Source organism: Candidatus Hydrogenedentota bacterium, from assembly GCA_019695095.1.
Classification (GTDB): domain Bacteria; phylum Hydrogenedentota; class Hydrogenedentia; order Hydrogenedentales; family SLHB01; genus JAIBAQ01.
Window position 1 is genome coordinate 1 of sequence record JAIBAQ010000009.1, and the last position, 57,671, is coordinate 57,671.

Here is a 57,671-nt window from a genome sequence, read left to right on the forward strand (position 1 = left end):
TAGATCTTGTCTTGCACGTCGCCCGCCGCAAACACGCCTTCGATATTGGTCAAAGACGTGCCGGGTTTCGTAACGAGGTAGCCGGTTTCATCCATGTCGAGCAGCCCCACGAAGAGGTCCGTGTTGGGTTTGTGGCCGATGGCCGAGAAGTAGCCGGAGCATTCGATGGTCTTCAATTCACCGGTCTGCACGTTCTTAATGCGCACGGCGGTCACGCCCGCCTTTTCTTCGCCAAGGATCTCGTCGACGACCGAATTCCATTCGACGGTAATTTTCGGATTGGCAATCGTGCGGTCTGCCATGATCGGGCTCGCGCGGAATTTGTCGCGGCGATGCACGACATGCACACGGCTCGCAAACCCGCTGAGGAAATTGGCTTCTTCCATAGCGGTGTCGCCGCCGCCTACGACAATAAGCGGCTTATTGCGAAAACGTGGCAAGGCTCCGTCGCAGGTAGCGCACGCAGACACGCCGCGGTTGAGATACTTCTCTTCCGATGGCAGCCCAAGGTAACGCGCGGTCGCACCCGTGGCAATAATCACGCTCTTCGTCTGCAGCGCCTCATCGCCGCAATACAGCGTAAAGGGGCGCTTCGAGAAATCCACTTTGGTAACCGTCTTCGACTCGATGCGCGTGCCGAAGTGAAGGGCCTGCTTACGCAGCAGGTCCATCAGCGCGGGTCCCGAGACGCCTTCGGGAAAACCGGGATAATTCTCCACTTCGGTAGTCGTCATCAACTGGCCGCCTGGGAGGATGTCCTTGCTGAGCTCGCCTTCCAACATCAATGGATTCAGGTTGGCACGGGCCGTATAGAGTGCGGCAGTAAAGCCGGCAGGCCCGGAACCGATAATGATTACGTTTTCCATGGGTATTGCTCTCCTTCCGATACAAGCATTTGGGTCCCCCCGCAGCATACAGGATTGAACGGGTTGCCAAATCAGTATAGGGAAACAGTGAAACTGCGTAAAGGATTCCGAGGCGTGGATAGGCAAGGAGTTACGCGCGAACTCAAGTTAAACGAACTCAGTGCGTCGTCCTGAGAATGACTACGTGCGATGTACCCGGTTGGGTGCGGTCGCCTTTGCCGGTCGCCAGGACGATTTCGTTCCGGCCGTCGTTATCTGCGTCGCCGACAGCGAGCCACGTAGATTCGGCGTAGGCGGGATCGAAGTCGGCCAGTAGCTCGCGTTTGACGTTGCCCACACCGTCCACGTTGTAGCGGTAGACGCGACCCAATCGCCCGCTGGTAATGTTCTCCGAGGAAGCATCGCCCCGCGTCGAAACTAGCAGCTCGTCTCTGCCGTCGTTGTCCGCGTCTGCAACGGCCATCATTTTCTCGAAGTAGGCCATGTCGAGGTCTTCGGTCTCGATCTCAAGCGTTGCAACGAGGGCCGGGACTTCGGCTACGCGATACGCAAGCAGCGTGGTCTTGTTGACGGCTTGTTCACGTTTCCACCCCACGACAAGCTCGTTCTTGCCGTCGTTGTTGATGTCGCCAACCATGAACGAAGCGTAGAAACACGGGATGCCTCCATAGCCTTCGATTGCCACGCGCGGGGGCGTCATTAACTCGCCGTTGGCGTCGAACTCGAAGATTTCTACGCGCGCCTTTCCCGTGCGAAAGCTATTGCTGGTCACGTACTCCATCGACCCATCGTTGTCGACATCGGCGATGATCGATTCTTCGCCCGAGCCGGAAAGGTGGTAGACCTTGCGCGCTTCGACCTTGCTCAACGCGGCATCGAAGTCGTACCGGATAACCTCGCCTCCGCCGCAATACGCCGAGATGACTTCGTCCGCGCCGTCGTTGTCGAGGTCGTGTACGGCGAGGTTGTGCGTGAAGCTGCTCTTGTTGATGTCCTCTGGCCGCGAGACTACGCGACGCGTGATGGCGCGCCCGTCGGTTTCCAGCAAATACAGAAACGCCGTGCCGCCGCGTTCTTCGCCCGTGCCGAGAATGATTTCCTTTTTTCCGTCGTGATTTAGATCGACCGCGCGCACCGAGAGCCCCATGCCCGGATTCTGATTGGCGAGGTTCTCGGCGAGCATACGCGTTTCCCAGCTTGCTTCCGTCTTCTTGAATAGGTACAGGCGGCTATCGGGACAGCCGGTTGTCAGAATCTCATTCTTGCCGTCATTGTCGGCATCCCCGATTTCGACGTCCCACCCTGCATAGCTCTGGTCCACCTCGGCAACAGTCTCAAGGGACCAGCCTGGCGAGACTTCTGCAGCTATATCGGAATCGACGGCCAAAGCGAGGTCAGCAAACGCAAAACCAGATATAAGAGTGACGATGATCGAACCCGTGAATTGGAACGATTTCATAGGTGGTGCCCCCGGTTGCCCTGAGTATAGCAGGGCATGCCCCCAAGTGTAGTGAATCGTAATTGGGGCAGCATAGGAAGAGTCAGAAGCGGTGGAAAACAGGGACTGACACAAGCGCAGCGAAGCGGAGACGTGTCTGTCCCCGTTTTCCAATAACACACTGTTATTAAATGTCTTACCGGTCTATACGAAGCGGTCTTGACATTGGATTATGTTTGTGCGATAATTTCTTACAGATGTAAGATTCGGCGGAGGAAACGGTCATGACGAGACTTCCCGGGATTTCGTCGGCGGAGTGGCGGGTGATGCAGGTGCTATGGCGGCAATCGCCGCTGACGGCGCTCGAGGTGTATGAAGCCTTGGAAGGACAGGCCGATTGGCACCCAAAGACAGTACGGACGTTGATGGGGCGTTTGTTGGCAAAGGGGGTCCTGCGGCGCGAAAAGCGTGGTGGGGTGTTTCGGTTCTCCCCGTCGGCGTCGGAAGAAGAATGCGTACGCGAAGAAAGCACGTCGTTCTTGCAGCGGTGCTTCGGCGGGCGAGCGAAGCCCATGCTGGCGCACTTCATCGAGCAGGAAGACCTGAGCACGGAGGACATCGAGTCATTGCGCGCCATGCTGGACCAGAAGTCCAGCGGCGAGAAGTCTAATGACTAGCGCGTGGGGCTGGGTGGAAGAGACCTTCTTGCGTGTGCTGAATGTGTCGTGGCAAGCGGCGTTGTTGGTGGCGCTTGTCGTTGTCGTTCAGCGCCTGCTTCGCGGGCGGATAAGCGCCACGGTGCGCCATGCGATGTGGGGGCTCGTGCTGGTGCGTTTGTTGTTGCTGTGGAGCGTACCCGCGCCGTTCAGCGTGTACAACGCGGTGGAAGAGGTGACCGCCCTGTTCACGTCGAGCGAGCAGCCGGCGCAATCGACGCTGTTGTATGTCGACGGCAAGCTTGCCGATTCCACCTCGCCCGATGCCGCGCGTGCGGCGCAGGCAGCGATGGCGGGTGGATCGTCCACGACGATCACACGCGTGAATTCCTCAGACCTTCCAAGCATGCCGCTCCACTCACGCGGACTATCGCCGTGGTTTGTCGGCGCAGCCATTTGGCTCGCAGGCTCGACAACGATGATTGCGTTCATGGTTGCGCAAGGTCGCACCCTCGCAAGGCGCGTTACAAAGCAACGGTTGGTGGTGAAACCACAGGTGCTGGAACTGCTCGAAGACTGTAAACAGCGTATGGGAGTCAACACGTGGCTGGCCATGGTGGTGACTCCGTGCGTGGAGGGACCGGCCCTGCTTGGAGCGATTCGGCCGCGCTTGCTGCTGCCGCCCGCGTTGCTGGAATCTGCCTCAAGCGAGCACCTTCGCTACGTGTTTCTTCACGAACTTGCCCATCTAAAGCGTGGCGACATTCTTATCGGTTGGCTGGTGAACGTCTTGCTCGCTGTTCATTGGTTCAACCCGGCGCTGTGGTGGGCGCGCAAGCGAATTACCGCTGACCGTGAACTGGCGTGCGATGCGCACGTGCTTTCGGTCTTGAATTTCGAGGAGAGGCGCGGCTACGGCCATGCGTTGCTGGATCAATTTCAGAAGTTTCGTCCACCCGCGTGGAGTCCCGGACTGGCCAGTGTGCTTGAAGGGAAAACAAACATGGAAAGGAGAATAGCGATGGTTACGCAATTCAGCGAGACCACGCGATGGAGCAAAGCGTTTGCGGCGTGTGTGCTGGCGCTCTTTGGTGTGTTGGTCCTAACCGACGCGCAAGAGCCGGCAACGGATATATCAATCACTCCCGCCGACGTATTTACGTTCGTCGCGGACAACGGCGGCAGGATGATCGCGGCCACGATCACCAATAGCGGCCCGAAAGACCGTGAGGTGGCAGTCACCTTCTACGAGGGAGACCCCGATGCGGGCGGAAAGAAGATCAACACGGGCGCGCTGATTGTACCCGCCGGCGGAAAGGCTACTGAAGCCATATCGTGGGCAGCGCAATCGCAGAGTCAGAAATACACAATTGTTGCGGTAGTAGATCCTGAGAATGCAATCCAGGAGTCCGACGAGTCGAACAATCGGGTGACACAGGAAGTGTCGGTTGCGGATCGCGTTCCGTCTACAGGCTCCCGTCGTCAAATGGGCGGAATGGGCGGAATCGGTGCACCCAGCGTGAAACCGAGCATCTCGGTAGTCCGGTCCACAACAAGCGCCGGTGTTGGCGGTCTTGGGGGGCTGGGCGCACCGAGCGCTGCCAGTGGCGGTTTGGCAGCGGGACGGAAGACGACAAGTGTGTCAAATGCGCTGAAGCAACTTGGGTTGTATTTCAAGATGTACGCGAATGAGACTCCCGGCGAATACTATCCTCCTTTGCGACTTGAGCCGGCACAACTTCTGCCGGATCTGGACGCAAAGATCGTGTCATCAAATGGCGCTGAAGGCAAACTGCTCAGGTCGTATTTTGGTGATGATTCCGAAGGGGCAATGGCCCTCTTGGACGTCAATCGCTGCGTGTATCTAGGTTTTGCCCTGCAATCGGACGAAGACGTGAAGGCGTTTGCGTCGGCCTACACGAAAGCCATGGAGAACGTCGAAGGGGGCGATATCGACAGCGATTTGCCCAATCCGGGACCTCAAGGCCCACCCGAGAAGATTCGCCGTCTTCGCGAGGGGATTGAACGGTTCTTTATTACCGACATTAACAATCCCGCAGCCGGGGCGATAGAGCAGTCACAAATCCCCACGGTCATTGAATGGCCCGACCAGAACAAACCTTTCGGTGGGCATGTGCTGTACATGGACGGGCATGTCGAATACTTGAAATACCCAGATCAATTCCCGATGTCGGAGGAGACGATCAACGCGTTGCGGGGGTTGGCGAAGCTGCCGCCGATTAAAACCCGGTGAGAAAGTGCGCGAGTGGCATGTTGCACTGGAGTGGGCGAGTTGGACGGGCTGGCGGAACTGACCAACTCGTCCATCTTGTCCACGAAGCCCACTCAACGGGCTTCTTCGCCTATGCGCCACCCAACACAAGCTCGACGACACCGACACCTCCGGGAGCAAGGCGCACCTCGAGGGCATTTGCGGCAGTGTTCCAGTTGAACTCACCCATGCGCGACACGAAGCGTGTGGGCGCTTCACCGCGAACGGCGACAACGCAGTCGCGTGACTGGGTGGGATCCACCAGCGCAGGCACTGTCGGGGACTTGGAAATGCCGCTGTTGTTGATCAGTCCAACGACATAGCCCGTGGAGGTTCGGCTGACGAACCACTCGACATCCCCCAGGACACTGACCGGGGAGACGGCATCCGCGACGAGACGCATGAGGACAGGTGCGATGGGCACAAGCCCGCTTGAGATATCGATCCAGTGGCGTGTCCCGGCAACAAGCACAAGACCGCTTTTGTAGTTGTGCCAACAGGCGAGCGTTTGACCTTTGTCTGTCCAGGCAATGGGTTGCGTCCCGGTGAGTGCATCGAGCCGGTAGTAGCGAAACGACGCCGCGATGGGCGTGATGCTCTGCAATGCCGTCTGAATGCCGCAGGCGAATGCGGTGTCCTCGTCGACACGCACTCCAGTGAACGACTCCGGGAACCAGCGAGCAAGCCCACCATCAATGACGAGGATACCGCCTTTGGCAACGTAGTCATCCAGCGAATCACGGAGCGCGCGCGTTACTTCGATGTCGCCCACCGGCCAGATAACTGCGTAAGTTTGGAGAACACTGAGCGGCGCGTCATCGGTAATAACATCGAAGATGTCGCCATACGGGCCGTTTGCAAGTTGTCCCTGTTCGAAATCGAGACCGTCCCCGCAGGGAAACACGTGGCCGAAGACTGCCTCCAATGACTGCTCCGCGCGTCCCTGGGGCCACACACCAAAGGCGGGTTGTCCCGGTCGCCACCCGTGGTTGCGATCAACCATGAAGGCGATAGGAGTGACGGGATAGCCGCGTTCGGGGAAGGTTTGCGTAAAGTCGTACCATGTCTTGAACGCTTGACCGTGCTCCGAAAGGGAATAGGCATTGTCTGACGTCTTTTGAACGAATCCGGAATCGTTCTGGGCGTCAGCCTCATTGCGCACGAATGTTGCCCCGGCAAGGCTCGCGGCCATGGCGAGGCGAAATTCGAGAGACGCGGAATGACCGCAATCCGGGCCGGAAGCCTGACCCTGACCTGTCCAGCGTATGCGCGGAGCTTCCGCGGGTCCAAGGGTGTCAAGGGTGGCGCCGGCAAATTCATTGCCAATACTGACTCCCCAAGGCTTTCCACCAAACTGCCGGGATGCACCGCGCATGAACGCAAACTGCAGCGGGGCACAAGGAATATCCTTTCCGATCTCAGCGTATGCCATGGGAGCGCCCCACGCATACGCTTGATGGGCGAATAACCACGGACCACTCCCTGGATAGAGGTGTCCCTGAGTCTGATTCAACAATTGCTGAAAGTCTTTGCGAAACAATTCCTGGGCGAGTGTCCGCGTCTTCGGAGTCTTGTGGTCGTTTTCAAGACTCTCCCAGGTGCGCGCCGGCCAACCGTTGACGGCGAATCCCGCGAAGCGGTCTCCAGCCATGCTCATGATTGCGCGCAGGGCAGGTGCAGGGTACGGCGCTCTGAGTTGCGGGAAGTCCGCCGATACAAGAAACGGGAGAGTCGAGGTCTGCATCGCGTTCCACGCGGGATGTTCAGGTCCAAAGCGCACGTCACTGTCGGCTGGTCCCACAATCGGCATGGCGTCGCGAATGAACGGTTCGGCGGCGAGTCCGAAGTGCATCCACGAATCGGCTCTGAAATGCACGACACTCCACGTGTTGCGCTCTCTGTAAGGAGCCGGAGTCCACTGTTCAGGCAACGCATACGCGCTTCCTCGTTCATTAAGTGCCGCTACGAACGCGTCCCGGCTGGGAAGCAACACCGGCGTAATGGCGTTGGGCGTTACTTCAATTGGTTTGTACTCCAATTCAACCTTGCCGTGGTCGTCGACAATCGATAAATCGAGCGAAAACGGGCCGGCGGCATATCGCGCAAAGGGCACCGAAAAGGCGCCGGTCTCGATAGACCGCACTGCGGCCCCAAGGACGCGTTCGCTATCGCTTAAGACGGCGCGCGCGAGCTTCTTTTGGGCCTTTCCCATGTCGACTACAGCGGTCGAGAAGGGAACGTCTTCGATGTAGTCGGAGAGCGAAACCGAGATACGCTCCGGTGCGCTATGAGTGCGAGGTTTGCTTTCCGGAAGCACGGCACGCGTAATGGGTGGAATGAAACCCGAGCATGCAGGTCCTCCTCGAGGGTGTGTCCATCCGGACCGCGCACGTGTGCGGAAACACGCGATACGAGCGCAGTCCGTGGCCGCCAAGAGCTCCAGCAAACCGTCATCGTCAAGGTCGGCAAGCACCGCGCCATCGCGCACATTGCCCAGGAGACTCACTTCGTCCTTCACCTGACCGTCCAGAGACGCAACGAGAAGTCTCCAGTCCTTCGTCGGAACGAGCACGTCCGGTTCGGCATCGCCATCCACGTCAGCAACCAGGGGCCTGGGGACGTAGTCGCCCTTCGGGAGCGATGCTCTTGTCATCACGACGCCGCTGCCGTTTAGCACGGCGATCTCGCCCTTCTCGCTGACAGTTACAATGTCGATCCCTTCGGGCGGGCGAACATCGAGTAAGGCCGGATTGCCAATGGCGCATGTGGCAACGGGACGCCGCCAGTATTCTTTGCCGGTCGCGGCATCCAAGGCGTACAGCGTGCCCGCGGCATCGCCAACCAAGACAACGGGACTACCGGAGAGCAATTCCGCGACGATTGGATCGGAAAATGAAGGAGCTTGAGGAGTCGGCCGGCGCATGGCGAACTGCCACTGCGGAATCCCTTGGCCATCGACACAGAAGAGAATGCCGCTTGTGGTCAACGCATAGACCGCTGAGCCGCGCTCAAAGACAGGAGCGGTGGCTGGCGCGCTGTCAAATGCGCCATCGGCGCCGAACTGCCAGAGGACGGTGAGGGCGCGGTCCATGGCGGTGATGGTTCCGTTCTTTCGAACGCAGATGATTTCCTGTGTTCCATCGCCATTCAAGTCCGCAAAGGCAGGCGGAGTGCCCTCGTGAGGATCGCCCGGTACATCCAACCACAGATTGAGACCCGTGGCAAAATCGGCAAGGCTGAGTTTCCCCGTGGATTCTTCAAAGGCAAAGAGGTAGGAGTGGGCGCCGCGCGCCTCGGCCGCGGCAATTCCGCCTGCAATCCACTGCGGCCTGCGGTAGCGGCCTGCGACGGACCCATCGGCGGCCATACTCCACACGGAACCATCGTGTTGTGTCGAGAAGACGACTTCCCGCTTCCCATCGCCATCGTAATCGACTGCAACGGGTAACGATCGGGCCGGCGAGAAGACATCGAAATGCCAAAGCTCTTCGAGCGCCTTGGCGTTTGAGGAACACGCCATAAGGCACACGAAGAACCCTATCACAATAAGAACCGATCGTCTTCCGTGCATCATCAGCCAGGGGACTCACCACCCACGAGTAATGGAACCATTGTACCCTCTATTCGGACCGCTCGCCAGCCCGTGGTTTTGACAGCCCGTGGTGTGGACAGTCCATTCGAATCCTTGCGCGCGCTTAGTCCGCAATTTGCACCGGCGCGATTGAGCTCCGACGCAAATTGCTCACGTGCAAAACGTTGAGGATGTGCCATGAGGATTTCTCGCGAACACACTCTGTATTCGGAGAACCGCTTTGTTTTTCACCGCAAGTCTTGCGAACATACGGGTTACGAGATAGGTTCAAGTGTGTTCGTGAGAAATCCGGGTAAGGTATCGTAGGTGGAAGATAACCGAAGTGAGGTGCATCCATGGAAGGCATTCATGCAACGACAATCGTCAGTGTCCGGCGCGGATCGCAGGTGGCCATCGGCGGGGATGGTCAGGTGACCGTCGGCAACACGGTTATGAAACATAACGCAACCAAGATCCGGCGGTTGGCCGAAGGCCGCGTCTTAGCCGGATTTGCTGGAGCCGTATCCGATGCATTCACGCTTTTCGAGCGATTCGAAGGAAAGCTGAACGAGTACAACAAAAGTCTTGTGCGCGCCGCGGTCGAACTGGGCAAAGAGTGGCGCATGGACAAGTACCTGCGAAATCTCGAGGCCCTGCTGGCCGTATGCGATTCGGAGACATCATTGATCATTGCGGGCAGCGGCGAAGTCATTGAACCGGACGACGGAATTCTTGCCATCGGCTCGGGAGGACCATTTGCGTTGGCAGCGGCGAGGTCTTTGGTACGTCATACGGATATGGACGCAGAGGCAATCGTGCGCGAAGCCCTCAACGTGGCCTCGGAGATCTGCATCTACACGAATAACCGGATTACGGTCGAACGCCTCTGACGGAATAAGCTAAGCGAATAGCGAATGGTGAGGAGCGAGCATCCGGACACACAGGCAAGTCCACATGAGACAGCCGTCACGCGGCAGTGAGCCTACGTGACTCGTCCGTGCCTACTTTGGAGGGTTAGCGACCTTAGCGCACTAATCGCGACGGCCACGACCCCTGCCTCGATTACCGCCCAGCGACAACCCTTGAGACAAGTCTTGCTGATTCCCGCGCCCCAACTGTGCCGCCTGCGGGTTCTGATTCTGATTCTGCTTCTGGGTGCCAGCGGTTCCTTCGCGGTACCGTTGTCCATAGCCCCAAGGGCCCAGACTTCCCTTAATGATCGCGATAGGGCGAGTCTTTTGCTTTGGTTGATTATCGAGGCGGACGACTTTCGAGCGCTTTACACTTGGCTTGGCCAGTTCAACTTCTTCTTGTGCGACGCGCTCGGTCGTGAGGGCCGCTTGGCGGCGTTGCTGCACTTCATCCTGTGGGACCAATAGCGACATGTCCGGCCCTTCGTACGTTTCCTCTACGACAGGCTCCGGCTTGGGTTGACGCTTTGGGACCTTTGCCGCCGGCTTTTCTTCCAGGCTTTCCATAGTTTCGGGCGTGGCGCTTTCTACGGTGGCACCACCGCTATCTGCAGAATTCTCCGCGGCTTGAGCCCACGCGCTCGGGACTGCCCACAACGCGGCAAGGAGAGCCAAAGTCACTATCGCCAATCTGCGCACGAACATGTCAAATCCCTCGTCGTTAATGAGACCCACAGGCTCTAGTTTAGCCCGGAACGCCTCCAGACGCAATATATTCTTGACGGGCCGGTTGAGGAGTCGTCGGTTCACAAGAAGTCGACATTCACCACACTTCCCGCTTTGACCCCGACGGTTCGGAATCCGCGTTGGATTACGCTACCGTCCGTTTCGCTCAGCGCAAACGCACCGATGGTGTACGTACCATCTTGGAGGCAGTTGAATTCGTATTTGCCCTGATATGCCAGCGTATGAGCCCCCATACCATCTGTATACCGAAGCATCTTGTACGGGTTGCCCGCGCACGGTATCGCATCCTGAGGGAATTCAGTCCCTGGCGCGAGAAACAGGAAATAGCGCTTCTGGCCCTCGTGCTGCGCGACGGAACCTTGCACCATGCCCGTGCCTCCAATCGCGATGTCCAGTTCGGTTGTCTTGCCCGCCTGGACCTCGGCGGTGTATACGCTGTGGTTGAAGCAGCCGCTATGCATGACGGAGGTGACCCGTGTATTGGTCCAAACGCACAACTGGTATCGCCCTGCCGGGAGGGTCATCTCGTAGCTCTTCGGTCCCACCAGCCCGCCATCCAGTTCGGCTCCTGTGAAGACTGATTCGCCTACAGGACCTGAGAAAGGCTCCCATTCGGTGGAACCTTCAAGTCGGCAGTTAATTTGGCAAGCCGCTTCCCGCCCCGCCATGTCGCCGGAGTATGAAAGGTCCACGTGTAGCGTTCCCGCGGCGTCGAGTAGTATTTCCACCGGATTCTGGCGGCCTTGGGTAACGTCAATCGGGGAAGTGATGGTAAGTCCATACCCTCTTGCATACACAAGAAGGACGGCCGTTCCTTCACCGACATCAGGGATGCGAAACTTGCCTTCGCGGTCGACCCTGAGTTTGCCCGACGATACCGCTTCACGAAGCGTCGAGTACGAGGGTTGAATCGTAGAGCCGCTTCCAAGCTGGTTGTTTACAATACAGACTTGAGCCGTTGTGACGGGCATTCGTGTCGCCTTGTCGAGTACGACGCCAACGATTTCGCCCGCAAGCAACGGCTTCATGGTGATGACGATGTCCTTGTCACCAAGAGGAATGTCGTTCGCGCGGGTAGGCGCGTAATCTGGGTGTTCGGCAAACAGATGTACTCTTGAGTTCGCGTGCTCTCTTCCCGAATACACGAGATTAGCCAGTTGAAACAGTCCTTGGCCGTCTGAGCGCGTGAAGCCGGCAAGCATCTCCTCACCGGTTAAGAAAATGCTGGCGTCTTTAATCGGTTTCCCGTCTGGATCGACTACGGTCCCGCCTGACGTCGTTTGCCATTGTAGCGGCAGCAAGAGGATTACCCCCTCACGGTGCTCACCCTTATGGAGTGAAATCGTCGGAAACGTTGCATCATCGACCAGTTGTCTTCGGAACTTGTGGCTGGTCTGTGCTGAAGCAGGAGCAAAGGCGGCGTACAGACGCACGTCGCCCGCCTCAAACTCCTCGAGCAGAAAACGTCCATCGTCTTGCGTCGTGCCCGAAGTTGCCTTGAAACCGTCCTGCCCATCCCCAGTCACGACAAAACCGCTGAGCGGTTTCCCATCCGATCCCTGCACAATTCCTCCGATACTTCCAAGCGGCTTTAAGAAAAACTCGACGGGACGGTTTGCGGTGACAGAGACGTCGACAGGGCACTGCGAAGTAGCGTAACCCTCCGCTGATGCCATCAGAACTAACCCGGAACTCGCATCGGTTTCAGCAAGGACGAAACCTGCTTGGTCGTTCGTCCTCGTGGACGCGAGAACTTCCGTTCCCTTTCGGAGTTCTACTCGCGCCGAGGCAATTGCGTTGCCGTGTGATGAATAGACATGCCCCTCGAAGGCTGCACGCCGGGCGCCCGGAAGGTTTTGCACATTGGGTGACACGGGTTGTGTAGAGACGATTTGCACGGGGTATGAGGAGGACGCGGGAGTCTTACCCGGTGGGCTGCCGTACCTGAGCCAAGCCAATAGCACCGCCAGCGCCACCAGGAGTAGCGAAATCCCAGCGATCTTCTTCATGGCAAAACGCTTCCTATCGTCAGAAACGCAGCCTTCTGCGACCTCGTTTTCTCTGTGCTACCGAGATGAAATGGGTAAGGAAGCAGGTAACGATCAAAGCCGTTGTTTTCGCGCGAGCGACTCGAGGCGCATGCCAACGATGGCGGTGCGAATCAGACCCATGATACCGCCCGAATACGCGGCGTCAATCAGTTTGGACAATGCCGCGTACTTCTCTTTGGTGTAGGGATACCAGTTGGGTTCGAGTTTGGCGCTCTGTTTGTCGACGAGAATCGACTTGACATTGGAGAACGTGTACAGGCCGTACGGGCCCTTGTACCGTCCGAAGCCGCTGTCCTTCACGCCGCCGAAGGGTAGACCGGAGTTGCCTTCGGTGGCCATGACGTTATTGATGGACACGTTACCGGTCACGATCTTCCGGGCAACGCGTTGGGCACGCTCCAGGTCTTTGGACCAAACGCTTGCGCTCAGTCCATAGGGCGAATCATTGGCGAGGGCTATCGCCTCTTCTTCGGTTGAGAACTTCATGATGGGCAACAAGGGACCGAAAGTCTCGTCGGTCACGGCCTTCATGGAGTTGTTGGCGTCTGCGAGTACGGTAGGCGGAAAGATGGAAGAGCCTGGCTTACGCGGTCCCCCGGCAAGAATGGTCGCACCTTTGTCGATGGCGTCCTGGAGGTGTTCATCGAGGGTAGTCAATTGACTTTCCGTGGTCATGGTGCCAACGTCGAGGTCGCCCTGATCGTCCGGCTTGGAAGCGAAGGTACTCAAGCGGGCGGCCTTTTCCTTGGCCATCGCGACAAACTGGTCGTAGATGCTTTCCTGCACGTACACACGCTCCACAGAGGTACAGCTTTGGCCGGTGTTGGTGAAGGCGCCCCACAGCGCGCCATTAACCGTGCGTTCGAGGTCTACGTCGTCAAAGACAATCATGGGATCTTTCCCGCCGAGTTCCAGTTCGACGGGAATAAGGTGTTGCGATGCTTGTGCCATGATCTTTTTGCCTGCCGCAACACTTCCCGTGAAGAAGATCTTCGCGGGCTTCAGGTCAATGAGTTTGGTGGCCGCTTCGCGAGTGCCGTAGAAGACCTGGATGGCATCCGGCATGAAACCGCTGTTTTTCACGATGTCTTCCATGACACCCTTGAGCGGGGTTTCTTTGGACGGTTTCAAGATGGCGGAATTGCCGGCCAGGAACGCGCACAAGGTCGGTAGGAAGCTCAAGGTAAATGGGTAATTCCACGGCGAAATAACGAGGACGGGTCCTATCGGCTCGAAGCAAACGTATGACTTCTTGCCCATCAAAATGAGGGGTGTCGGCGCCTTCTGGTCGGCGAGAATCTTGGCCGCGTTCTTTGCGTAATAATCGATCAGATCGATGACCGGGAAAATTTCCGTAAGCAAGGCGTCCAAACGGCTCTTGCCGGTCTCGCGAATGACCTTGTCGCAGATTTGTTCGCGGCGCTCCATAATGTAGCGCTTAAGCTTAAGTGTCTCGGCCACGCGTTCTTGCACGGACATTGCGCTGACGTTCGCGTGGGCGGTTTGCGCTGTCGCAAACACTTGGCGTATCTCATCATCGGTTGGCTCCGCGATGTTGTAGAGAATCTCGCCGCTAAGTGGATTGCGCACAGTAATACCGGCCATGACAGGATCTCCTTGGTGCGGTACCCCCCTGGTCTCGCATTGGAAAGCAAGGCTATCGTACCACACGTTGTGATGCATTTCACGGCAGAATTGACAGGGTGAGACCGAAGGTGCGTAGCGCTTGGCTGAAGGTGCGGCGACCTGAGCCTTACTTGTCCGTCTCCTGGGACGTGGCCGGTTTCGCCCACGGCATTTGGTCCCAGAAGGCAAGAACGATCCACAGAATAAAGGGAAGTGTCAGTAGGACTTGGGCAAAAGCGACAAAATAGGTTTGGTCGCGGGCGATAGTCTTTGCAAGTGAGTAGAAGGTGACGAGGTAAGCGGCGTGGGTAAACGCGAGAATGGCAATTCCCGCGGCGGTACCCAGTGCGAGTCTGCGGAAACCGAGGCGGCCGGTAGCCAGCATAAGCGCGCAAAAGGTGCCGATATTGGAAACGAGCTGGGCGATGGGCAGCGTATTGGGTTGGCCCATTACCACGTAGCCCATGACGGTGTCGACGTTCATTACGCCTTGAGCATGTACGACAACGCCTTGAATGGGGTAACCGAAGATGGCCCTAAGAATGAAGGCGGTGACGTGGCCTAGGCCAAGCGCGTACGCCGGCATAATCTGCCACCACAGGCACAGGCAGACCGGTGCCAGAACGAACAGCTTCACGCAGAACCATATGAACCGCCGGACGGTTAGTTCCTGCGCCACGTGCAATCCTCCGGATTGAGGAATTGAGACTTGAAGGTTGAGACTTCAGATCTCAAATCCGAGGCTACGGAATTCACAATCAGTAAATTCTGGAATGTCAGTATCTCTTATCGCCTCAATGTACGCGCTGTACTCTACGCTTCAATCTTCTTCTTTCTGGGTTTGACCAGGAATTCGACCCAGAGCAGCCAGACGGTAACCACAAACAGAATATAAATGCCTTGCCACACGTATTCGTGGGCGAACGTGAACAACTCTCCTGCATCGGTATACGCCCCAATCACGGCGAGGCAACTCAGGCGAACGATGTTGACCGCATAGAGTATAGGGATCCCGATAAGCAGACCGACGAGACGTTTCCACATGTGGGTGGGGAACGCAAGCATCGCGGCGAGGAAGATGGCCATGGAGGACAATGCGCCGCAATCGGGCACGACGTTGAACCGGAATCGGATGTCTTTGTTGGACTTTTCGTCGGGCGCTTGCGACCGCTTGGCGTTTAGTTGTTCGATTTCCGCCCGGATCGGCTTGGCTCTTTCCGCGCGCTGCTCGGGCGTGAGCGACACGTCCAACTGGATGGCATCAAGCTGTTTCTGCTTGTCGGCCAGATCCGAGTCAAGGCCGCGTTTCATCAAAAAGTCCACGGTGGGGCCGGTCCGATCGCTGATTTGAACGCTGGTCTTGCGGGCGCGACCTTCGATGAAGGCTCGTTGTGCTACTCGGGCGGCCTCGACGCGTTTCTCAAGTGCGTCGAGTGCTTCCTGGCGGCCAGGTATCGATGCGTCGGAGGATTCGAGCAGGCGAAGCTCTTCACGGGCGGCGTTGACGGTTGCCGTGATATCGGGCGTGGTCACTTGGATAGGACCAGAACGCGAAGCGCGCCGCATAGCTTGTTCCACGCGGTCGAGCAAGACGGCAACGTGCCGCAACTGATCGTCGATGGAGCGAATCTCTGGGCGGGGCAACGGATCCGTGAGCGCGAGTTGCTCCAGTTCGCGCTTGTAATCATTGCGAAGGCGCAGCGCGCGGTACACCCATACCTCGTAGGCCGTTAGCGGCTTTTCATTGGCCGCACTCTCCGGTACGTCGCCGGGCTTGGGTTTGACGCCCTTCCATTCCTCGATGGAGGCGCGCACGGAAGCCGCGCGATCTTTGTATAGGTCGGGATCTTCCACCCTGCCGTGCTCGCCAATGATATTGAGCACAGATGCCGTGTGGCTTGCGACGTGGAAGAGGTACCAATTCATGAAGGAGGAATTGATGGCGGCGCGGTTGAGCGTGAGAAGCGCAAATGTGCTGACAAGGAAGATGAGAACGAATAGCACCGCACCACGCCGGGGCGAGCGGCGGGCGGGGAGGGCCGGCGCTCCCGAGACAGGACTGTCGGCTATTTTATCCGTAGAGATTGTATCCGGCATTTGAATCCAATTGCGCGGTCCCCGGTCCGCGCGTCTACCCGTGTGTTGCGATATTCAAGACGCAGTCAGGAATCCGGAGCATAGCACTGTGGCGCGAATGGCGGCAACCGACGCGACTCCGTCATGACACCCCATGTGGTTTGACGACTCAAGGGGTCGCTTAGCTGGAGCGGTGAAGTTTTGCTGGGGCGCCCCTGGGCTCATTTTGACGGGGCAAGGGGGGGTCCCGTTTGTAGAGCGTGAGATTCAGGGGTACACCCCTCCAGCAATTTGACGATTCAAGGGTCCAGAACGCGTCTGAGGTTGGGTCCATGGTTTCGGGATTTGAATTGAAAGCCTATTGACCGAATTTGCACCGGCGCGATTGAGCGCCGACGCAATATGCTCACGTGCAAGACTTGGAGGTTAGGCCATGGTTATCCTCCGGAATGATGTCCCTCATATATAAGGGGAAGTTCGTTGCACTTGGACATGTGGTGCCCCTTCAGGGCGGACGGCCGGATGGGCTGGTTTCCTGGGGCGGCGTCCTCCTTCGCTCCTCGACTGCGTCTCGGGGCTTCGGAGGACTCTGCCCCAGGCTGTTATGTTTTGCGCCGTGCGGCGCGCAGGAGGAGCAGGCGGTGTGAGTAGTGGACGAGAGTACACGGTGTCCGATGCCAAGTGAAGTCGTCGTCACCCTGCCCGTTGTTTCTTTCATCAAGACCCGCGCTCGCGCGGTCCCCCGCTCGGAATGACAAGAGGGAAAAGACGCGTGGCATGCCGACAGGTGTGTCGGCGGAGACCGGGCGCTATAAAGGCATGGGGTAGGCGCGAATATGGTGTTCCGCGCACGGCACGAGGAGTTTAAGCCAGATTCCTCGTCCGCCTGGGGCAGACTCGGAATGACAAGTGGGAAAAGACGCGTGGCGTGGGCTCAAACGTCACAGACCCGGCATGAGCCTACTTTCCAAAACGCGACCCCGGTAGCGCAGCGCTCGCCGAGCGCGGCGTGGTGTATATCGTGGATTACGGGTAACACGTGGCATGGGGTGACCTGATGATCTTCGCTTGCTGGTGCAATGGAAGTCTTCGGCCGGGGCCGTGATCCGCTGCGGCGGTTTCGGAGACCACGCTACAGCAGGTGCTGCGCATCACCTCTGGTCTATGGTCGATTCGGCGCCGCGTTCGGCGATAGCGGCGCTACCGGATGTCCGGCTTACGGCAAATCGTCGTTCGCCGAAGGCGGCTGCGCATCAAGGGGAGAATTGCAGCCGAAGGCGTCTGCGGCACGGATACGAAGATGCATGAAGGGGAAGGCAGGATCCAAGTAGCGAGTATTTCAGGGAGAAGGTGCTTCGTTGAGCTTGGCTTTGAATGTGTCGAGGAATCGCTTCTCGTTTTCCGTGAGTTGAGCGGTTAGGCCAGCGCGCCGCAGGTCGAATCCGCTTTCGGTGTGGAAGGTCCAGGCGGCGGCCCCGGCGCTCTTGGCTTTTGTGATGGCGGTGAGGAATTCTTCCGCACCGAGGTCTTGCTCCATGGATGCGGGTTCGCCGAGGTAGATCGGAATACGCCCGGCCTGTTTCGCTCGCTGCACAAGCTGGTCCATTGCGTCGTATTGCCAGGGGTTTCGGGATTCGTGCCACGCGACAATATCCAGTCCGAGCCTGACGGAGCGCGCGACGACGTCTTCCGGACCGATCTCATTGGCAAGCGAGGCGGTCACGATGCGGCCGGGGTCTACGGCTTTGATGGCGGCGAGAAAGCGTTTCACCTCGTCGTCGCTCAGATGGGTGATGCGGCCGTTGAATTCGTTTTGGATGTCAAAGAAGACATTGCGATAGGCGCGAAGGGCGCGGGCCGTTTCGGTCAAACCGCGCTCGTAGGCGTCGGCATGTACTTGGTTGACCGGCAATTCGGCCTGTGAGTGGCCGAGTTGGCTCTCCGTCAAAGCGGACAACCCCCCTACCGTTTCGAACGCGAAGGAGAGATCAACGATGAAGCCCATCGAAGACGCTTTATCCAAGACGGGCTTCAGCCGTGCCAGTCGGTCTGGGCGGATCGCGCCGGTGGCATCCATGAGGGTATCGTCAGGGAAATGTGTCATGTCGGCGCAATTCCACCAATTCGGAAAGACGCGGATGCCGTCGACACCCACCGATCTGAAGTATTCGAAATCGGTGTCGAGAGTAGCGTCGGACGCGCGCATGGCGTCGAAATAGGAGACAAGAACAAGGAAGCGCGGATGACCATCAACGGTGAAATGGTCCCCCTCGACGCGCAACGCGGGCGCGGCAGATGCGGCGAGGGAAGTCCATACAGTAAGCAGTAACCCGGCCAGGACCGGCCAACGAGAGCGGGTCAGCGAGCGGATGTGCATAAAATGACCCTCCTTGGAGGGCACCATAGTGCCTATCCCGAACGAAGAAGGCGAATTCCCAGGGTGGTCCGGGGAGGTGTGCGGGTATCTCAGTGCTCCTGAAACGGCTGTCAGGAATGGTCCTGATGGGAGGAGACACCAGCCAAGGGCGCGCCAGTTTGACAGGGACGGCCGGTATTTGGTAGAGTCTGGTTCGCTGTAAAAGCGCAAGTAGGAGCGCCGGCTTCTCACCTTGCCGCGACCGTTGGGTCTGGGCGCAAGGTTGCTGACAGGAGTATCCTGTATATTTTTGGCGGCAGAGGCACGGCGTGCCCTGCCGCCTTTTTTTGTTGTTGCCGTGGGTGCCGTGATCCGGGGCAGCAGGAATGGAGAGAACGTAAGCTCACGGGATGACAGGAGGGTGATCTAATCGCCAAGCCGATCGACCTGAAGGTGCGAGTGAACGAGGGCATCACCGCACGCCAAGTACGCGTTATTGACGAGGCTGGAAATCAACTGGGAATCATGTCGCCGCAGGACGCGTTGCGAGACGCGTTTGAGCGCGGGCTGGACTTGGTAGAAGTGGCGCCGAACGCGGTGCCGAGTGTTTGCCGAATCATGGATTACGGCAAATACAAGTATCAGCAGAGCAAGCGCATGAAGGAGTCCCGGAAACACCAGCACGTCGTAATCGTCAAGGAAGTCAAGTACCGGCCCAAAATTGATGACCATGACTTCGACTACAAGACCAACCACGTGCGGGAGTTCCTCACGGAGGGGAACAAGGTCAAGGTCACGGTGACGTTCCGAGGGCGTGAAATGGCACATCCGGAATTTGGCCAGGAGATTCTGGCGCGGGTGCTTGAAGCGACCAAGGATCTGAGCGCTGACCAGATTGATCCGAAGACGGTCCGCCTGGAAGGCCGGAGCATGATCATAGTTCTTTCGCCGTCGCGCTAGGAAAGCGTCGCGACGAAGAGCTGAAAGCCCCGAGTGGGAGCGCGGTTTGTAGCCGCTGAAATCGAGGGAGGGAGCTTTTTCCCTGCACGGCCCCCGAGAACGTTGGCGCCGAAATAAGCGCCGTGGGCGCGAAGCGTGGGATGACCTGCGAAAGCAGGAGCGTCCACGGTGAAAAGGAGAACATATGCCGAAGATCAAGACCAACAAATCCGCCGCGAAGCGGTTCAAACGGACGAGCACGGGCAAGTTCAAGCGGTTTAAGGCGTTTGCGCGCCATTTGCTGACGCCGAAGAGCCAGAAGCGGAAACGCAGCTTGCGCAACGCGGTTGTGGTGAGCGAGGCGGATGCGCCGCGTCTCAAGAAGATGATGCCGTACAGCTAAGGAGCTGGGCATCGGGTTTCGGAACACGAATACACCCGCCACGATGTGGCGGCATTGAGATTGAAGGAGCATAGTCATGCCACGATCCACAGGAAGACCGGCGTCGCGCGATCGGCGCAAGAAAGTATTGAAACTTGCATCCGGTTACCGTGGTTCCCATCACCGGTTGATCAAGACGGCGAAGCAGTCGGTCGATCATGCGGGCGTTTACGCGTACCGCGATCGCAAAGCACGGAAGCGCGATTTCCGCAAGCTTTGGATTGCGCGCATCAACGCCGCAACGCGCGCGGCCGGTATCTCGTATAGCCGGTTTATGCAGGGTCTCCGTCTGGCGAACATCGACGTGAACCGCAAGATGCTTGCGGAAATCGCGGCGACGGATGAGGACGGATTCAACCGCCTGCTTGAGGTCGTCAAGGCCAAATTGCAAGCTGCGGGTTGACCATGCGCATTGTCCCCGCGGTGGATATCCGGGGCGGGCTGTGCGTGAACCTGGTCCAGGGCGATTACGGTCAAGAGACCGTATTCGCGGAGGATCCGGTAGCGCAAGCGCGTTCCTGGCACGAACTCGGCGGCGACATCATCCACATCGTAGACTTGGACGGCGCCCGTAGCGGCGCCGTCTGTGTTTTGGATGCCGTGCGTCGCATGACGGCGGCAGGGATGCGGGTGGAAGTCGGCGGCGGGATTCGCACGATGGAAAGCATTGACGCGCTTGCCGAAGCGGGCGCGGAACGCATCATTTTGGGCACGGCGGCGCACCGGGATCCCGAGTTGCTGCGCGTAGCCGCACGCGCTTATCCTGGGCGCATTGTAGTGGGCATCGACGCGCGGGCGGGCAAGGTCGCCTTGAGCGGTTGGCTGGAGACTACCGAGACGGATGCCGTGTCGTTCGGCAAGCAAGTCGAAGACGCAGGCGCTTCGCGTATTATCTATACCGACATTCTGAGTGATGGGATGATGAAGGGTCCGAACTTGGAAGCCACGCAGGCGGTGGCCCGGGCCGTAGGCATTCCCGTGACCGCGTCGGGCGGGATGTCGTCGTTGGACGATGTCCGGCGAGTGAAAGCGCTGGAACCCGACGGCGTGGACGAGGTGATTATCGGCAGGGCGCTCTACTTGGGGGTGTTTACGTTGCCGGAAGCGATTGCCGTGGCGCAGGAACAGCCGTGACAGCACACTTCAATACGGCCGCGATTGTCGGCGTAGGTCTGCTGGGCGGTTCGCTTGGGCTTGCGCTCAAGGCGCGCCGCATGGCGGACCGTGTTTATGGAATCGGGCGCAGGCAGGAATCGCTCGACACGGCGCTGAAACTTGGCGCGGTCGACAAGACCTTTCTGGATCTGAGCGAAGGCATTCGCGGGGCCGATTTGATTGTGTTGTGTACGCCGGCGGCGCTGGTCGCAGGGCAGTTGGATACCATCGCTTCGTTATGCGACCCTTCCGCCGTTGTGACGGATGTCGCGAGCACGAAGGCCGAGATCTGCGCGCATGCGCGCGCTACGTGGCGGCAACCGCTTCGTTTTGTTGGAAGCCACCCCATGGCGGGTTCGGAGAAATACGGACCGGAACACGCGACGGATCGGCTCTACGAGAATTGCGTGACGCTTGTCGAGTGCGCGAACGGCCACGCCGCCGATGCCCATGAGGTCGTGTGCGGATTGTGGAAGGGCGTGGGTGCGCGTGTGGTTGAAATCGATCCCGCGGTGCACGACGCGCTGGTGGCGCGATCCAGTCATATTCCGCATATTGCATCCTCGTTGGTGGCGTCGCTCGCGGGTAACCTCGGCGACATTCGCTCCACGGTAGGCAAAGGGTTTCGCGATGTGACGCGTGTGGCCGGGGGACGGCCCGAAATCTGGCGCGACATTTGTCTGACGAATCGCGAGGCGATATCGGAAGGACTTGCGGAGTTGGCCAAGCGGCTTGACGCCGTGCGCGCCATGATTGCGGAGAGCGACGGGAATTCATTGGACGCCTTCTTCGCGGAGGCGCAACTTGCACGCAAGAAGGCTTTGGGCGAATGAAGCGGGGCTGCTTTATCACGTTCGAAGGCGTGGAAGGCTGCGGCAAATCGACCCAATTGGCGCTTCTTAAAGACTACCTGGAATCGCGCGGGTGTTCCGTGGACGTAACGCGAGAACCGGGGGGCACACCCATTGCAGAGGCCATTCGCGGCGTGTTGCTCGACCCTGTTCATCGCGAGATGACTTCCGTGACAGAGCTGCTGTTGTACGCTGCCGCACGGGCTCAACACGTCGCCGAGCGCATTCGGCCCGCGCTGGACGCAGGCAAGGTCGTGCTCTGCGATCGGTTTGCAGATTCAACGACGGCCTATCAAGGCGCAGGGCGCGCGTTGTCTCCGGAGACCATTGCAGCGTTGCACCGCATCGCGACAGGCGGAGTTTGGCCTGACTTGACCATCGTGCTGGACATCGATCCGGAGGAAGGTCTAAAACGCGCGATGGCACGGCGCGGCCTGGACCGGATTGAGAATGAGTCCATTGAGTTTCACCGGCGTGTTCGCGAAGGGTTCTTGGCCTTGTCGCGCTCCGAACCGGAACGTGTGGTGCCGATTGACGGCGCGCGCGGCGTAGATGCTGTAGCGGCGGACGTGCGCCGGCTGGCCGAAGAACGGATACCGCTCGCATGAGCTTCAACGCTATACGTGACCAAGAAGTGGCGGTTCGCCTGTTGCAGAACATGGTGCGCGAGAAGCGCATTCCGAATGGCTTGCTGTTCCTGGGTCCCGGAGGAGTTGGCAAGGCGATGGCGGCGACGGAACTTGCCAAGGCGATCAACTGTACGGCAGGCGGGACGGAACCCTGCGACGAGTGTCTTTCCTGCCGCAAGATTGCGCATGGAAACCATCCTGACATAAAGATTGTCACGCCCGCGACGAAGAACCGCGAAATCCTGAAGAAGGACATCGACGAGATCAACGAGTTGGCGGCGTTGCGGCCGTTTGAATCGCAGTGGCGCATTTTCATCATTCGCGATGCGGACCGCATGCGGCGCGAGGCACAAGACCACTTCCTGAAGACGCTGGAAGAACCGCCGGGCAAGTCGGTTTTCATACTGATAAGCGAGTACCCGCGCATGTTGTTGCCGACGATTCGATCGCGGTGCCAGTCTGTCCGATTTCGGGCGTTACGCCGCGAGACTGTGGCGGATCTGCTTTTGAAGCTGCGCGATTTGGACGCGAATACAGCGGATTCGATAGCGGGGATTTCGGAAGGCGAAATGTCGCGCGCATTGGATCTGGTGGACAGTGACAAACGGGACATCGTGCTGGCGCTGGCGCATAAGTTGGCAGATGGTGACGATCCGGTGGTAATGGCGGAAGAGTTCGCGGCGTTTCTCGAATCGCGACGCAAAGAGATAGAGTCCGCGGTGAAGGCGGAAATGGGGATTGACGACGCGAACGAACTTTCACGGGATGATTTGGAGCGGTTGAAGGAGCAACGGGTGGCCCAACTGAATGCGGTCATCAAACGTGATATACTCGAATTGTTGCACCTGCTGGCTACCTGGTATCGCGACGCGGCCGTACTCGGCGAGACGCATGATCGGGAGCAGGTGTGGAACAAGGATCAACTGGAACGCCTCGAACGGGAGTCCACGGCGTCGGTCGGAGAGAAGATCCGGGCCATCGAGCAGACGCGGGTGTACCTCGATCGCTACATTCCCGAAGAGCGCGTGTTCCGCGATTTGTTCCTTACGCTGGCGAAAGCATAGGCCGGCCCGGGAGTTGTGACCATGCAGATGGTGAAGATTCGATTGCGCAAGCCCACGCGCGTTTTTACGTTCTTGAGCGAAGATATTCCTTTGTTGCGAGATGAGAATTGCATCGTGCGCAGCGACCGCGGTCTCGAATGGGGAACGTGTGTGCTGCCGCCGGAGGAGTGTCCCGAAGAAGCGAAGAGCCGGCTCAAGATGACTGTTGTGCGGAAGGTGACCCACAACGACGAGGGCACGTATCACCAACTCCTTATCGATGAAGCGCGCGCGAAGGACATCTGCGCGCAGCGCATCAGAGAGCACAAGCTTCCCATGAAGCTGGTGGACGTGGAGTATACGTTCGACAAGCACAAGGTTGTGTTCTACTTCACGTCGGCGGATCGCGTTGATTTCCGGCATCTTGTACGCGACTTGGCGACGGATCTGAAGACGCGCATCGAGTTGCGCCACATTCAAGTGCGCGACGAAGCGAAGATTATCGGCGGGATCGGGGTCTGCGGGCGTGAGCTTTGTTGTTCAACGTGGCTGCAAGAGTTCAAACCGATCTCGATGAAGATGGCGAAACGGCAGAACCTGTCGTTGAATCCCACCAAGATCAGCGGGCAGTGCGGCCGATTGTTGTGCTGCCTGAGCTACGAAAACGAAATGTACAAAGACGCGAAGCGCGCAGAGGCATCGGCGAAATCGGCTCCGAAAGAAGAGGAGCCGATCGAGGCGGATGTGTTCGGGCACGAGGGCGCGTTCGCCGATTCGCCGTATCGTCCGTCCGACTGGAAAGAACGGCTGCTGGCAGTCGCCGATGGCGACGAGGAAGTCATCACCGAAGAGTTCGAGGACGATGCGGACGTGATGGTGGACGAAGAGGACACCAACGCAGTGTCGGGGCAACGCCGCGAGCAACGCCCGCAGCAGGGTGGCCGTCCGCAGGGTCCGCGTCCGCAGGAAGGGCAGGCGGGCGAGGGCGGCGGACAACGCCGTGGCAGGAGACGCCGCCGCAGGAAGAGTTCGGGTGGCGGTGGCCAGGAAAACCGGCCGGCGAATCCCCAGAACTAGGCCCCCGTGAAGAACCGAATTATCGACAGGGACAAACCCGTCTTCTCTTTACTCCGCTTTGTGGAAACTTGGGACAGACCCGTCTCCGCTTCGCTACGCTTGGGGCAGTCGGTGATTGCCTTCCGGATTCCGTTATGAAGCGGCCTGTTGATACGCACTGCCATATCCAGTCTGAAAAGTTCGACGAAGACCGCGAGGCTACTATTTCGCGCGCGCTGGATGCGCTTGAGTGGATTGTGGTCATCGGCGACGATCTAGAATCGAGCGAGGCGGCGGTTGCGTTGACACGAGACCGTGTGTATGCGGCTGTGGGTGTGCATCCGTACCATCCCGAGTATGTCACGGAAGAGGGCATTGCGAAATTGCGGGAAATGGGGAGCCGTTCCGGTGTGGTGGCCATCGGAGAGATTGGCCTCGATTACTACAAGTACAACACGGCTCCGCGTGAAGCGCAGCAGAACGCGTTTCGCGCTCAATTGGACCTTGCCGTGGAACTGAATCTGCCGGTGGTTATTCACAACCGTGATGCCGAAGACGATATGGCGGCGACGTTGGACGAGTATGCGCGACAGTTGCCGGGCGGCATCATGCATTGCTTCTCGGGCGATGCGGCGTTTGCCGAAACGTGTGTGGCCTGGGGCTTTCACGTATCGTTTGCTGGGAACGTAACCTTTCCAAAGGCTGGGTCGTTGCGTGAAGCGGCGCTGGCCGTGCCGATGAATCGCTTATTGATTGAAACGGATAGCCCGTATCTAGCGCCGCAACCGGTGCGCGGCAAGCGGTGCGAGCCTGCCTTTGTGCGGTACACTGCGGAGACTCTGGCGGCGCTGAAGGGACTGACGTTTGAGGAATTCTGCGAGCAGACCACGCGAAATGCGTCTGAACTGTTTCGAGTTATGCCGCGCTGAGCGGACGCTTTCCTTGTTGAATTGCGAGGCGTTGTGATAGCCTCGAATCTCGAGTTTCCTTACCTAAGAAACGGACAGAATTATGCATGGTGTTGACGATACGGGCGAATACAATCCGCGCCACCTGAGCGACGCGCAGGGCCGCACGTGGCCGATCTACAACCGGTTGCTTGGCTACGTGATGCGGTACAAGTTCCGGCTGGCGACCTCGATCGTATTCGCTTTTTTTGTTGCCGGTTCGTTCGGGGGCGTGATTATCGGCACGGGCACCATCGTTAAGTACGTGTTTGAATCCAATGATGCGAAGGTTGCAGGCGATCTTGCGCATGTTCAGAAGAATGTGAGCCAGCGCGCGGACAAGATTGATGCGTTCATTGGAGGCAAGTATGCCAACCGGCTGGCGGGTGACATCAATGGGTTGATCGCGACGAGGCTGGCCTATCTTCGAGAAAACCCCATGCGCGCCATGACGTGGGTGTGTGTATTGGTCATGTCGCTGACCATTCTGGGCGGCATTGCGCGGTTCTTGCAGGAGTACTTGTCGGCGTCGATTGCGACCTTTGTGACGATACAACTCGGCAAGGAGATGTACGCAAACATCATCCGTTTGCCGCTGAAGTTCTTTGAGCAGCGCACCTCGGGAGAAGTGGTGGCGCGACTGACCAACGATATTTTTATGGCGGGCCGCGGTTTGACGGTCGTGTTCATGAAGTTGTTTCGCGAGCCATTCAAGGCGCTCATGTTCCTGGGAATCGCCCTGTGGCAAAGCGTGTCGCTCACATTGATTGGACTGTGTGTGTTGCCGCCGGTCGCTTACGTGATGATTAAGGTTGGCCAAAGCGTGCGACGGCGCGCGCGACGGTCGTTGGAGAAGGTCGCATCGTTGCAGACGGTAGCGAAGGAGACCGTGACGGGGATTAGTATCGTCAAAGGGTATTCGATGGAAGATTACGCCATCGGTGTGGTGAATCGTGAATACCGGAAGCTGGAGCGTCAGGGTCTGAAGATGATGTGGGCCGACGCGGCCATTGGCCCGCTGACCGAAATCGTGATGATGATTGGTTTCGTGGTCTTCATTTATATCAGCGCCAAACAGGTTAAGGACGGCATCCTGGAACTGTCTGAGCTCGCTGTGTTGTACGTCGCGCTGGCGGGCATGCTCGATCCGATTCGCAAAATCACGTCGGTGAACAACGCGGTGCAGAGCAGTGTGGCCAGCGCACAACGCGCGTTCGAGTTCATTGACATGAAGCCCGAGATTCTGGATGCGCCGGACGCGGTCGAATTGAAACCGATTAAAGACGGCATCCGCTTTGACAACGTGCAGTTCGGATACGACGGCAAGACGGAAGTCCTGCACGGCGTGTCGTTTGAAGTGAAGAAGGGCGAGATGGTGGCGATCGTCGGCCACAGCGGCGCGGGCAAGAGTACAGTCGTGAAGTTGTTGCCGCGTTTCTACGACGTGACCGGCGGCGCGATCCGGTTCGATGGCATCGATATTCGGAAGGTGACACAAGAGAGCCTGCGCGCGCAGATCGGCATCGTGACGCAAGAGATCATCCTGTTTAACGAGTCTGTACGCGCGAACATTACCGCGGGCAGGACCACGTATTCGGATGACCGCATTCGCAGTGCCGCGAAGGCCGCGCACGCCGAGGAGTTCATTGAGCGGTTGCCGCGCGGATACGACACGCCCGTGGGCGAATCGGGTGGACTATTGTCGGGCGGGCAACGCCAGCGTCTGGCGATTGCGCGCGCGCTGATGAAGGACCCGTCCATTCTGATTCTTGACGAGGCCACCTCAAGTCTGGACACCGAGAGCGAGCGCGCGATTCAGAGGGCTATCGAGGAGTTTGTGGTGGGGCGCACGTCGATCGTGATTGCACACCGACTGTCTACGGTGCAGCGAGCGGATCGAATCATTGTGCTCGACAATGGGTGCGTAGTCGAGCAAGGGACGCACCACGAACTGTTGCAGCGCGAAGGCAGCGTCTACCGCCGTCTGTACGAAGTGCAGTTTGCGAGCGAAGAAGCCGCGCAGGCCGAGAGTGTAGACGCGACTCGTCCAGTCGAGAAGGCAACGAGTCCTGCACCTCGTGTTGAGCCGGACGTCGCGTATTGAGGGACGCCGTCGTGGGACGTGGCATAGTACTTCTGGTTGTGCTTATCACGGCGTGTTCGCCCGCGCCACCCGCTCCTACGGACAAGCCGGTGGAGTCGCAGGCGCCCACGCAGCAATCTCCTGTCAGCCCCGTTCCTGCGGCGAGTTCTCAAACCACATTGGCGCGCGTGCGAGTGGTCGATATGGAGGGGCGGCCTTTGGTCAACATGATGCCTATCGCATCCAAAGAGCCCAACGCGTTCGGCAAGCCTATCGCGCAGGGCGCGTTGACGGATGTGGATGGACGGGGGGTGGTGTCGATACCCGCCGAACAATGGCTTTACGTGCGCGCGTGGGACCCGACGCGGCGCGTATTTGCGAACAACTATTTCGATGTATTGCCAGGCAACGCCAACCAGACTGAAGAAATGGTCATCACGATGGTGCCGGGGGCGTCACTCAGCATGGAACTCGTGACGCCCGAGGGGCGGCCCGTTGCCGAAGAGAATGTGGGTGTCATGCTCTTTCACCCGACTCGCGGACCGTGGTGGCCCGACGAGGCCGATTCGGATAAAGAGGGACGCGTTGTGTTTCCGTCGCTGCCGCCGGGCAAGTTCACGGTGAAGCTAAAGACAATCAGTGGGCTGACGCTTGATCTGCCGGAAGTGGTCTTGCCTCCGAATGGTAAGACGGACTTGGGCGAAGTGGCGCTGCAATAAAAGAAGGACCCGAACGATCAAGTGAGGCGAAGACAGCCGTTAGGCCGCTCCTCAATCTCGACTCGTTCAGGTCCTTAACGTTGTTTGGATGCCGGCTTCTAGTCGCGGGCCCAGTAGTCCACCACCAGCGCCTTCTCAAGGCAGGTGCCGGCAAGTTTGACGAATTCCTTGTGTACGGGGTGCGGCAGGTAGGCGTCGCGGTCGGCTTCGCTCTTGAAGGTCACGAAGAAGCAGTGCGTGAATCCTTGTTGCAGATTTTCCGTGCTGACATCCGTGCCCCATTCGAAGTCCTGGATCAGCGGCAGCTTGCCCTTCATGGCGGCGAAGGCTTCTTCTACGCTCTTGACCTGTTCCGGCGTGGCGTCGGCCTTGAACTTGAAGAGCACGACATGACGAAGGACCTTGGCTCCTTCCGGCTTGTCCGCGGCGTGGACCACCGCCATGCCCACCACCAGAACGAGCGAGAACGCGAGTAACGTTGCAAGCAGCTTCTTCATTGTTGATTCCCCTTGTGTGTTGGTTTGGATCGACTACGGGACTGGTTCGATTCTTTTCCGAAAATGGACAACATGTTCCGTTTCTTCGAAACCGACATGCAGGTGGGCGGCGATACCCATAGCATTGCTGACCACGGCATCGGATGCCAATTCGCGGCAATCCCGGGCGAACGACCATTCTTCGATGGCCCGGATCAGGGCTTTGCCGACGCCCTGGCCGCGGGCGTCCTTGTCTACATACCAGCCTTCGATGTACCCAACGGGGCTGGTTTCGCAGCCTTCGGCATGGCGGCGGATGGAGGCTTCAACGAAACCTTGAAGGCCTCCACCCGGGCGTGGGCAGACCATGACGACAGCGTCGTATGCGGTCATGATGGACTTCATTTCGGCACGGTGCTGGTCTTCAGAGCCTTGCGGCCATAGAAGCTGCCGCATGCGCAGCCACTCGTATTGGTCGTCGAGCGACGCGCGGTGAATTGCGAATCTGATGGAACTCTTCATGGAGGTATATCGATAGTTGCCGGTACTACGCGCCGGATTTACTGCGAACCGGTGGTATTGTCCGGTAGCCGTCCATATATGTCGGTCAATTCGGCGAGCCGTTCGCCCACGGAGTCATTCAGCATGCCCGAGGCCAAGCGCCAGCGCCAATTGCTACCTCCCGAACTCCCCGGGAGGTTCATGCGCGCCTCGCTGTCGAGGCCGAGGATATCTTGAACGGGAACGACCGCCGTATCGGCAACCGAGGCCATGAGGGCACGGATACACACCCAATTGATGTCTTTGCCACTGGTGTTGAGGTAGTTTTTCGCGTAGGCGCGTTCAGCAGATATGGCCTTGCGCGACTGGGTAGAGCCGCCTTTGGCGTCCCACCAGCCGACAGTGGTGTCGTTGTCGGCGGTGCCGGTGTAGGCGACCGTGTTGTGTTCCCAGAGATGGGGCAGGAGACCCGAGTGGCGGGCGTCCGCGCCGAACGCGAACTGGAGGACGGCCATGCCGGGGAATCCAAGCCGGTGGCGCAGTTCTTCCACCTCGTCCGTGATGATGCCGAGGTTTTCGGCGACGATGGCCACTTCGCCCAACGCGCCGCGAATGGCATTGAAGAGGTTGTCGCGCGGTCCGGGCAGCCAACGCCCGTTGACGGCGGTTTCCTCGCTGGCCGGAACTTCCCAGTAGGATTCGAAGCCGCGGAAGTGATCAATGCGCACGATGTCGACGAGCGACAAAGTGGCGCGAATGCGCTGAATCCACCAGAAATACCCGCGTTGTTCCATGACGTCCCAGCGGTAGAGCGGATTGCCCCACAACTGACCGGTTGCGCAGAAGTAATCCGGCGGAACGCCGGCGACAACCGTGGGGTAGCCTTTTTCGTCGAGATAGAACAGGTCGGGGTGCGACCACGTGTCGGCGCTATCCCAGGCGACATAGATGGGGATGTCGCCAAGAATTCGGATGCCGCGTTCGTTGCAGTAGCGCTTGAGCGCGCACCACTGCTTGAAGAACTGAAACTGGACGAACTTCAGCACATAGATTGGTTCTGCGAGAGCCTCGCCCCAATGCCGGAGCGAATCATCGAGACGCTGCCGGAGGCCGTCGTCCCAGGTTGTCCACGGCTTCCATTTGTACGCCTGCTTGGCGGCCATGAACAGGGTGTAATCGCTGAGCCACCAGTTTTGGTCGGTGCAGAACGAGTCGAAGGCGTGCCGATCCGGGTGGTTCGGGTTTGCCTTAAACGCGGCGGCGGCCTTGTCGATGAGTCCTCGTTTCCAGTCGATGACCCAGCCAAAATCGACGCGGTCCGACGGAAAGTCCGGCGGATTGGAAATTTCCTGCGGGTCGAGGAGGCCGTCCTCAACAAGCAGTTCTGGGCTGATTAGCAGAGGATTGCCCGCAAACGAGGAGAAGCACTGATAGGGCGAGTCGCCGTATCCGGTGTGTCCAAGCGGCAGAACCTGCCAAACGCGCTGACCGTACTTTGCGAGGAAGTCGGCAAAACGATAGGCCTCGCTTCCCAGGTCACCGATTCCGAATCGGCCCGGTAACGAGGTCGGGTGCAACAGAAGACCGCTACAACGTTTAGTTTTCACGCCTGCGATTGTATATGGCAAGCGCCCCCCGTTTGCAAGCGGAAGGTTTCATGTCGCGAGTTGGAGGTTGCTTACAGTCAGGCAAGACTGCTTCTTCGTTCTATTTCGCTGTAGTGTGCATATGGCACCTCATGCGACTAAGATAGAGGAGACGAACGAGGAGATCCCCTATGTATATGAATCGCCGGGAATGGTTGCGGGTCGCTGGGGTTGCGGCGGGGAGTGGCTTGTGGGCGAGTGTGGCGCGCGGCCAGGATGCGGCTGGCGCGGCGGCGAAGCGTCCGAACGTGGTCTTTATCCTTGCGGATGACTTGGGGTATGGCGATCTCGGATGCTACGGCCAAAAAGTAATTCAAACACCGCGGCTGGATCAGATGGCGGCGGAGGGCGTGCGGTTTACGCAAGCGTACGCGGGGAGCACGGTGTGCGCGCCGTCGCGGTGTTCGTTGATGACCGGGTACCACTGCGGGCACGCGTGGATACGCGGAAACGGAAGGCAATCCCTGCGCCCAGAGGACGTGACTATCCCCGAACTGATGAAGCGGGCGGGGTACGCAACGGCGCTGATTGGCAAGTGGGGCTTGGGCGAACCGGATACGACGGGGTCGCCCATCAAGAAAGGCTTCGACTATTTCTTCGGTTACACGGACCAGGGTCACGCGCACAATTACTACCCGGACTTTTTGTGGCGCGGCGAGGAGCGGGTGCCCATTGAGGGCAACGTGCAGAGTCCGACAAAAAAAGGTGTTGCCGTCGAGCGGAAACAGTATTCACACGACCTGTTTATCGAAGAGGGCTTGAGTTGGATCGAAGCGCACAAAGCAGAACCGTTCTTTCTGTATCTCGCACTGACGATACCGCACGCGAATAACGAACGCGGGCGCGCGGAAGGCGACGGTATGGAGGTGCCGGACTACGGGCTGTACGCGGACAAGGCGTGGCCGAAACCGGAGCAAGGGCGAGCCGCGATGATCACGCGGATGGACCGCGATGTGGGGCGTGTTCTGGATCGGTTGCGCGACTTGGGCATCGCGGAGAACACCATCGTGTTTTTCACGAGCGACAACGGTCCGCACCGGGAAGGCGGATCGGATGCCGACTTCAATGACAGCAACGGGCCGGTGCGCGGCTACAAGCGCGACCTTACGGACGGAGGCATCCGTGAACCGATGCTGGCGTGGTGGCCGGGGACGTTGAAGCCGGGCGCGGTAAGCGAGCAGGTGTGGGCGTTTTGGGACGTGATGCCGACGCTTGCCGAATTGGCGGGCGTGGAACCGCCGAAAGGGATCGACGGGATATCCATTGTGCCGACATTGAAAGCAAACGGCGTGAAACCGGAGTTGGTGGAGCAGCCGCAGCATGAGTTTCTGTATTGGGAATTTCATGAGGGAGGCTTCGATTGCGCGGTGCGGTACGGTGACTGGAAAGGCATCCGCAATGGGCTTCACGGGCCGCTTGAGCTGTACAACATTAAAGACGACATCGGGGAAACGAAGGACGTGGCCGCGGACCACCCAGACATTGTCGCGAAGATCGAGGAGTATCTGAAGACCGCGCGCACAGAGAACGAATTCTGGGTGCCGAAGTAGGGGCGGCGAGAAAGCGGGCGCATTGGCGCAGAATCGAGGGACCATGGCGGTCGAAAAAGCGGAACGCTTGGCGGTATTGATCGACGCGGACAATACGCAGAGTTCGATTATCGAAGGATTGCTGGCGGAGATTGCGAAGTACGGCGTGGCCAGCGTGAAACGCATCTATGGGGATTGGACGTTACCCGCGTTGAAAGGCTGGAAAGAGGTGCTCCTGGAGCACTCCATTCAGCCGATTCAGCAATTCGGGTACACGCGCGGGAAGAACGCCACCGACAGCGCGATGATTATCGACGCGATGGACCTGCTGTACACGGGAAAGTTTACGGGGTTCTGCCTCGTGTCGAGCGACAGCGATTTCACGAGGCTGGCATCACGTATCCGGGAGTCGGGTTTGCTTGTGTACGGGTTTGGCGAGAAGAAGACACCGGCGGCCTTCGTGTCGGCGTGCGACAAGTTCATTTACACCGAAGTGCTGCGCGCGAAGATTAACGAGAACGACGCGATTGCGCGGAAGTCGGCTTCCGAGTTGAAGCAAGACACGAAGTTGGTCCGTTTGATTCGCAACGCGGTCGAATCGTCATCGGACGAAGTCGGTTGGGCGCACCTCGCCAATGTGGGCAGCAACATCGCAAAACAGTCGCCGGAGTTTGACCCGCGCAACTACGGGTACGCCAAACTCAGCGAGTTGATCAACGCCATCAAGCTGTTCGACATCGAGGAACGGCAAGTCGGCGAAGGGCGCGGAAAGGCGATTTACCTGAGGGACAAGCGGAAGAAGGAGTGAGGGGTGCATCAGCAAGCGATGCGAAAACGCTAAGTTAAGAGGAGACCTGACGGTCGTAAGAGTGGCGCGGTCAGGAAACCGCGCCACAGCAGGAGACGTCGTATTTTCGTACCGCTCCCCCAAAAAACAGCTTCATCTAAACAATATTTGGAACTCGCTTTGGATTGTCATGCTGAGCGGCAGCGAAGCATCTGGCGCCGGAATGAGCCGATCTTACGCCAGATCCCTCGCTTCGCTCGGGATGACAGTTTAACTGCCTTGCGACACAGCTCTCTTCGTGCCGTGATTCTTCCCCAGTGGGCAACACGCGCATTCGACGTTGCACTTAAAGGCTCAGGAGTACTTGAGCCGAGGCAAGAATGTCAACCGCCACGAAGTACGATGCCGGATAGAGTTAGTTCTCTCCCGATTCATCGATGATTCGGACATAGCCGTGCCGTTTCGCTAAAGTTGCTCTCCGCTACACATCGCATATCCGAACCGCTTGGGTCAGCGACGGGATCGGGTCTTTCGCCGGGATGAATTCTTGGGCGAGGTAGCCGGTGAAGCCGGTAGCGACGATGGCTTCGCAGATGCGGCGGTAGTTAAGTTCCTGGGTGGCGTCGATTTCGTGGCGTCCGGGAACGCCGCCGGTGTGGTAGTGGGCGATGTATTGGTGGTTCGCTTCGATGGTGGCGATGACGTCGCCTTCCATAATCTGCATGTGGTAGATGTCGTAGAGAAGTTTGAAGCGGTCAGAGCCGACTTCTTTGCACAATTCCACGCCCCATGCGGTGTGGTCGCATTGGTAGTCTTTGTGGTCGCGCTTGCTGTTGAGCAGTTCCATGCAAATGTTGATGCCCAACTTCTCTGCCGTCGGCATGATGCGCTTCAGCCCTTTGGCGCAGTTCTTGATTCCTTCTTTGTCGCTCAAGCCGCGGCGATTGCCGGACAAAGCGATCATGTTGGGAACACCCGCGGCGACGGCGAGCGGCAGTAGGCGCTCTGATTCATCCACGTACTTGTCGTGATTCTTCGGGTCGTTCCACCCGTCGGTAAGACCGCTGGGGCCGTTGGCCATCGCGCAGACGAGTCCGTAGTTCTTGACCGTGGCCCAGTCGCTTTCGCCGAGCAGATCGATTCCCTTGAGACCGATGGCCGCCCCTGCTTTGCACAGTTCGTCCAGGGGGATCTTCGAATAGCACCATTTGCAGGCGGACTGTTTCAGGTTGCCCTTCACGGGGCCATCGGCGGGCGCGGCGGCATCTTGCGCGCTGGCTACAAGCGATCCGGCGACGGTTCCTGCGAGAACGGACATGGCAGTACGACGAGTAATCGCGGGCGGCATAGGAAGTCTCCTTGTTGTCGTGTGAACGTATTGTGACAGATGGCGGGGGTGGGGTCCAGTTGGGGAGGGACCCATGGGACCTATGGGTCCTATGGGGCGCGGTTCTTGACATAGACATGGGTGTAGTGCCACGCTTCAGTACGTTGGGGGCAGTTTGGGGCTGGCTGATTTCAGCCGGGGCGTGTGTTTGGTTGCACATTTGTCGCGGAGAACGCCGTTGTGACGCATGGTTCAATGGAACGTTCCGATCGCTTGCGCGCGCTGCTCGCGGACCACACGGTAGCCATGCCCGGCGCGATCAACGCGCTGAGCGCGCGCCTGATCGAGCAAGAAGGGTTCGAGGCGATTTACCTATCCGGGGCGGTGTTGGCCAACAGTGTGGGCGGCGTGCCGGATGTCGGGTTGATGACCCTTTCGGAGTCGGTGGCGCATTGCGCGGCCATCGCGAATTCGACAAGTCTGCCGATCATTGCCGACGCGGACACGGGGTATGGCGGGCCCGAAAACGCCGCGCGCACGGTGCGTTTGCTGGAGGCGGCGGGCGTCAGCGGGATTCATCTGGAGGACCAGAATTTTCCAAAGCGTTGCGGCCACCTCGATGGCAAGTCTCTTGTGTCGATGGAGGAATTCTGTGAGAAGATTGCCGCGGCAGCAGAAGCCAAGACAAGCGACGACTTCCTGCTGTTGGCACGCACGGATGCGCGCGGGGTGACAAGTTACGACGACGCGGTGAAGCGCGCACACGCCTATCTGGAGGCGGGGGCCGATGGCATTTTTCCCGAGGCGCTGCAGGGCGCGGAGGAGTTTGCGCGGTTCGCGCAGGACGTCGACACCATTTTGCTGGCGAACATGACGGAGTTTGGAAAGACGCCGTACCTCAGTGTGGATGAATTCTCGGAAATGGGGTATAACATCGTGATCTTCCCGGTGACCTTGCAGCGGATTGCTATGAAGGCTATGCAATCGGCGCTACAGGAGTTGAGGGAAGTGGGTACGCAGCGCGACATGCTGGATCTGATGCAGACACGGCAAGAGCTGTACGAGTTGCTCGACTACGACGTGTAATCGCAAGCCGCGGTTCGTGCGCCGCGGATACGATAGTTGGCCCGGAGCAAGGCTGGGCGCCTGGTGCAAATCGCAATTCAAGGAGGGTGGGTTCATGTCCCAGGAGAATTTCAAGCCTGGACTGGAAGGAGTCATTGCGGGCGATACGGAAGTGGCGTGCGTCGATCAGGGTGTGCTTCTGTATCGCGGATATGCCATCGAGGACTTGGCTGAACACGCCACGTTCGAAGAAGTGGCGCATTTGCTGCTGTACGGGGAATTGCCGGATCAGATTCAACTTGACGTGTTGAAAGCCGTTGTGGAGGAAGCGCATACGCTTTCGAAACCGGTTGTCGATGCGCTTCGGCTGATTCCACACGATGTGCCGATGATGGATGTGCTGCGCTCCATGGTGTCGTTTGCAGGGCATTACGACCCCGTCAAGGGAGACAGCACGCCCGCGATGTATCAACGGGCCCTGTGGTTGATTGGGCAGACGGCGGCCATCATCTCGGCGCGGTACCGTTTGATCAACGGTAAGGAACCCATCGAGACGATGTGCGGCCTGTCGCACGCGGCACAAATCCTGTACCAGGCTCATGGTGTCGTGCCCGATGCGTTATCGGCGCACTTGCTTGACTTGACGCTTGTGCTCTACGCCGAACACGAATTTAACGCGAGCACGTTCACGTGCCGAGTGATTTGTTCGACGATGTCAGACATGGTTTCCGGTGTTACGGGGGCCATAGGCGCGCTTAAGGGGCCGCTTCACGGCGGGGCCAACGAAGCGGCGATGGAGATGCTGAAGCAATTCAAGACCGCGGATGAAGCGAAGGCTTGGATCGCGAATGCGCTGGCCACCAAGCAGAAAGTGATGGGATTCGGCCATCGCGTCTACAAACACGGCGACCACCGGGCGCGCATTCTGGAGCGCGAACTGCGCAAACTTGCGGAGAGCAAGGGCGAACAACGCTGGATGGACATCTATGATGCCATCAAGGATCCGATGGTGAATGAGAAGAACATCATGCCGAATGTGGACTACCCGTGCGGACTGACCTATTTCCTTCTGGGACTTCCGCTCGATTTGTATACGCCGCTATTTGTCGCGTCGCGGGTTACGGGTTGGTGCGCCCACTTTATTGAACAGGCCATGAATAACCGCATTTACCGGCCGTTGAGCCGATATACGGGTCCTGCTTTGCGTCCGGTGAAGCCGCTTGCAGAGCGCGGCTAGCCCCGGCTTTCTCGAGACTTCGTAAAACAAGACAAAGGCGCCCGGCAGGTAAGTCTCCGGGCGCCTTCTTAGATTAGATGGAAGCGCTTGGTTCCAGGGAAGCGCTGTCAGCGAAATGGGTGTCGGCAACATCGTAGGCCGGCGATGCGATAATCAGCGATTCCAGTTCGCCTTGGGCGTAATGCCTGGCTCCAGGCTTAATCCAAACGCAATCGCCCGCCTCGACTTGTACGGGTTCTCCGTCGATGAACAGAATGCCCGAGCCGTGCAATACGTAATAATACTCGTGCGTGTGTTCGTGCCAGTGCTCACGGGCGTCGTGAATACTAAGATGAGTGACGCTTACGGGGACGCCGTCGTCTTTCTTGAACAAGCGCCTTCGGAAGCCGCACGTACTCCGCTCGGACGGGACCGAGTCCGCTGTCCTCATCTCGTAGCGTGGCGTTCCCATGCCTATTTGGTGCTTGCGCCTAGTTTCCGTGCAAGATCGAGTTCACGGTAGTTTGCAGATCCGATGCGTCGGTATTGCCGTCACCGTTTGCGTCTGGGTTAATCCGCGGATCTATCGTCCCGAGCACCGCAGCAACAACCGCCTGCAGATCCACGGAGTTGATCTTGCCGTCCTTGTTGGCATCCGATTTTGCAGCCTCTCCGATGGTAACCATCGGCGATTGGTACGCAATGCCGCGCAGGTATTCGTAACCCGTCACGGTGTAGCCTACGGGAATTGTCGTGGGCAAGACGGTGAAGTACCAGAGTTCACCCGGTTTCGTTGCGGTATTCGGCACGGTCAGTTGGTTGTTGAACGCGGGTATGTGGGCGTTGTTCTTGTACCAAAGGATCGTGCTTGGTCCTTCAGGCTGAGTCGGGTGCACATAATCATAGCTGCCGTACAGGTTATCGCCGTCGGCGGGTTCCGTGGGCAGCAACGTCAGATTCTCCGCAATCGGCGCCACGTCGTCTTCGGTGAGGTAGATGTAGACAATTTGACTGGCGATAGTTGCGCCAACGGTTGCGGTAAATACGACTTCATGAACTTCGGCGGAAGCGCCGTCGGTATCCCAAATGAAAGCGCCCGTAGTGGTGTTGAAGGAGGCGCCGCCGGGAGTTCCATTCGCCCCATAGGTGGGCGTGCCCCCAATGCTAGAAGTGGCGTGAACCGTGAATTGGACCGTATCTCCGACACTCGCATATTGAATGGGAATTGGGTCGATCTGAACGGCAATGGGTTGAGTCAACTCCGAGAGATTCGAGGCCACTTCCTCGGGTTTCTTAACGTTGTCAACGAGGTCTTTGGCGAGCAACGGGAGGCCCCGGCCATCGGATATGCCGACGATGGCGTTCTTGACGGTTAGCGCCCCATATGTCATTCGAATATGCCCGCTATAGAAGAGTTCACACTGCACGGTGTTGCCGTAGTTCTGCCCGGGAATCGTTGTGCCAGTTCCAGTAAAAGCGGGAACGTTTTCAAACGTGACAACCATTCGGTCGTCCAGGAAGCGGCCCCAGACTTGTCCTCCCGCAGTCGGGTTCAGATCAGAGAACAGGAACGAGATTCGAGGCCACTCGAAGTGCTTTTCGTAGGTTGTGGGATAGTTCGGGTCGCTGAAGATGGCGTAACGATCCACGATTGCCGTAATGCACCCATTGGCGCTGACGGTCAGCTCCGTCAGCAGGTTCCCGAAGAACGGGAAAGGTGCGTCGGGTGAGAAGGAGACGGATCCGTCATCCGTCAACGGCAGGTTGAAGATGTTCTCTTTCGCGATAGGCAGGGTCGCGGCGTCTGTGATGGTGGCTTCGTACGTCGGGTAGTTGAAGTAGTCCTCCGGGCGAAAGGATGCATACCCCTGCAGAAGACTGCCCGTGGGTGCGATAAGAATCTGACGATAGGAAAGATCGGTCCCGTTGGTGTAGTTTTCGCTGAGGTAATCGATGTCTTGCCCGACATATACCCGTGCGTAGAGCGGTTCGTTTTCCGGGTCTGAACCTGTCAGCGGAAAGATCCCATAAAACAGTTGAGTGCCGGATGCGAAATTCCCGTCTACGTACTTGGTCTGGCCTAACACGAGGTCGGTTACGACCGTGCCGTCTGCGTCATGATTTGGGAAATGAAGTGTATTCCTGACGACCCTTACGCCTGTGAAGTCGCCGAAATCCGGGTTTTCCCACGTCAGCACAACCTTGTTGGATCGCTCACTGGAGCCTTGAGCGCGGAGATTCCGAAGGTAACCTTCGGGGATCAGGATCTCCGTTGCAAACAATGCTCGCTTGACATTCTGTGCGTCCAGAGCGAGATTCTCCGCGGCTTGCAGCAAAGCTAGACCGAATTCGGGGTAGTCAGACGATTCGTTCAAGAGATTGGTCTGAACTTCGTAAACCAAATCCGATGCCGCGTCGATACCTAACCCCGTGACCGAAAAGCCATTGAAATCATCACCATCGGTTAGCAGATAGCAGAGCTTGTTGCCCACGCCGCTATTGTGATGGACTCCCCCGTTATCATCTACGCCGTAGAACCAGCCACTGCCCAAGTACCTGTCGGGCATCCGGTAAGAGTCTCCGTCCAGAAAGTTCGCGACCACGGGAGGATTCTTCATAGATCGAATTGCCCCACCGTAATAACCGGAACCGAACGGAATGTCTTCTCCCATCCACCATTTGGCGGCAGGGGTGTCATCGCCATAGATGTCTGTTGCAGTGTTCGACTGATCGACCCATTCCCCCCACATGTCGGAAATGGACTCGTTAATCGCGCCGGACTCATTTGCGTATATAAGGTCAGACGTATAGTCCGTGACGCCGTGCGTGAGTTCATGCGCGACAACGTCATCTACAACGAAGTCCTTGCCAAAGATCATCGCTTTTGCCGAACTGCTCCAGCCGGCATTCCGATAGGGGCAATAATAGATCGAAGGACAATAGCGAACGGTCGCAACCATGGTCATGCCTGCGTCGTCGATGCTGTCACGTCCATTTATGGCCTGGTAAAAATCATAGGTGTCGCCGTAGTAGTCGTATGCTAAATCCACATCCGCAATGCCTGTGGCCGACTGGCTTTCCTGGCGGGCGAGCGTGCCGGAAGAAGTGCTGTGGGCGTCGTAAATGCGCCGAAACTTGGCATTGTGAATCAACGACCATTTGAACGCGACCAACCCGCTATGTGCGTCGACAAGCACACGTTCGCTCACTCCGATGGGAGTGCTGTCGACAACCACAGACCACACCAAGCGCACGGGCCCGAGATTGCCAATTATGGTTGGGGCGTAGATCATCAGTTCCGGAGTCGAGGTGGTGTATTGGAATTCCGGATTCTCCAATTTCAGGACGGCAATCGCCGCTTGGGATGCCGCATTCGCGGTAATCGTCGGAGTGGTCGATAAAGAGCCCGAATAAAGGCTCGGGGCTTCGCGCATGATATCGCTGTTGACACAGACGACATCTTTCGCCGCGTTCAACTGCACGATTGCGCTGGCTCCCAGTACCTTGATGCCCTTGAAGGTCTGTCCCACGCGCACGTAGGTACGCCCGTCTTTTGATGTGATGCGGGTGGTGGTGAGGCCAACGTTAGGGTTGAGAACTCCAAATGCCTTGGCGTTTTCGTTGATAAACGCTTTGGCGACGGCGTCAGCCGATCCGGCATTCTTTGCGGCGACCGATGGGGCAAAGGAAGCGCCGGACGGGGCTCCCATAAAGCGGAGGTAGCCTTCCGCGGAGTATAGAGTCGTCGCCGATTCAATATTCGCTCCGCCCTGGAGGGTCTTCAGGGCCTTCATGGCGTCGGGAGGGATTGGCTGCTGAGCGGCAGCAGTCCCAGCGACAACAATGAATACCCCAAGAACGATTACAAGAAGCGCCAATCGGGCTCGCATGGGATCTCCCTCCATCCTGCCAAGAGCGCGCGCGTAGGATGAAATCACCCTTGCCTCAACTCAACACTTGCGCACCTGTCCGGCAGGCTGTCCCCTGATTCGGATGCACTTTTAAGTAACTATCGGGATAGGCTTTACGTCACCCATACCCGTTTGAGAGAACCACAACGCCAGAATTCAAGAGTATCGTCAGAACCACCATATCGGTTCACCATTTCAGAGTACTCAGGGAGTGAGGAGCTTGTCAAGGAAAATTGCGTCTAGGCATATGATTAAATTGCGTTTTATGAAAAAACAATTCCAAACTGCCAGAGGTCTTCTTATAGCTATCTTCGGCTAACGATCACGCGAAACAGATTGCGCAAGTTACACAACCCCGTTGCTTCTAGGAATGACACGCCAAGTATCATAGAGATCACGCATGCGCCTAATGAAGTTGCGAGGGGCGCAGATTCGAATGCCGACGTTTGCCGCAGAGCAAGGCAGCCAGCGCCTAACGCAAGCGCGAGCAGACCGGATGCACAGGCGGCTCGGATGGGAATTCTGGGGGTAAGGAGTCGCCACACCGACCGTGTAGTCCAAGCGGCGGCGAGGCCGTGGGACAGGACCGTGGAGAGTGCGGCCCCGGCGATTCCCATACTCCAGATGAGTGGGATGGCCAGCAGCGTGTTGGTGAGGAGGGCCGCGACGATGGCCCAGCACGCGTCGCGCGCGGCCTCGACTCCGGCAAGGACATGCAGGTTCAGGAAGGTAACGAAGAAGAACAAGCTGCCAATGGCAAGAATGTTGAAGGCAAGCGGGGCTTGAAGCACGTCACCTCTAAAAAGCACCGTCATGAACACGTCGGAGAAGCAGGCGAGGAATACACCCATTGGCAGCATGAGCGCAACGGCGGCTTCGTACATGCGGGAAAGGCCATCGGCCAGTAAATCGCGCTCGTTGCGGAGCCAGAGTGTGCGTACCATCGGGAGAAATGGCTGCGCGCCCGCCATCATGAGCGTGTACAAGATAGTCACGGTGGGCACGGCGACCTGGTAGGCGGCGACTCCGCGGAAGTCGTGGGTGATTAGTGTGAGCATGAGGGTATCGATGTTGGCAAAGAGGACCACGCCACCAAAGGCGATGCTCAAATATTTCCCGTGGCTGAAGGATTCCCGCAGAAGGTCGGGCCGCCATGTGGACGGTGCGCGCAGCAATGGACGGTATGAAGCGAGAATTGCCGCGAATTGGAGCGCAATTGCCGCGACTGCACCGAGCACATAAGCCGGGGCAACGGCGGCGAGGCCCGCCCCCCAGTTCAGAAAGACCACCACCGTTCCTACGCAGACAACGGAGCGAATCAAGTCAGCCGCGTTGCGCCATGCGATGAACTGCAGCCCCAGAAGGGTTTGCTGCCCGACCTTGAAGAGGATAACGATACATGCGTGCAGGGCGAGGATGCGAAGGGTGAATACTCCCGCGGTGTTTTCCAAGGCCCACTGGGCGATGGGGCCCGCAAACACCCACACTTGTGCGGCGAGCGCGATGGCGACCAGACCTTGCGGGACGAGTGACCCCAGGAGCAGGGCCTTCATGGAGCGGTAGTCGCGAGCCTCGCGGAATTGCGTCACGTTGGGCGTGAGACCTGGATCGAAGCCGAAGGAAAAGAGCGGCTGAAGAATGGAGAAGAACGAGAAGGCCGCGTAGAAGAGTCCGAATTCCTCGTGGGAAAGCCTTCCATAGAGCACGACGCGCAGTACATAGAACAAGATTCCGCAGAGTACCGCCGCGGCCACGGACGAAACGGTGTGGTAGAGGTATTGGCGCGCGTAACTCATGAGGCGTGCGAGTCCAGCGCACACTTCAATGCGGCCACGAACGCGTCGGCGGTTCGGGCAACGGTGAACGGCGCGATAGCGTCGCGCGCGGCCCAGGTCATGGCCTCACGATCGGTGGTGTCGTCGAAAAACCGCAGCATGGCGTTACAGAGGGCCCGCGGATTACGCGAGGGCACGACGTATCCGTTGACGCCGTCCTGGAGCAAGTCGGGCGCCGCGCCGCAGACATCCGTAGCGAGCACGGGAAGGCCGCACGCGAGCGCCTCGTTGATGACGAGGCCCCAGATCTCGCTGCGTGATGGCAAGACGAGCAAGTCTGCGATGGCGTAGTACCGTGCCAGTTCCTCACGAGCAACGAATCCTTCGAAGCGCACCCTGTCGGTGATGCCGTGAGTGGCGCAGAACTCGCGGTATCCAGCTTCGCCGTTTCCGCTACCGACCAACAGCAACGTCGCATCCGAATGTTGCTTCGAAAATAGGGCGAAGGCATCAAGCAATTCCGGGACGCCTTTCAAGTCCAGGAGATTGCCCGCATATAGGATAAGGTGGCGGGTCGTAATCTCCAGGCGCGCGCGCGTTTCCGCACGAGGGACGGCTGCTGCGCGTTTTGCGAATTCGTCTATTTCGACGGTATTGTAGGCGAGCATGGTGCGTTCGGGAGCCGCGCCGAGCGAAACGAGGTATTCCTTAGCCCGGGTGCCGTATGCAAGCCATGCCGTGGCGCTCTTCACGAGCCAGCGCACGATCGGCAACGTGGCGCGACGGAGGCGTGTATCTTCGGCGGCGGTGCTGCCGCTCCATAGGATGAACGGGACATGGGTAAGGCGCGCGTGAAGCGCGGTGTAGAAGGCCGCGGGCGTATCCCACGCGCAGAAGATAATGGCGTCATACCGGTTTCGAATAAGATCGAAGGGGAGCGTGGGATTGAGCAGGATGACGTTGTATCGGCTGCCGAGTGGGATTAGGAAATGCGGCACTCTACGCAGGCGGAAACCCGCCTCTGGGGCGTCGGCGGGCCAGTCGCGCACCGCGCGAATATCTCCAAGAATCCACACGTCGAGGTCCATCCGCGTCGCGAGTTCCCGAAAAAGGGGAATCCGAAACGGAGACAGGAAGTTGTGGATTAGCAGTACGCGAGGCTTTGTGTCGTTAGGCTCTCCCATACGTGCGAATGGTAGGTCCGGCTGACACTGAATTCAACGCTTTACACTTGACCGCACCGGACTCTACGATTTGTCGCGGACAAAGAAGATTCGGTCGACATAGACCGCATCTATGGCGTCGGGGTTGTTCAACGGCGCTACCCAAACGTATACGTCCGTGGTGAACGTGTGCGTACCCAGATCCACGGTGCAATAGCCTTTGGCTGCGTCATCGGCCGCTACTGTGCGTTGCGCCAGCGCGGTCTTGCCTGCATTATCGTAAATGCCCACGACCAGTGCCCCGCCCGTCGCTCCGGCTCTGACGTCGCACCGTACGACGACATAAGCGTGCGCTTTCCCGAGGTCTACAACTTCAGGTTCGACAGGATATTGGACAGCCCACTGCGTGTGATTGGAGGGCATGCGAGCCGTTCGGCCATCCGAAGCCGAGGGATCGTCCGCAATGTTCGCCCACTCGCCCGGATTGGCAAGGCGAAACTGATTGTCTTGAACGTCGATGAAATCGGCAGGGTCCAGTCCCTTGCACAATTCCGGAAGTATCCCGGCCGGGCGATACCGGTCATGCAGCAGCTCCTCGTAGTGCGAGAACGGACCGCCTTCGCTGTAGCTGCCCGCATCGAAGAGGTGCGCCCGCGCAATGTATTGCTCGAGCAACTCTTCGGGTTTCTCGGGGCCACGGAACGGCTTGTCTTCCCGCATGGCCATGCGCTTAAGAGGACGGTAATTCATGAGCCACGTGTGATCGAGCGGCATACGGGCGCGCTGAACGCGCGCCAGCAACTCGGGGTTGCCTGCCACGCGCTTCTCTGCTTCGTTGAACAGTTCGGTTGCCTGGTTGATGTCATCGAGACCAAACCACTCGGAGGTGTTGTGCATGTAACAACGCAAATACGTGCCATTGCGCTCGACCGCATTGTGGATGAGATCAATGTATTGCTGGACGGGTTCGGCGGCGGGGCCGTAGTAACCACTCAAAAACTCGGCAATCAATGCTTTGTCATCACGCGAAGGGTCCCACATCAGGTGCGCGAAGAGCCAAGCGCGGAGTTCGGGGAAGTCGCTGATAGAACAGCCCGCATCGCCCTGCTCGAACAAGCCCACGGCCTTGTGCTCGACAAAATAGCGGATGTTGGGAGCAAGTACGCGTAAATTGGGATGGGGAAGGAGGTAGTTGGAGAAGTTCGTCACATAGTCCCACACATAGAGCTGGTGGGCGATACCGCTCCAATCGCGCATGTCTTTCTGAAACGATTCGTTCTGGGGACCCGTTCCCAGCGGCTGCGAGAAGGAGCATTCGATCGAACAGAGCCGGATCAGCACGTTCTTGCGAGGCCGGGCGGTTTTTGGCGCTTGCCGGGTGTAGCTGTACGCGAGTGTCTCGATAAGCGCGTCGGGGAACTCTTTCTCGATTTCCTCGGCAACGGCGTTTACAAAGTGAATGACAGGACCCGATGCCGCGCCTTCCGCGTCTTGAAGGGCCTGGCACTTGGCGCATTGGCAGGGGCCGTGGCAGTCGTTCTGGCTAATGGAGATAATGCCGGAAGTTGGGTCTTTGCGAATCCATTCGAGCGCGTTCTTGACGAATTCAGCTCTCATTTCCTCATTGGTGAGACAGAGCTGGGCGTTCTCGGTGGTGCGTTTGCCGCCAATTTCGCTGTACCACTCGGGGTGCGCCTCGAAATACTTCTCCGGCGGCAGGATCTGGTAGAAGGTGTGGCACCATCCAAGGATGGAATAGTGGCCGCCATATTCGGGCGTTATCTGCTCGAAGTGCCCGTTGCACTTGCTACGCGCGGCATAGACGCCGTCAAACGCGCCTCGATAGAAGGCTTCGCGGCAACGTAGTTTGGGCACGTAGACGAGGTCGAGGGCGGGAATCTCCAAGTCCGGCTTCTTTGGAGTGTAGCTTTCGTAAGAAGTCCACCAGCGGCAGCCCACGGTGTCTTCAAGGAACGTGTAGACAGCGTAAAGCGTGCCGCGCGGTTTGTCGCCAGCGAGATAGAGCGATTCGCCGGCCGTCTTGATGAAGATCCCGTCGTGCTTCAGTGATTCGAGGTCGAAGTTAGGAAAGGCTTCCCGGAAAAGCTGTCCGGGGCCGACGACGATACGCTTGGTTCCGGCCGCTTCAGGTGTACCCTCGACGGCGATGGGCAGCGTGCATCCCGTGACTTGTGCCAAGTGGCTCTGCAATTCCGTTGCAGCCGTCGATTCGGATGGTATCGTGTCCGCGGGGACAACGATGGTGTAGGCGGATTGGCCGTTGGTGGCGATGGGCAGTCCGGCAGCATTTGCGGACAAGATCGTAAGGGCGGCGAAGACGCTGACCGATAATACAGTACGCATGGACCGTGCTCCACGTTGCGGAAGTTGTTGGATCCCCCCATGCGCGCATAGTAAAGGCGGGGGCACTCCATTTCAAAGGGCTCTGCTCAAGGCGATGTGTCGCATACATCCTACAGAGTGAATATGCGGCGCTTTTGCGGTTCAGGTTGAGGCGGAATTCGCGTAGAATGAAGCGTCTGACCTGGATCGTCCGGTCGGCGCCAATTGCTCTTCAAGGGGACTCGCCATGAAACGCTTCGGGACTATCTTCACACTCTGCATTATCTTGGCTATCGCCGGTTGCGGTAAATCGGCTCCGGTAGCTGCACCTGACGGTGCTGTAACGAAGGGGACACCCGAACAGACTTCGCCGCCGGCTCCCGCCGCGGAACCTGCATCCCCGCCAGCGCAAGCGAACGTCAACACCTCGCAGACGGCGGCCAAGACCGAAGCGGCATTGAGCGCGGAACCGGCCGCCGAACGCACCTTGCCCGCCGGGCATTGGCTGGAAGGAACGAGCAAAGAACTTGACATGCTCGACGCGATAATTGCCCCGGCCGCGCCACGAAAGTTGCTGGCCGAATCCGGACCAGCCTACCTGGAACAGATTGGCCTGGCGCGCGTGCTGCATTTGAAGGGCACCCATTACGAAATGGGGAAGCAGCACGGGACGTTGATGAAAGAGGAGATTCTAGCTGCTGCAAATCTGATTAAGACGATTGGCGCGTTTGAGTGGAAAGAAAACTACCAAGTGAGCATCCGCGAGGCATGGACGCGGACCAGCCCGTTCATTCCCGACAAGTACAAGGACGAAATTCGTGGGATGGCCGAAGCGATCGGGTTGACGGAAGAAGACGTGCAGAACTTCACAATCTTTCCCGAATTGTTCCATTGCAGCGGCTTTGCCGTGTGGGGCAAGGCGACCGAGGATGGTTCCTTGCTTCATGGGCGCGTCCTGGACTACATGCGCGATGCGGGTCTCGACAAGTGGGCTTTGGTCATCATCCAAGAACCCGAAGGAGCTAATGCGTTTGTGAATGTCGGGTATTCGGGCACAATCGGCAGCGTGACCGGGATGAACATGCAGCACGTGGCCATTGGTGAGATGGGCGGAAGAGGCGAAGGTCAATGGGACGGAATGCCCATGACGTTGCTGCTGCGCGAATGCCTGGAATCGGCGAACACGCTGGACGACGCGCAACGCATCATGTCCGAGAGCAAGCGCACGTGCGAGTACTACTACGTCATCAGCGATTCGAAAGCCAACAACGGGCGCGGCGACGCGGTCGGTGTGGCGGCAACGCCGGAGCAAATCCAGTTCATCCATGCCAACGAGTTCAACGAACGGTTGCCAAGGCCGGTTGAAGACGCGGTTCTGTTGTCCGCAGACGACCGCTACAACTGTCTCGCGGACCGCGTCCAGAAGATGTACGGCAAGATAAATCCTCAAGTCGGAATGGATATCATGGCGCGGGGCGTGGCAATGAAGAGCAACATGCACAACGCTCTGTTTAAGCCTGCAACGTTGGAGATGTGGGTAGCCAACTCGACGGTGAAAGAACCGGCCTGCAACTTGCCGTACACGTACTTCAACCTGAAGGAACTACAGGAACAGCGCCCCTCAGCGCAATAGCGATATTCCGAAGTGTTGTGAGGACACGCACTCGAATCGGATGCCTTGTCCTGTGGCACTGCCGTCCCCAGGACGAGAGCGATCCCGTGCTGTTTGCGGCATGACTGGTTTGCGGTGGTTCCAATCCCGTTAGCTTTCAAAAGACGGCGGGTTGCGGGTTTGGGGCAGGGTCACTACGATAGAGCGAATGGGCGAATAGCGCTCCGGGGGGTACGACGCATGGCGAACCAGAATCGACTAGCTCTTATAACCTTGGCGTGCATTGCGGCGCTCTCGCTGAATGCGTATGCCGACTCGGCGAAACTGAGCGCTCTCGATTTATCCAAGATGCGGCAAGGCTGGGGCGAACCGCAGGTGAACCAATCCCTCATGGGTGGGACGCTTTCGATTGCGGGGAAGAAGTTCACGCACGGTGTGGCCACGCATGCTACCAGTGCGCTGTGGGTGGATCTCGGCGGATCTGCCAAGGAATTCACCGCATTTGTGGGCGTGGACGACACGGCCATTCGCGGTAAAGCATCGGTAGAGTTTGTGGTGATTGGTGATGGTAAACGGCTGTTCAAGTCGGGCGTCATGCATCAAGGGGAAGCGGCAAAAGAGGTCCGTGTCGACCTGCGCGGGATGAAGACACTGTTGCTTCTCGTGAACGACACGGGCGACGGAATCAATCACGATCATGCCGACTGGGCGGAAGCGCAATTCAAGTACGACAAGCGGGCGCCTGAATCCGTTGCGGCTCCGTCTGAGGAAAAGGTGATTCTAACGCCGAAACCCGGTCCGGAACCTCGGATAAATGGACCAAAGGTATACGGATGCCGTCCCGGGCATCCCTTCATTTACCGCATACCCACGACGGGCGAACGGCCCATGGAATTTGCGTGCGAGAACCTTCCCGCCTCGCTCACGTTGAACGCGCAATCGGGCATCGTGACCGGAATCGTGCCGGATGCTGGCGAGTACGCGGTGACACTGCGCGCGAAGAACACGCACGGCGAGGCATCGCGCACATTCAAGATTGTTGCGGGCGACACGTTGGCGCTGACTCCGCCGATGGGCTGGAATCATTGGTACGCGCACTACAACCGCATCACCGATGCAATGATGCGCGAGGCCGCGGATATTATGGTGTCAAGCGGGATGGCGGACGTGGGATACCAGTTCGTGAGCATCGACGACTGCTGGATGAACGCAGACAAGCATGACGATCCCATGCGCGTGGGGCCCGCGCGCGACGCAAACGGGAACGTGCTACCCAATAAACATTTCCCCGACATGAAGGCGTTGACGGACTATATCCACGCGAAGGGGTTGAAGGCAGGCATCTATATTTCGCCGGGACCGCGCACGTGTGCGGGGTTCACGGGGAGCCTGGGCTACGAAGCGCAAGACGCCCAGCAGTTCTCGGACTGGGGATTCGATTTGCTCAAGTATGATTTATGTTCGTACGGCGACGTTATCGGTAAGACCGTTACCGTAGAGGCGCTGAAGGTTCCCTACCAATTGATGGGCGACTTGTTGAAAGCGCAAGATCGCGATATCCAGATGAACCTGTGCGAATACGGTTTGGGAGACGTATGGGAATGGGGCGCGGAAGTGGGCGGGCAATCGTGGCGCACGAGCGGCGACCTCGGATTCGAACTGAACCGAATCTTCGAAGTGGCGCTGGAGAATGCCAAGCACGCCGAGTTCTCGCGACCGGGAAGCTGGAACGATCCTGACTATATTCAGATTGGGTACATTGGCGACGCACGCACAAACGGAAATCCGAAGCCGTGCGACCTCACGCCCAACGAACAATACGCGTTCATATCGCTGTGGAGTCTCATGGCGTCGCCGTTGTTTTACAGCGGAGATATGTCGAAGCTCGACGAGTTTACGATCAACGTGCTGTGCAATCCCGAAGTCATCGATATCGACCAAGACCCACTAGGCCAGTGCGCGCGGGTTGTTCCGCTGGACGAGGACTCTTTCGTGATGGTGAAGGATCTTGAGGATGGGTCGAAGGCGGTAGGTTTCTTCAATCGGGGCGAATTTGAAGCGCGCTTGTCGGTGGAGTGGAAAACCCTTGGGATTACCGGCTCGCAGAGACTGCGTGATGTGTGGCGCCAGAAGGACCTGGGCGACGCGACGGAGAAGTTCGATGCCACAATCGGGCGGCACGGTGTGGTGCTGCTGAAAGTGACGAAGAAGTAGGCAGAACGCTGTGAGGGGTGTATCGGAAGTCGTGACCCCGCCAGAAACGGCATTTCAAATTTGAAATTTCAGATCTGAGATCTGAATTCTAGTCGCTGAAGTCGTCTTATTAATCAAGTGAGCAGCCAAATACCTCCTGCGGAAGCCATATGAAGACGGCAATGAACTTCGCAGAAGCGAGTGAAGGCGGGACGGTTCGGGTGAGAGGAAATCAGACATGCAAGAATCCGAGAGTGGCAAGCTGTTTGGAACGCAGACGTGGTATCTCATGGGCGCGGCGTTCTTCCTGGTCCTCTCGCTTGTCTCGCCATCTGCGGGCGCAGAAGCGGCAGTTCCATATTCGGAAGCGCTCCGCAGTGCGGCAATCACGCTCGACTCGTTGCAGAGTCCAATCAACGATGCGCTTATCATCGGCAACGGCGACGTTAACGCGCTTGTGTTCGCCGATAAGGACGACTTGGTCATTCGCATCACCAAGAACGACGTGTGGGATGCGCGACTCGACTCCCCGCTCGACCCGCCCTTGCCAACGCTGAAACGGTTGTTGGAGCTAAAGGACCGCGATTGGAAGTCCGATGACCGAATCTTGCCCGAAGGCAGCGAATGGAAGGGGCCTGACTCGTATCATGCGCACGCGTATCCATGCCCGAGGGCGTGCGGTGTGTTGCGTGTGAAAGGGGCGGCGCGCGGAAAGTACACGGCTACGCTGTCTATCGATACCGCCACCATAGAAGTACGCGGCGACCACGGCGCGTACCGCATCTACGTTCCTGCGGGACTCAACGCGATCTTGGTGGAAGTCACGGATGGCGATTCCTCCTTGACGGTAGAGCTAGAGCCGATTCACTCAGATGACATACCTGAACCCGAGACAGACCGCGGTGTAGACGAGCAATTGGTAAAGCAGGTCTTGCCCGGCGACGAGGACTGGCCCGGGATGAAGTTTGCCGTCGCCGCGAAGACAGACGGCGGGAAGTGCGCGGCGGTCGCCGTGTGCACATCGCTCGAAGCGGGCGAATATCTGGCTGCGGCGAAGCAGACTACGGTGATTGCGCTTTCCGGACGAGAATCGCTGCTGAAGAGCCATAAGGAGATGTGGGCCAAGTTTTGGAGCCGCAGCGGCATTGAACTGCCGGACGCGCTGCTGCAATCGGTGTGGTACCGCAACCTGTACTTCTTGCGATGCGTGTCGAAACCGGGCGTCGTAAGTACGGGGCTGTTTGCGGGACTTCTTAACGACAAGCCGGAATGGCACGGCGACTATCACACCAATTACAACATTCAGCAGACGTATTGGGGAACATTCGCTGCAAATCAATGCGACTTGGCGGAACCGTATGACCGGCTGATGACGGAGTATTTGCCGCGCGCGCGTTGGCTGGCGCGACAGATCTTCGACATGGAAGGCGCCTACTTTCCGCATGTGCTGTTTGCGTATGAGCCTCCGGACCCTACACTGTGCAAATCGCCGGTCGGACGGCAATATATCCATCACGTGTGGGGTATGACGCAGGGCGTAAATGGATTCAGTGTGCAGCCGATTTGGTGGCACTACAAGTATGACCCGAGCCGCGCGTTTCTGGAGACGAAGGCCTATCCCGCGGTACGCGATGTGGCCGACTTTCAAGCAGCGTTTGTGGAGCAGTGCGAGCGTGTTGGTGACAAGGCCGTACTTGCTCCATCGGTTTCACCGGAACACTGGGGCTGGACGAAACACTTCGAGAAGAATCGTGATTGCGCCTTCGACATAGCGATGTACCGGTATATCTTCGATGCGGCCGTTGAAGGCGCGACGACATTGAACTGCGACGCGAATCGTGTCGAACGTTGGAAGAAGGCAAAGGCTCTCTTGCCCGACTATCCGCAAAGCGCGCAGGAGCCGCGCGTGGTTGTGGATGTGGCAGGCGCGGCTCCCACCGAATACAACATCCCGGTGCCCACAACACCGGTGTTCCCGTGCGATGTGGTGACTTGGGAGTCGCCGAAAATGGATCAGGATTTGTTCCGCACAACGCTGGCCAACCTGAAACACAACGGCAACAATGCGCCCATTATGCTGGCGGCGGCGCGCGCGCGGTTAAGCACACCTGACGCGTACGATTTCCTTCGGAACGAACTTCAACAGCGAGCCCGGCGCAATGGCACACTGTCTTTCAACACGATTCAGAGCGGGCACAAGTTCAATGACTTCGGGCATTACACGGAGATGTTTGGCGCAGTACTGCCAGTCTCCGAACTGTTGATTCAGAGCGCTGGCGGCACGATTCGCCTATTTCCGGCGTGGCCCAAGGATAAGGATGCTGCGTTCGCGACACTGCGGACAGAAGGCGGCTTCCTCGTGTCAGCGGAATTTCGCGCTGGCCGGGTAACCAACGTGCGCACTGAGAGCACCGCAGGCGGTGACTTGAAGATGCTATCTCCGTGGGAAAAGGGCGAAGTCAGCAGCGACAGCGGCACAACGTGGAGCGTTTTGACTCTCGACAGCGCGGGCGTGATGCGAATGCCCACGAAACCGGGAGACGTGCTGCTGCTACGGCCGATCGGCTGAGGCGCACAACAGCAGGGTTTAGCGTTTTCCAGATCCGCCAGTCTGAATTCTACGCAAATACGACCTTGAACGTCCTGATCTCGAACGGCTTAATGAAGAACCGCACGTTGTTGCCCTGCGGTTTCACGCTCACGTCGTTCTCTTCCATCAGATCGCATTCCGTGACCTTCTTGGGGCGGCGTCCGAACGTCAGGGTGGCGTCGCCGCGCTGCCCGTGCGCCTCAAACACGCGCACGATGATTGCATTCGAGTCCTCGTGCTTTTTCACCGCGTCGATGATCACGTTCTCCACGTCGATACTTGCAAACGCATCCACCGCCGGCAATGTCCCGCGCGACTTCGGTGCGGATACGGCCAAAAGGGGGACGTTCAATTCGTAACCTTGCCGTACCGCGCCGTTGCGCCAGCCCCATGCGTGCGGGTAGAGCGAATACGTGAACTCATGGAAGCCCTCGTCCGCGATCGGATCGGGATCGATAGAGGAACGAAGCAACGACAGGCGCAAGACATTGCCCTTCACGTCATATCCGTATTTGCAGTCATTCAGCAACGTAACGCCGTAATCGCCTTCGGAAATGTCGGCCCACCGGTATGCGGGCACTTCGAACCGGGCGCGATCCTGCGGCCAATTGTTGTGGGTATTGCGTTCGATGGCCGCGTACGGGATTTCGAAGGTGGCGCGTTGTGCGCGCACGTCGACCGGAAACGCCACCTTTAGCAGCGTGCGTTTCTCGTGCCAATCGACACGCGTGACAAAATCCACGCGCGGCGACGCCGCGTAGAGAGTGACATCTTGCGTGAACGTGCTTTTTTCGGTCTTGCGTACGATGCGCACGACAGCGCGTACCGGTCCGCTTTCGACAACTTCGATGCTTTCCGTCGACTGGGGTTCCCACATGACGGCCTCGAAGTTGTGGTCAATGTCCCACGCATCGTGCAACCAGGGCCGGTCTTCGAAGAGCTGGAGCACATTGCCGCGCTGCCCCTTGGGCAGCACCTCGCGCCGCTCGACTTGATCAAAGATGCTCGTGAGGCAGCCTCTCTTGTCGAACCGGATGCGGAGATACGGGTTCTCCATCCCTGTCGTGCTCGCCTTGAGAAAATGACTCGGTTGCGCCGCGTTGCGACCTTGTACGATTCGATAGGTTGAGTAACCCAAAGGCGGAACCCCGTTTGCTTCAATCAGCAACGATCCGTCTTCCGCAACCTGGTGCGGCGTGGCTTCACCCGTGGGGCCGACCACAGCGAAATCGACGTCGGGAAGGTTCGTCTTGACTTGGGCCGTGTCTGCGCGTACCCAGCCCAGCGTGTTGAACACGACGACGGGCGCGCCTTCGCCGGATGTGTCAATCCCGCGCAGAATAGAGGCAACCGCGGTATCGCGCACGTCCTCCGCTTCCTTGCGCGCGGCGGCATAATCGATATCAGCCTGCGTGTATACCTCCGTGATCGACGAACCGGGAAGAATGTCGTGGAACTGATTCGTCAAAACGGCTTTCCACGCATTCCACAACTTCGCGTTGTCGTATTTGCCGCCTTTCATCAGCGAAAGCACACTCAGGAATTCCGTGTCGCGCAACAGCACTTCGCACTTCCGATTGTTGCGTTTCGTGCGCGCTTGCGTCGTTTGGCAGCCGCGATGCAATTCCAGGTAGAGCTCGCCGTTGAATACAGGAAGCGCCTTGTCGCGCGCTTTTTGCCGCATACGTTCCACGCAGTCCGAGATGCGACCGAATTCGCATTGGGGCACACCGGTAATGTCTTTCAAACGTCTGCCATGTTCGATCATGTTCATGGTGGGGCCGCCGCCTCCGTCGCCCCAACCAAACGGATACGGCAACTCGTCGACGAGTTCCTTCTGCTTGAACAGCTTCCACTGCTTAATGCACTTCTCGGGAATCGGATTGCCGTTGTAGTTCAACGGCGGCATGATCGCGAACACGCGCGAACCGTCCGCGCCTTCCCACTCGAACATGCTGTATGGGAACTGCGTCATGCGGGACCAGTCGATCTTGGTTGTAACGAATGCGGTGAGTCCGGCCTTGCGGATGATCTGCGGCAGCGACCACATATAGCCAAACGAATCGGGGACCCATACGATGGTGGAGCGCTTGCCGAATTCGCGCTCGTAGAACCGGTTGCCATAGAGGTACTGACGCACCATGGATTCGCCGGAAGGGACATTGTGATCGGGTTCGCACCACGGCGCGCCACACAACTCCCAGCGGCCTTCCTTCACGCGCTGCTTGATGCGCGAGTAGAGTTCGGGGTAGTGCGTCTTGATCCATTCGTACTGAACCGGCTGACTGCATGAAAAGTGGAACTCCGGATAGCGTTCCATAAGGGTCAGCATCGTGGAAAATGTGCGCGCGCATTTGCGTTGCGTCTCCCGCAACGGCCACAACCACGCCGTGTCAATGTGCGCATGGCCGGCCAACACCAGCTTGCCCATGTCGGTGTCGGCCCCGAAGTCGCGCAAGCCTCGGCGCAAAGTGCGTTGCGCCCGGGCGATCGAGTCGAAGTAGGATGCTTCGCCAATATGTTGCAGGTCCACGCCGCGCACACACTCATCCAACAACGCCATGAGATGACGGGCGCGCGACGTGTCCTTCTCGAGTTGTTCCCATACTTCGTACACGACGGTGCAGTCCCAATAAAAGTCCCACACCAGCGGATTCATGACCGCGATATCGGCGTAGGCAAAGACGTGGCGCAGATCGTGGCGCGTGCTCGGGCAGGTTTCGAGGACAATCTCGAAGGTCTCGCCTCCGCGCGCCTTCTCTGTGAGGTACAGTTCCTCGTGATTGCGGTCCAATCCCTGGAACGGCACTCCGTTGACATAGGCGAGCGCTTCGCCGCCTTCATTCATGTCGGGTGCATCGGGTACGAACGAGGCCCGCGCCGTGCGCACGAATGCCACGACCCGTTGGCCTTTCATGGAAGGGGGAATCGTGACGTTCATGCGGAACCACGTTGTCTGATCGAAGCCGCCCCACATTCCCAGCACCTTGAACGGTTTCCAACCCGTTTGAGGCGCGCGCTCCGGGCCTTTACCCAACCCCGTGACGCAGATCTCGAGATTGCCGATGGGTTGGCGCTGGCTATAAATGGTCTTCCCGATATCCGAGATCCGATTATGGATCTGGACAGCTTCAATATGGCGTTCTGATTCAAAATACGGCATTGAGTAGAGGTCCTTTGGAAAGTAGGGGGAAACTTGAAGGAATAGTATAGCGGCGAGCAGGGCAATGAAGAAAGTGATCGCTCGCGGTTTTCCATTTCTTCGGCGAATCGCGTAAAATCACGCCCCTGCAACGGGCCGCGCGGTACTTGGGGCAACAGCAACACACTACGTTTAGGGGAAGGCCAATGAGCCGAGGATACGAGATTCACGTCATCGCAAATACGCACTGGGACCGGGAATGGCTCTACAACTTTCAGGAAACCCGGCAGATGCTGGTCGAATTGATGGACCTGCTGCTGGACGTGCTGGACAAGGAACCGCGCTATAAGTCGTTTCTTCTGGACGGCCAATCCGTGCCCATCGAAGATTACCTCGAAATACGCCCGGAGAACCGTGCGCGTCTCGACAAGCACGTCGCGGACGGGCGGCTGCTGATCGGACCGTGGTACACGTTGCCGGAATGCTTCACGGTGAACGGCGAGTCCTTGGTGCGCAATCTCACCTACGGTCACCGAGTCTCGCGCGAACACGGCGGTGTGATGAAAGTCGGTCATACGGCATTTTCGTACGGACAGAACTCGCAGATGCCCCAGATTTATCAAGGGTTCGGCGTCGAGGTGATGCTGTTTTACCACGGCGTCTCCCACGACCAGGTCGCCAACGAGTTCATTTTTGAGGCCGCCGACGGCACGCGCATTCTCGGTTCGCAGATGAGTTCGGGCGCGCGCTACAACTTCTATCACAATGTGTATCGTCCCGCCGTGTTTGGCAAGGATATTACCGAACGGCTGTATCGGTGGACCGAAGGGGGGTTGCCTTTCCACTTGTGCCGCGAAGATCGCAGCATGGGCCATCACATCCTGCTCGACCCCGTGCGCGGCTTTGACAAAGAGCGCGCGCGGCAGTGCATCAAGGCGCTGCGGGATAAGGAAGCGGACATCGCGACGACACCGTATCTCGCGTTCATGATGGGCCACGACAGCAGCATTCCTGATCTCGTCGAGATGGACCTTATCGACGAGGCACGGAAGGTGCTCAACGGCGACACCATTTTGCACAGCCGGTTGCCCGATCTTGTTGAGAAGGTTAAGAAAGCCGCCAAGAATCTGAAGGTCCTGAAGGGCGAACGCCGCACGCCGGTGTTGATGAATCAGCGCATTCACCTGTACAGCGATGTGCTTTCGAGCCGCACGCGCATAAAGCGTTTGAACGCGCTTACGGAACAGGCGTTGCAGCGCTGGGCCGAGCCTTTTGCCGTGCTTGCATGGCAACTGGGCGCGGCGTTCCCCGCGTCGTCGCTCGACCTTGCCTGGAAAACACTGCTGAAGAGCCAGCCGCACGACAGCATATCAAGCAGCGGTATCGACGACATCGAGCGCGACGTGCGCGACCGGTTGAGGCAAGCGATCAATCTGTCCGATTCGGTGCTTGCGCGCAGCCTGCAACACATTCAGAGGCGCATTGACAATTCGGGCGCCGGGACGGATGAGGTGCTGGTAACGGTGTTCAACGCGTCGCCGAGGCCACGAACGGAAGTGGTGACGGCGGTGGTTGACGTGCCGAATACAAGCGCGATGAGCGGTTTCGAAGTGGCAGACGCCGGCGCGAAACGAAAAGCAGAGCCGGTGCAGCTTGCTACGCGGAAGCCTCACTTTGCGGTTGTGAACCACGCGGCTGACGCAACCTACATGCTCGAAAGCGAACAGGTGAAGTTTCACTTCGAGGCGAAAGACATTCCCGCGTTTGGTTACAGCACGTTCAAGCTTGTCCCAACAAAGACGTTCGGGCGCGGCGGACTCGTGTGTGGGCGCAACGCGATGGAGAACGAGCACCTGTGCGTTGTCATCAACGAAGACGGTACCTTCTCCGTTTTGCACAAGGCCACGGGGCAGTGGTACGACGGCCTGAATAGTTTTGAAGACGGCGGTGAAGTGGGCAAT

41 protein-coding genes (1 of these 41 running past the window's edge) are annotated in these 57,671 nt (G+C 58.4%); 22 read left to right on the forward strand and 19 right to left on the reverse strand.

All coding sequences use genetic code 11. From position 1 onward, the window contains the following. On the reverse strand, positions 1-866 hold an 866-nt coding region (gene trxB / locus K1Y02_02810; protein ID MBX7255268.1), incomplete at its 3' end, for a thioredoxin-disulfide reductase. Between the two features lie 157 nt (positions 867-1,023). After that, on the reverse strand, positions 1,024-2,325 hold the full coding sequence (locus tag K1Y02_02815) for a VCBS repeat-containing protein (GenBank protein ID MBX7255269.1): 1,302 nt from the start codon (positions 2,323-2,325) through the stop codon (positions 1,024-1,026). Positions 2,326-2,588: 263 nt separating this feature from the next. Here K1Y02_02815 and K1Y02_02820 point away from each other — a divergent pair, with 263 nt between their 5' ends. Then, on the forward strand, positions 2,589-2,981 hold the full coding sequence (locus K1Y02_02820; GenBank protein ID MBX7255270.1) for a BlaI/MecI/CopY family transcriptional regulator: 393 nt from the start codon (positions 2,589-2,591) through the stop codon (positions 2,979-2,981). Next, a complete protein-coding gene (locus K1Y02_02825; protein MBX7255271.1) occupies positions 2,974-5,214 on the forward strand; it encodes a hypothetical protein in 2,241 nt (746 codons plus the stop codon). Before K1Y02_02820 ends, K1Y02_02825 begins: the two co-directional genes overlap by 8 nt. A 109-nt stretch (positions 5,215-5,323) precedes the next feature. On the opposite strand, the gene K1Y02_02830 is transcribed toward K1Y02_02825, so the two are convergent. Next, positions 5,324-8,806: a PQQ-binding-like beta-propeller repeat protein gene (locus K1Y02_02830; protein ID MBX7255272.1), complete on the reverse strand. Its 3,483-nt coding sequence runs from the start codon at positions 8,804-8,806 to the stop codon at positions 5,324-5,326. Between the two features lie 353 nt (positions 8,807-9,159). On the opposite strand from K1Y02_02830, the gene hslV reads away from it, so the two are divergent. After that, complete coding sequence (gene hslV / locus K1Y02_02835; GenBank protein MBX7255273.1) at positions 9,160-9,693, forward strand: ATP-dependent protease subunit HslV; 534 nt, start codon at positions 9,160-9,162, stop codon at positions 9,691-9,693. Positions 9,694-9,834: 141 nt separating this feature from the next. On the opposite strand, the gene K1Y02_02840 is transcribed toward hslV, so the two are convergent. The 6 genes from K1Y02_02840 to K1Y02_02865 all read right to left on the reverse strand — a co-directional run bounded on the left by K1Y02_02840 (position 9,835) and on the right by K1Y02_02865 (position 18,591). After that, the gene (locus K1Y02_02840; protein ID MBX7255274.1) at positions 9,835-10,419 is read right to left on the reverse strand and encodes a hypothetical protein; all 585 of its coding nucleotides are present in this window, start codon (positions 10,417-10,419) and stop codon (positions 9,835-9,837) included. Positions 10,420-10,520: 101 nt separating this feature from the next. After that, a complete protein-coding gene (locus K1Y02_02845) occupies positions 10,521-12,470 on the reverse strand; it encodes a carboxypeptidase-like regulatory domain-containing protein (GenBank protein MBX7255275.1) in 1,950 nt (649 codons plus the stop codon). A gap of 93 nt (positions 12,471-12,563) precedes the next feature. Continuing rightward, positions 12,564-14,117 carry an aldehyde dehydrogenase family protein gene (locus tag K1Y02_02850; GenBank protein MBX7255276.1) on the reverse strand — a complete coding sequence of 518 codons (1,554 nt, stop codon included), beginning with the start codon at positions 14,115-14,117 and terminating at the stop codon, positions 12,564-12,566. A 148-nt stretch (positions 14,118-14,265) separates the two neighbouring features. Beyond that, complete coding sequence (locus K1Y02_02855) at positions 14,266-14,817, reverse strand: hypothetical protein (GenBank protein MBX7255277.1); 552 nt, start codon at positions 14,815-14,817, stop codon at positions 14,266-14,268. 134 nt (positions 14,818-14,951) lie between these two features. After that, entirely contained in the window at positions 14,952-16,142 is a 1,191-nt protein-coding gene (locus K1Y02_02860) for an archaeosortase/exosortase family protein (protein ID MBX7255278.1), read from the reverse strand. Positions 16,143-17,553: 1,411 nt separating this feature from the next. Then, the gene (locus K1Y02_02865; GenBank protein ID MBX7255279.1) at positions 17,554-18,591 is read right to left on the reverse strand and encodes a hypothetical protein; all 1,038 of its coding nucleotides are present in this window, start codon (positions 18,589-18,591) and stop codon (positions 17,554-17,556) included. Between the two features lie 432 nt (positions 18,592-19,023). Between K1Y02_02865 and infC the strand changes: the two genes are divergently transcribed. The 11 genes from infC to K1Y02_02920 all read left to right on the forward strand — a co-directional run bounded on the left by infC (position 19,024) and on the right by K1Y02_02920 (position 28,434). Then, positions 19,024-19,530, forward strand: a complete 507-nt coding sequence (gene infC / locus K1Y02_02870) for a translation initiation factor IF-3 (GenBank protein MBX7255280.1) — start codon at positions 19,024-19,026, stop codon at positions 19,528-19,530. Between the two features lie 184 nt (positions 19,531-19,714). After that, a complete protein-coding gene (rpmI, locus tag K1Y02_02875; GenBank protein ID MBX7255281.1) occupies positions 19,715-19,912 on the forward strand; it encodes a 50S ribosomal protein L35 in 198 nt (65 codons plus the stop codon). A gap of 76 nt (positions 19,913-19,988) precedes the next feature. Further along, complete coding sequence (gene rplT, locus K1Y02_02880; protein MBX7255282.1) at positions 19,989-20,354, forward strand: 50S ribosomal protein L20; 366 nt, start codon at positions 19,989-19,991, stop codon at positions 20,352-20,354. A 2-nt stretch (positions 20,355-20,356) separates the two neighbouring features. Beyond that, positions 20,357-21,085, forward strand: a complete 729-nt coding sequence (hisA, locus tag K1Y02_02885; GenBank protein MBX7255283.1) for a 1-(5-phosphoribosyl)-5-[(5-phosphoribosylamino)methylideneamino]imidazole-4-carboxamide isomerase — start codon at positions 20,357-20,359, stop codon at positions 21,083-21,085. Further along, positions 21,082-21,939: a prephenate dehydrogenase/arogenate dehydrogenase family protein gene (locus tag K1Y02_02890; GenBank protein ID MBX7255284.1), complete on the forward strand. Its 858-nt coding sequence runs from the start codon at positions 21,082-21,084 to the stop codon at positions 21,937-21,939. The genes hisA and K1Y02_02890 overlap by 4 nt, the downstream gene beginning before the upstream one ends. Beyond that, positions 21,936-22,565 (forward strand): dTMP kinase, encoded by a 630-nt coding sequence (tmk, locus tag K1Y02_02895; GenBank protein ID MBX7255285.1) that lies wholly within the window; start codon positions 21,936-21,938, stop codon positions 22,563-22,565. Before K1Y02_02890 ends, tmk begins: the two co-directional genes overlap by 4 nt. Further along, positions 22,562-23,650 (forward strand): DNA polymerase III subunit delta', encoded by a 1,089-nt coding sequence (gene holB, locus K1Y02_02900; protein MBX7255286.1) that lies wholly within the window; start codon positions 22,562-22,564, stop codon positions 23,648-23,650. The genes tmk and holB overlap by 4 nt, the downstream gene beginning before the upstream one ends. A 21-nt stretch (positions 23,651-23,671) precedes the next feature. Further along, complete coding sequence (locus K1Y02_02905) at positions 23,672-24,706, forward strand: stage 0 sporulation protein (protein ID MBX7255287.1); 1,035 nt, start codon at positions 23,672-23,674, stop codon at positions 24,704-24,706. Positions 24,707-24,840: 134 nt separating this feature from the next. Next, positions 24,841-25,614: a TatD family hydrolase gene (locus K1Y02_02910; protein MBX7255288.1), complete on the forward strand. Its 774-nt coding sequence runs from the start codon at positions 24,841-24,843 to the stop codon at positions 25,612-25,614. Between the two features lie 82 nt (positions 25,615-25,696). Beyond that, positions 25,697-27,736, forward strand: a complete 2,040-nt coding sequence (locus K1Y02_02915; GenBank protein MBX7255289.1) for an ABC transporter ATP-binding protein/permease — start codon at positions 25,697-25,699, stop codon at positions 27,734-27,736. 11 nt (positions 27,737-27,747) lie between these two features. Continuing rightward, the gene (locus K1Y02_02920) at positions 27,748-28,434 is read left to right on the forward strand and encodes a hypothetical protein (GenBank protein ID MBX7255290.1); all 687 of its coding nucleotides are present in this window, start codon (positions 27,748-27,750) and stop codon (positions 28,432-28,434) included. A gap of 98 nt (positions 28,435-28,532) precedes the next feature. Here the strand turns inward: K1Y02_02920 and K1Y02_02925 are convergent, their stop codons facing one another. Genes K1Y02_02925 through malQ form a run of 3 tightly spaced genes read right to left on the reverse strand, consistent with a single transcriptional unit; the run spans position 28,533 to position 31,018 of the window. Beyond that, complete coding sequence (locus K1Y02_02925) at positions 28,533-28,931, reverse strand: Dabb family protein (GenBank protein ID MBX7255291.1); 399 nt, start codon at positions 28,929-28,931, stop codon at positions 28,533-28,535. 33 nt (positions 28,932-28,964) lie between these two features. Then, complete coding sequence (locus K1Y02_02930) at positions 28,965-29,432, reverse strand: GNAT family N-acetyltransferase (protein ID MBX7255292.1); 468 nt, start codon at positions 29,430-29,432, stop codon at positions 28,965-28,967. Positions 29,433-29,470: 38 nt separating this feature from the next. Continuing rightward, on the reverse strand, positions 29,471-31,018 hold the full coding sequence (gene malQ / locus K1Y02_02935; GenBank protein ID MBX7255293.1) for a 4-alpha-glucanotransferase: 1,548 nt from the start codon (positions 31,016-31,018) through the stop codon (positions 29,471-29,473). A 176-nt stretch (positions 31,019-31,194) separates the two neighbouring features. Here malQ and K1Y02_02940 point away from each other — a divergent pair, with 176 nt between their 5' ends. Continuing rightward, a complete protein-coding gene (locus tag K1Y02_02940; GenBank protein ID MBX7255294.1) occupies positions 31,195-32,607 on the forward strand; it encodes an arylsulfatase in 1,413 nt (470 codons plus the stop codon). 43 nt (positions 32,608-32,650) lie between these two features. Continuing rightward, a complete protein-coding gene (locus tag K1Y02_02945) occupies positions 32,651-33,394 on the forward strand; it encodes an NYN domain-containing protein (GenBank protein ID MBX7255295.1) in 744 nt (247 codons plus the stop codon). Between the two features lie 460 nt (positions 33,395-33,854). Here the strand turns inward: K1Y02_02945 and K1Y02_02950 are convergent, their stop codons facing one another. Further along, positions 33,855-34,721 (reverse strand): TIM barrel protein, encoded by an 867-nt coding sequence (locus K1Y02_02950; protein ID MBX7255296.1) that lies wholly within the window; start codon positions 34,719-34,721, stop codon positions 33,855-33,857. Positions 34,722-34,955: 234 nt separating this feature from the next. Between K1Y02_02950 and prpB the strand changes: the two genes are divergently transcribed. After that, on the forward strand, positions 34,956-35,786 hold the full coding sequence (prpB, locus tag K1Y02_02955) for a methylisocitrate lyase (GenBank protein ID MBX7255297.1): 831 nt from the start codon (positions 34,956-34,958) through the stop codon (positions 35,784-35,786). Between the two features lie 94 nt (positions 35,787-35,880). Beyond that, entirely contained in the window at positions 35,881-37,002 is a 1,122-nt protein-coding gene (locus K1Y02_02960) for a bifunctional 2-methylcitrate synthase/citrate synthase (protein MBX7255298.1), read from the forward strand. A 73-nt stretch (positions 37,003-37,075) separates the two neighbouring features. On the opposite strand, the gene K1Y02_02965 is transcribed toward K1Y02_02960, so the two are convergent. From K1Y02_02965 to K1Y02_02985, 5 genes are all read right to left on the reverse strand, one after another. Further along, positions 37,076-37,432 carry a cupin domain-containing protein gene (locus K1Y02_02965; protein MBX7255299.1) on the reverse strand — a complete coding sequence of 119 codons (357 nt, stop codon included), beginning with the start codon at positions 37,430-37,432 and terminating at the stop codon, positions 37,076-37,078. 40 nt (positions 37,433-37,472) lie between these two features. Further along, positions 37,473-40,871: a M4 family metallopeptidase gene (locus K1Y02_02970; protein ID MBX7255300.1), complete on the reverse strand. Its 3,399-nt coding sequence runs from the start codon at positions 40,869-40,871 to the stop codon at positions 37,473-37,475. Between the two features lie 326 nt (positions 40,872-41,197). After that, a complete protein-coding gene (locus K1Y02_02975; protein ID MBX7255301.1) occupies positions 41,198-42,688 on the reverse strand; it encodes an oligosaccharide flippase family protein in 1,491 nt (496 codons plus the stop codon). Beyond that, on the reverse strand, positions 42,685-43,851 hold the full coding sequence (locus K1Y02_02980; GenBank protein ID MBX7255302.1) for a glycosyltransferase: 1,167 nt from the start codon (positions 43,849-43,851) through the stop codon (positions 42,685-42,687). The genes K1Y02_02975 and K1Y02_02980 overlap by 4 nt, the downstream gene beginning before the upstream one ends. Positions 43,852-43,914: 63 nt before the next feature. Beyond that, the gene (locus K1Y02_02985; protein ID MBX7255303.1) at positions 43,915-46,194 is read right to left on the reverse strand and encodes a DUF4838 domain-containing protein; all 2,280 of its coding nucleotides are present in this window, start codon (positions 46,192-46,194) and stop codon (positions 43,915-43,917) included. A gap of 226 nt (positions 46,195-46,420) precedes the next feature. Here K1Y02_02985 and K1Y02_02990 point away from each other — a divergent pair, with 226 nt between their 5' ends. From K1Y02_02990 to K1Y02_03000, 3 genes are all read left to right on the forward strand, one after another. After that, positions 46,421-47,806 carry a peptidase C45 gene (locus tag K1Y02_02990; protein ID MBX7255304.1) on the forward strand — a complete coding sequence of 462 codons (1,386 nt, stop codon included), beginning with the start codon at positions 46,421-46,423 and terminating at the stop codon, positions 47,804-47,806. A gap of 219 nt (positions 47,807-48,025) precedes the next feature. After that, entirely contained in the window at positions 48,026-49,999 is a 1,974-nt protein-coding gene (locus tag K1Y02_02995) for an NPCBM/NEW2 domain-containing protein (protein MBX7255305.1), read from the forward strand. Positions 50,000-50,216: 217 nt separating this feature from the next. Next, positions 50,217-52,547 (forward strand): hypothetical protein, encoded by a 2,331-nt coding sequence (locus tag K1Y02_03000; GenBank protein MBX7255306.1) that lies wholly within the window; start codon positions 50,217-50,219, stop codon positions 52,545-52,547. 49 nt (positions 52,548-52,596) lie between these two features. Here the strand turns inward: K1Y02_03000 and K1Y02_03005 are convergent, their stop codons facing one another. After that, on the reverse strand, positions 52,597-55,731 hold the full coding sequence (locus K1Y02_03005) for an alpha-mannosidase (protein ID MBX7255307.1): 3,135 nt from the start codon (positions 55,729-55,731) through the stop codon (positions 52,597-52,599). 185 nt (positions 55,732-55,916) lie between these two features. On the opposite strand from K1Y02_03005, the gene K1Y02_03010 reads away from it, so the two are divergent. Further along, positions 55,917-57,671, forward strand: partial view of a hypothetical protein gene (locus K1Y02_03010; protein MBX7255308.1) — the 5' portion only. It continues 1,041 nt past the right edge of the window; the window shows 1,755 of its 2,796 coding nt (coding positions 1-1,755); it begins with the start codon at positions 55,917-55,919; the stop codon falls past the right edge of the window.

Excerpts from the sequence above, each read along its gene's own strand:
- K1Y02_02815 (MBX7255269.1), bottom strand. The coding sequence starts at position 2,325 with ATGAAATCGTTCCAATTCACGGGTTCGATCATCGTCACTCTTATATCT.
- K1Y02_02820 (MBX7255270.1), top strand. The coding sequence starts at position 2,589 with ATGACGAGACTTCCCGGGATTTCGTCGGCGGAGTGGCGGGTGATGCAG.
- K1Y02_02825 (MBX7255271.1), top strand. The coding sequence starts at position 2,974 with ATGACTAGCGCGTGGGGCTGGGTGGAAGAGACCTTCTTGCGTGTGCTG.
- K1Y02_02830 (MBX7255272.1), bottom strand. The coding sequence starts at position 8,806 with ATGATGCACGGAAGACGATCGGTTCTTATTGTGATAGGGTTCTTCGTG.
- hslV (MBX7255273.1), top strand. The coding sequence starts at position 9,160 with ATGGAAGGCATTCATGCAACGACAATCGTCAGTGTCCGGCGCGGATCG.
- K1Y02_02840 (MBX7255274.1), bottom strand. The coding sequence starts at position 10,419 with ATGTTCGTGCGCAGATTGGCGATAGTGACTTTGGCTCTCCTTGCCGCG.
- K1Y02_02845 (MBX7255275.1), bottom strand. The coding sequence starts at position 12,470 with ATGAAGAAGATCGCTGGGATTTCGCTACTCCTGGTGGCGCTGGCGGTG.
- K1Y02_02850 (MBX7255276.1), bottom strand. The coding sequence starts at position 14,117 with ATGGCCGGTATTACTGTGCGCAATCCACTTAGCGGCGAGATTCTCTAC.
- K1Y02_02865 (MBX7255279.1), bottom strand. The coding sequence starts at position 18,591 with ATGCACATCCGCTCGCTGACCCGCTCTCGTTGGCCGGTCCTGGCCGGG.
- rpmI (MBX7255281.1), top strand. The coding sequence starts at position 19,715 with ATGCCGAAGATCAAGACCAACAAATCCGCCGCGAAGCGGTTCAAACGG.
- rplT (MBX7255282.1), top strand. The coding sequence starts at position 19,989 with ATGCCACGATCCACAGGAAGACCGGCGTCGCGCGATCGGCGCAAGAAA.
- hisA (MBX7255283.1), top strand. The coding sequence starts at position 20,357 with ATGCGCATTGTCCCCGCGGTGGATATCCGGGGCGGGCTGTGCGTGAAC.
- tmk (MBX7255285.1), top strand. The coding sequence starts at position 21,936 with ATGAAGCGGGGCTGCTTTATCACGTTCGAAGGCGTGGAAGGCTGCGGC.
- holB (MBX7255286.1), top strand. The coding sequence starts at position 22,562 with ATGAGCTTCAACGCTATACGTGACCAAGAAGTGGCGGTTCGCCTGTTG.
- K1Y02_02905 (MBX7255287.1), top strand. The coding sequence starts at position 23,672 with ATGCAGATGGTGAAGATTCGATTGCGCAAGCCCACGCGCGTTTTTACG.
- K1Y02_02910 (MBX7255288.1), top strand. The coding sequence starts at position 24,841 with ATGAAGCGGCCTGTTGATACGCACTGCCATATCCAGTCTGAAAAGTTC.
- K1Y02_02915 (MBX7255289.1), top strand. The coding sequence starts at position 25,697 with ATGCATGGTGTTGACGATACGGGCGAATACAATCCGCGCCACCTGAGC.
- K1Y02_02925 (MBX7255291.1), bottom strand. The coding sequence starts at position 28,931 with ATGAAGAAGCTGCTTGCAACGTTACTCGCGTTCTCGCTCGTTCTGGTG.
- K1Y02_02930 (MBX7255292.1), bottom strand. The coding sequence starts at position 29,432 with ATGAAGAGTTCCATCAGATTCGCAATTCACCGCGCGTCGCTCGACGAC.
- K1Y02_02940 (MBX7255294.1), top strand. The coding sequence starts at position 31,195 with ATGAATCGCCGGGAATGGTTGCGGGTCGCTGGGGTTGCGGCGGGGAGT.
- K1Y02_02945 (MBX7255295.1), top strand. The coding sequence starts at position 32,651 with ATGGCGGTCGAAAAAGCGGAACGCTTGGCGGTATTGATCGACGCGGAC.
- K1Y02_02950 (MBX7255296.1), bottom strand. The coding sequence starts at position 34,721 with ATGCCGCCCGCGATTACTCGTCGTACTGCCATGTCCGTTCTCGCAGGA.
- prpB (MBX7255297.1), top strand. The coding sequence starts at position 34,956 with ATGGAACGTTCCGATCGCTTGCGCGCGCTGCTCGCGGACCACACGGTA.
- K1Y02_02960 (MBX7255298.1), top strand. The coding sequence starts at position 35,881 with ATGTCCCAGGAGAATTTCAAGCCTGGACTGGAAGGAGTCATTGCGGGC.
- K1Y02_02965 (MBX7255299.1), bottom strand. The coding sequence starts at position 37,432 with ATGAGGACAGCGGACTCGGTCCCGTCCGAGCGGAGTACGTGCGGCTTC.
- K1Y02_02970 (MBX7255300.1), bottom strand. The coding sequence starts at position 40,871 with ATGCGAGCCCGATTGGCGCTTCTTGTAATCGTTCTTGGGGTATTCATT.
- K1Y02_02975 (MBX7255301.1), bottom strand. The coding sequence starts at position 42,688 with ATGAGTTACGCGCGCCAATACCTCTACCACACCGTTTCGTCCGTGGCC.
- K1Y02_02980 (MBX7255302.1), bottom strand. The coding sequence starts at position 43,851 with ATGGGAGAGCCTAACGACACAAAGCCTCGCGTACTGCTAATCCACAAC.
- K1Y02_02985 (MBX7255303.1), bottom strand. The coding sequence starts at position 46,194 with ATGCGTACTGTATTATCGGTCAGCGTCTTCGCCGCCCTTACGATCTTG.
- K1Y02_02990 (MBX7255304.1), top strand. The coding sequence starts at position 46,421 with ATGAAACGCTTCGGGACTATCTTCACACTCTGCATTATCTTGGCTATC.
- K1Y02_02995 (MBX7255305.1), top strand. The coding sequence starts at position 48,026 with ATGGCGAACCAGAATCGACTAGCTCTTATAACCTTGGCGTGCATTGCG.
- K1Y02_03000 (MBX7255306.1), top strand. The coding sequence starts at position 50,217 with ATGCAAGAATCCGAGAGTGGCAAGCTGTTTGGAACGCAGACGTGGTAT.
- K1Y02_03005 (MBX7255307.1), bottom strand. The coding sequence starts at position 55,731 with ATGCCGTATTTTGAATCAGAACGCCATATTGAAGCTGTCCAGATCCAT.